This is a genomic window from Leifsonia sp. Leaf336 (assembly GCF_001423695.1).
GTDB lineage: Bacteria > Actinomycetota > Actinomycetes > Actinomycetales > Microbacteriaceae > Leifsonia.
In genome coordinates this window covers 1,067,899-1,122,010 of the sequence record NZ_LMOZ01000001.1, presented here as the reverse complement: position 1 = coordinate 1,122,010, position 54,112 = coordinate 1,067,899, and the positions used below count along the sequence as shown (strand labels likewise).

Annotated in this window: 64 protein-coding genes and 1 pseudogene (2 of these 65 running past the window's edge); 38 read left to right on the top strand and 27 right to left on the bottom strand. The window is 69.7% G+C overall.

Going from position 1 to position 54,112, the window contains the following annotated elements:
• The 5 genes from ASF88_RS05500 to ASF88_RS05480 form a co-directional block, all read left to right on the top strand.
• On the top strand, positions 1–733 hold the 3' portion of the coding sequence (locus ASF88_RS05500) for a CoA-acylating methylmalonate-semialdehyde dehydrogenase (protein WP_055915268.1). It extends 752 nt beyond the left edge of the window; the window shows 733 of its 1,485 coding nt (coding positions 753–1,485); its start codon lies beyond the left edge, outside the window; its stop codon occupies positions 731–733.
• 37 nt (positions 734–770) lie between these two features.
• On the top strand, positions 771–2,195 hold the full coding sequence (locus ASF88_RS05495) for an aspartate aminotransferase family protein (protein WP_055915265.1): 1,425 nt from the start codon (positions 771–773) through the stop codon (positions 2,193–2,195).
• Between the two features lie 161 nt (positions 2,196–2,356).
• Positions 2,357–3,493 carry an NYN domain-containing protein gene (locus ASF88_RS05490; protein WP_082518765.1) on the top strand — a complete coding sequence of 379 codons (1,137 nt, stop codon included), beginning with the start codon at positions 2,357–2,359 and terminating at the stop codon, positions 3,491–3,493.
• A complete protein-coding gene (locus ASF88_RS05485; protein ID WP_157498244.1) occupies positions 3,490–3,936 on the top strand; it encodes a hypothetical protein in 447 nt (148 codons plus the stop codon). The genes ASF88_RS05490 and ASF88_RS05485 overlap by 4 nt, the downstream gene beginning before the upstream one ends.
• Before the next feature lie 108 nt (positions 3,937–4,044).
• Positions 4,045–4,980 carry a quinone oxidoreductase family protein gene (locus ASF88_RS05480; RefSeq protein WP_055915258.1) on the top strand — a complete coding sequence of 312 codons (936 nt, stop codon included), beginning with the start codon at positions 4,045–4,047 and terminating at the stop codon, positions 4,978–4,980.
• A gap of 21 nt (positions 4,981–5,001) precedes the next feature.
• On the opposite strand, the gene ASF88_RS05475 is transcribed toward ASF88_RS05480, so the two are convergent.
• Both ASF88_RS05475 and ASF88_RS05470 read right to left on the bottom strand, forming a co-directional pair.
• On the bottom strand, positions 5,002–6,387 hold the full coding sequence (locus tag ASF88_RS05475) for a glutamate decarboxylase (protein ID WP_055915255.1): 1,386 nt from the start codon (positions 6,385–6,387) through the stop codon (positions 5,002–5,004).
• Positions 6,388–6,507: 120 nt separating this feature from the next.
• Entirely contained in the window at positions 6,508–6,753 is a 246-nt protein-coding gene (locus tag ASF88_RS05470) for a hypothetical protein (RefSeq protein ID WP_055915252.1), read from the bottom strand.
• A gap of 86 nt (positions 6,754–6,839) precedes the next feature.
• Here ASF88_RS05470 and ASF88_RS05465 point away from each other — a divergent pair, with 86 nt between their 5' ends.
• Positions 6,840–7,628, top strand: coding sequence for a nucleotidyltransferase domain-containing protein (locus ASF88_RS05465; RefSeq protein ID WP_055915249.1), 789 nt, complete (start codon positions 6,840–6,842; stop codon positions 7,626–7,628).
• A gap of 10 nt (positions 7,629–7,638) precedes the next feature.
• On the opposite strand, the gene ASF88_RS05460 is transcribed toward ASF88_RS05465, so the two are convergent.
• The gene (locus ASF88_RS05460; protein WP_055915246.1) at positions 7,639–7,962 is read right to left on the bottom strand and encodes a DUF7882 family protein; all 324 of its coding nucleotides are present in this window, start codon (positions 7,960–7,962) and stop codon (positions 7,639–7,641) included.
• Position 7,963: 1 nt separating this feature from the next.
• Positions 7,964–8,329 carry a DUF7882 family protein gene (locus tag ASF88_RS05455; protein WP_055915245.1) on the bottom strand — a complete coding sequence of 122 codons (366 nt, stop codon included), beginning with the start codon at positions 8,327–8,329 and terminating at the stop codon, positions 7,964–7,966.
• 80 nt (positions 8,330–8,409) lie between these two features.
• Between ASF88_RS05455 and ASF88_RS05450 the strand changes: the two genes are divergently transcribed.
• The 3 genes from ASF88_RS05450 (at position 8,410) to ASF88_RS05440 (ending at position 10,814) form a co-directional block, all read left to right on the top strand.
• Positions 8,410–8,655 (top strand): hypothetical protein, encoded by a 246-nt coding sequence (locus tag ASF88_RS05450; RefSeq protein WP_055915240.1) that lies wholly within the window; start codon positions 8,410–8,412, stop codon positions 8,653–8,655.
• A 64-nt stretch (positions 8,656–8,719) separates the two neighbouring features.
• Positions 8,720–10,120 carry an MFS transporter gene (locus ASF88_RS05445; protein ID WP_055915235.1) on the top strand — a complete coding sequence of 467 codons (1,401 nt, stop codon included), beginning with the start codon at positions 8,720–8,722 and terminating at the stop codon, positions 10,118–10,120.
• A gap of 10 nt (positions 10,121–10,130) precedes the next feature.
• The gene (locus ASF88_RS05440) at positions 10,131–10,814 is read left to right on the top strand and encodes an MgtC/SapB family protein (protein WP_055915232.1); all 684 of its coding nucleotides are present in this window, start codon (positions 10,131–10,133) and stop codon (positions 10,812–10,814) included.
• On the opposite strand, the gene ASF88_RS05435 is transcribed toward ASF88_RS05440, so the two are convergent.
• Positions 10,794–11,480: a helix-turn-helix transcriptional regulator gene (locus ASF88_RS05435; protein ID WP_055915229.1), complete on the bottom strand. Its 687-nt coding sequence runs from the start codon at positions 11,478–11,480 to the stop codon at positions 10,794–10,796. The two genes, ASF88_RS05440 and ASF88_RS05435, sit on opposite strands and share 21 nt — an antisense overlap.
• Positions 11,481–11,572: 92 nt before the next feature.
• On the opposite strand from ASF88_RS05435, the gene folE reads away from it, so the two are divergent.
• The 3 genes from folE to tal are packed head-to-tail and all read left to right on the top strand — an operon-like array spanning position 11,573 to position 14,576.
• The gene (folE, locus tag ASF88_RS05430) at positions 11,573–12,220 is read left to right on the top strand and encodes a GTP cyclohydrolase I (RefSeq protein WP_055915226.1); all 648 of its coding nucleotides are present in this window, start codon (positions 11,573–11,575) and stop codon (positions 12,218–12,220) included.
• Complete coding sequence (locus ASF88_RS05425) at positions 12,217–13,491, top strand: NAD(P)/FAD-dependent oxidoreductase (RefSeq protein WP_055915224.1); 1,275 nt, start codon at positions 12,217–12,219, stop codon at positions 13,489–13,491. The genes folE and ASF88_RS05425 overlap by 4 nt, the downstream gene beginning before the upstream one ends.
• Positions 13,488–14,576, top strand: a complete 1,089-nt coding sequence (gene tal / locus ASF88_RS05420; protein ID WP_055915221.1) for a transaldolase — start codon at positions 13,488–13,490, stop codon at positions 14,574–14,576. The genes ASF88_RS05425 and tal overlap by 4 nt, the downstream gene beginning before the upstream one ends.
• A gap of 25 nt (positions 14,577–14,601) precedes the next feature.
• Here tal and ASF88_RS05415 read toward each other — a convergent pair whose 3' ends face one another.
• A complete protein-coding gene (locus ASF88_RS05415; RefSeq protein WP_055915218.1) occupies positions 14,602–14,886 on the bottom strand; it encodes a hypothetical protein in 285 nt (94 codons plus the stop codon).
• 146 nt (positions 14,887–15,032) lie between these two features.
• Here ASF88_RS05415 and ASF88_RS05410 point away from each other — a divergent pair, with 146 nt between their 5' ends.
• Positions 15,033–15,524, top strand: a complete 492-nt coding sequence (locus ASF88_RS05410) for a MarR family winged helix-turn-helix transcriptional regulator (RefSeq protein ID WP_235493292.1) — start codon at positions 15,033–15,035, stop codon at positions 15,522–15,524.
• A gap of 168 nt (positions 15,525–15,692) precedes the next feature.
• Here the strand turns inward: ASF88_RS05410 and ASF88_RS05400 are convergent, their stop codons facing one another.
• Positions 15,693–16,757, bottom strand: coding sequence for an NAD(P)H-dependent flavin oxidoreductase (locus ASF88_RS05400; RefSeq protein WP_055915212.1), 1,065 nt, complete (start codon positions 16,755–16,757; stop codon positions 15,693–15,695).
• Positions 16,758–16,891: 134 nt separating this feature from the next.
• On the opposite strand from ASF88_RS05400, the gene ASF88_RS05395 reads away from it, so the two are divergent.
• From ASF88_RS05395 to ASF88_RS05375, 5 genes are all read left to right on the top strand, one after another.
• Positions 16,892–17,578, top strand: coding sequence for an alpha/beta hydrolase family protein (locus ASF88_RS05395; protein ID WP_235493291.1), 687 nt, complete (start codon positions 16,892–16,894; stop codon positions 17,576–17,578).
• 125 nt (positions 17,579–17,703) lie between these two features.
• A complete protein-coding gene (locus ASF88_RS05390; RefSeq protein WP_055915209.1) occupies positions 17,704–18,033 on the top strand; it encodes a PadR family transcriptional regulator in 330 nt (109 codons plus the stop codon).
• A gap of 1 nt (position 18,034) precedes the next feature.
• Positions 18,035–18,409 (top strand): DUF1048 domain-containing protein, encoded by a 375-nt coding sequence (locus ASF88_RS05385; protein WP_055915206.1) that lies wholly within the window; start codon positions 18,035–18,037, stop codon positions 18,407–18,409.
• A complete protein-coding gene (locus ASF88_RS05380) occupies positions 18,406–19,215 on the top strand; it encodes an ABC transporter ATP-binding protein (RefSeq protein WP_055915202.1) in 810 nt (269 codons plus the stop codon). The genes ASF88_RS05385 and ASF88_RS05380 overlap by 4 nt, the downstream gene beginning before the upstream one ends.
• Positions 19,215–19,991, top strand: a complete 777-nt coding sequence (locus ASF88_RS05375; RefSeq protein WP_055915199.1) for an ABC transporter permease — start codon at positions 19,215–19,217, stop codon at positions 19,989–19,991. Before ASF88_RS05380 ends, ASF88_RS05375 begins: the two co-directional genes overlap by 1 nt.
• 66 nt (positions 19,992–20,057) lie before the next feature.
• Here the strand turns inward: ASF88_RS05375 and ASF88_RS05370 are convergent, their stop codons facing one another.
• The gene (locus ASF88_RS05370) at positions 20,058–20,621 is read right to left on the bottom strand and encodes a GNAT family N-acetyltransferase (RefSeq protein WP_055915197.1); all 564 of its coding nucleotides are present in this window, start codon (positions 20,619–20,621) and stop codon (positions 20,058–20,060) included.
• Positions 20,622–20,707: 86 nt separating this feature from the next.
• Here ASF88_RS05370 and ASF88_RS05365 point away from each other — a divergent pair, with 86 nt between their 5' ends.
• From ASF88_RS05365 to ASF88_RS05350, 4 genes are all read left to right on the top strand, one after another.
• The gene (locus ASF88_RS05365; protein ID WP_200935230.1) at positions 20,708–21,250 is read left to right on the top strand and encodes a DapH/DapD/GlmU-related protein; all 543 of its coding nucleotides are present in this window, start codon (positions 20,708–20,710) and stop codon (positions 21,248–21,250) included.
• A gap of 67 nt (positions 21,251–21,317) precedes the next feature.
• The gene (locus tag ASF88_RS05360; RefSeq protein WP_055915193.1) at positions 21,318–21,920 is read left to right on the top strand and encodes a hypothetical protein; all 603 of its coding nucleotides are present in this window, start codon (positions 21,318–21,320) and stop codon (positions 21,918–21,920) included.
• A 102-nt stretch (positions 21,921–22,022) separates the two neighbouring features.
• A complete protein-coding gene (locus ASF88_RS05355; RefSeq protein WP_162242561.1) occupies positions 22,023–22,637 on the top strand; it encodes a TetR/AcrR family transcriptional regulator in 615 nt (204 codons plus the stop codon).
• Positions 22,609–23,733, top strand: coding sequence for a glycosyltransferase (locus ASF88_RS05350; RefSeq protein ID WP_055915187.1), 1,125 nt, complete (start codon positions 22,609–22,611; stop codon positions 23,731–23,733). Before ASF88_RS05355 ends, ASF88_RS05350 begins: the two co-directional genes overlap by 29 nt.
• An 84-nt stretch (positions 23,734–23,817) precedes the next feature.
• Here ASF88_RS05350 and ASF88_RS05345 read toward each other — a convergent pair whose 3' ends face one another.
• The 4 genes from ASF88_RS05345 to ASF88_RS05330 all read right to left on the bottom strand — a co-directional run bounded on the left by ASF88_RS05345 (position 23,818) and on the right by ASF88_RS05330 (position 27,101).
• Entirely contained in the window at positions 23,818–24,276 is a 459-nt protein-coding gene (locus ASF88_RS05345) for a hypothetical protein (protein ID WP_157498242.1), read from the bottom strand.
• A gap of 70 nt (positions 24,277–24,346) precedes the next feature.
• A complete protein-coding gene (locus tag ASF88_RS05340) occupies positions 24,347–25,186 on the bottom strand; it encodes a hypothetical protein (RefSeq protein WP_082518763.1) in 840 nt (279 codons plus the stop codon).
• A gap of 61 nt (positions 25,187–25,247) precedes the next feature.
• Positions 25,248–26,156 (bottom strand): Abi family protein, encoded by a 909-nt coding sequence (locus ASF88_RS05335; protein WP_055915181.1) that lies wholly within the window; start codon positions 26,154–26,156, stop codon positions 25,248–25,250.
• A 348-nt stretch (positions 26,157–26,504) separates the two neighbouring features.
• Positions 26,505–27,101 (bottom strand): LON peptidase substrate-binding domain-containing protein, encoded by a 597-nt coding sequence (locus tag ASF88_RS05330; protein WP_200935251.1) that lies wholly within the window; start codon positions 27,099–27,101, stop codon positions 26,505–26,507.
• 50 nt (positions 27,102–27,151) lie between these two features.
• Between ASF88_RS05330 and ASF88_RS05325 the strand changes: the two genes are divergently transcribed.
• Positions 27,152–27,649, top strand: a complete 498-nt coding sequence (locus ASF88_RS05325; RefSeq protein ID WP_055915175.1) for a DUF427 domain-containing protein — start codon at positions 27,152–27,154, stop codon at positions 27,647–27,649.
• Positions 27,650–27,859: 210 nt separating this feature from the next.
• Positions 27,860–28,483 (top strand): hypothetical protein, encoded by a 624-nt coding sequence (locus ASF88_RS05320; protein WP_055915172.1) that lies wholly within the window; start codon positions 27,860–27,862, stop codon positions 28,481–28,483.
• A gap of 54 nt (positions 28,484–28,537) precedes the next feature.
• Here the strand turns inward: ASF88_RS05320 and ychF are convergent, their stop codons facing one another.
• Positions 28,538–29,611, bottom strand: coding sequence for a redox-regulated ATPase YchF (gene ychF / locus ASF88_RS05315; RefSeq protein ID WP_055915169.1), 1,074 nt, complete (start codon positions 29,609–29,611; stop codon positions 28,538–28,540).
• Between the two features lie 131 nt (positions 29,612–29,742).
• On the bottom strand, positions 29,743–30,489 hold the full coding sequence (locus tag ASF88_RS05310; RefSeq protein ID WP_055915164.1) for a class I SAM-dependent methyltransferase: 747 nt from the start codon (positions 30,487–30,489) through the stop codon (positions 29,743–29,745).
• A gap of 100 nt (positions 30,490–30,589) precedes the next feature.
• Here ASF88_RS05310 and ASF88_RS05305 point away from each other — a divergent pair, with 100 nt between their 5' ends.
• Both ASF88_RS05305 and rmuC read left to right on the top strand, forming a co-directional pair.
• Positions 30,590–31,171 carry an exonuclease domain-containing protein gene (locus tag ASF88_RS05305; RefSeq protein WP_055915161.1) on the top strand — a complete coding sequence of 194 codons (582 nt, stop codon included), beginning with the start codon at positions 30,590–30,592 and terminating at the stop codon, positions 31,169–31,171.
• An 82-nt stretch (positions 31,172–31,253) separates the two neighbouring features.
• Entirely contained in the window at positions 31,254–32,687 is a 1,434-nt protein-coding gene (rmuC, locus tag ASF88_RS05300) for a DNA recombination protein RmuC (RefSeq protein WP_055915158.1), read from the top strand.
• A gap of 3 nt (positions 32,688–32,690) precedes the next feature.
• Here rmuC and glpX read toward each other — a convergent pair whose 3' ends face one another.
• Positions 32,691–33,692 (bottom strand): class II fructose-bisphosphatase, encoded by a 1,002-nt coding sequence (gene glpX / locus ASF88_RS05295; protein WP_055915155.1) that lies wholly within the window; start codon positions 33,690–33,692, stop codon positions 32,691–32,693.
• Between the two features lie 199 nt (positions 33,693–33,891).
• Here glpX and fbaA point away from each other — a divergent pair, with 199 nt between their 5' ends.
• Both fbaA and ASF88_RS05285 read left to right on the top strand, forming a co-directional pair.
• A complete protein-coding gene (fbaA, locus tag ASF88_RS05290) occupies positions 33,892–34,920 on the top strand; it encodes a class II fructose-bisphosphate aldolase (RefSeq protein WP_055915154.1) in 1,029 nt (342 codons plus the stop codon).
• Positions 34,921–34,938: 18 nt separating this feature from the next.
• Complete coding sequence (locus ASF88_RS05285; RefSeq protein ID WP_200935229.1) at positions 34,939–35,652, top strand: DUF6264 family protein; 714 nt, start codon at positions 34,939–34,941, stop codon at positions 35,650–35,652.
• Between the two features lie 4 nt (positions 35,653–35,656).
• Here ASF88_RS05285 and ASF88_RS05280 read toward each other — a convergent pair whose 3' ends face one another.
• A complete protein-coding gene (locus ASF88_RS05280) occupies positions 35,657–36,529 on the bottom strand; it encodes an SDR family oxidoreductase (RefSeq protein WP_055915151.1) in 873 nt (290 codons plus the stop codon).
• Between the two features lie 95 nt (positions 36,530–36,624).
• Here ASF88_RS05280 and ASF88_RS20915 point away from each other — a divergent pair.
• A pseudogene (locus tag ASF88_RS20915) lies at positions 36,625–36,987 on the top strand (winged helix-turn-helix transcriptional regulator); the annotation flags it as partial.
• The gene (locus ASF88_RS20910) at positions 36,979–37,818 is read left to right on the top strand and encodes a PP2C family protein-serine/threonine phosphatase (RefSeq protein WP_268765641.1); all 840 of its coding nucleotides are present in this window, start codon (positions 36,979–36,981) and stop codon (positions 37,816–37,818) included. The pseudogene ASF88_RS20915 and the gene ASF88_RS20910, both read left to right, overlap by 9 nt.
• Here ASF88_RS20910 and ASF88_RS05270 read toward each other — a convergent pair.
• The gene (locus tag ASF88_RS05270) at positions 37,752–38,444 is read right to left on the bottom strand and encodes a CDP-alcohol phosphatidyltransferase family protein (protein ID WP_082518761.1); all 693 of its coding nucleotides are present in this window, start codon (positions 38,442–38,444) and stop codon (positions 37,752–37,754) included. The two genes, ASF88_RS20910 and ASF88_RS05270, sit on opposite strands and share 67 nt — an antisense overlap.
• A gap of 95 nt (positions 38,445–38,539) precedes the next feature.
• Positions 38,540–39,586: a 4-hydroxy-3-methylbut-2-enyl diphosphate reductase gene (locus tag ASF88_RS05265; RefSeq protein WP_055916710.1), complete on the bottom strand. Its 1,047-nt coding sequence runs from the start codon at positions 39,584–39,586 to the stop codon at positions 38,540–38,542.
• 103 nt (positions 39,587–39,689) lie between these two features.
• Here ASF88_RS05265 and xseA point away from each other — a divergent pair, with 103 nt between their 5' ends.
• The 5 genes from xseA to ASF88_RS05240 are packed head-to-tail and all read left to right on the top strand — an operon-like array spanning position 39,690 to position 44,010.
• A complete protein-coding gene (gene xseA / locus ASF88_RS05260; protein ID WP_200935250.1) occupies positions 39,690–40,979 on the top strand; it encodes an exodeoxyribonuclease VII large subunit in 1,290 nt (429 codons plus the stop codon).
• Between the two features lie 10 nt (positions 40,980–40,989).
• On the top strand, positions 40,990–41,235 hold the full coding sequence (locus ASF88_RS05255; protein WP_235493290.1) for an exodeoxyribonuclease VII small subunit: 246 nt from the start codon (positions 40,990–40,992) through the stop codon (positions 41,233–41,235).
• Positions 41,232–41,903 (top strand): DUF4245 domain-containing protein, encoded by a 672-nt coding sequence (locus ASF88_RS05250; RefSeq protein ID WP_055915142.1) that lies wholly within the window; start codon positions 41,232–41,234, stop codon positions 41,901–41,903. Before ASF88_RS05255 ends, ASF88_RS05250 begins: the two co-directional genes overlap by 4 nt.
• Complete coding sequence (locus ASF88_RS05245; RefSeq protein WP_055915139.1) at positions 41,904–42,572, top strand: carbonic anhydrase; 669 nt, start codon at positions 41,904–41,906, stop codon at positions 42,570–42,572.
• Positions 42,573–42,603: 31 nt separating this feature from the next.
• A complete protein-coding gene (locus ASF88_RS05240) occupies positions 42,604–44,010 on the top strand; it encodes a class II fumarate hydratase (RefSeq protein ID WP_082518759.1) in 1,407 nt (468 codons plus the stop codon).
• An 89-nt stretch (positions 44,011–44,099) separates the two neighbouring features.
• On the opposite strand, the gene ASF88_RS05235 is transcribed toward ASF88_RS05240, so the two are convergent.
• From ASF88_RS05235 to ASF88_RS05220, 4 genes are all read right to left on the bottom strand, one after another.
• The gene (locus ASF88_RS05235; RefSeq protein WP_082518758.1) at positions 44,100–44,708 is read right to left on the bottom strand and encodes a prepilin peptidase; all 609 of its coding nucleotides are present in this window, start codon (positions 44,706–44,708) and stop codon (positions 44,100–44,102) included.
• Between the two features lie 125 nt (positions 44,709–44,833).
• Positions 44,834–46,183, bottom strand: a complete 1,350-nt coding sequence (locus tag ASF88_RS05230; protein ID WP_442915017.1) for a PhoH family protein — start codon at positions 46,181–46,183, stop codon at positions 44,834–44,836.
• A gap of 210 nt (positions 46,184–46,393) precedes the next feature.
• Positions 46,394–47,512: an aminotransferase class V-fold PLP-dependent enzyme gene (locus ASF88_RS05225; protein ID WP_055916699.1), complete on the bottom strand. Its 1,119-nt coding sequence runs from the start codon at positions 47,510–47,512 to the stop codon at positions 46,394–46,396.
• A gap of 126 nt (positions 47,513–47,638) precedes the next feature.
• Positions 47,639–48,433 carry an isoprenyl transferase gene (locus ASF88_RS05220; RefSeq protein ID WP_055915133.1) on the bottom strand — a complete coding sequence of 265 codons (795 nt, stop codon included), beginning with the start codon at positions 48,431–48,433 and terminating at the stop codon, positions 47,639–47,641.
• A gap of 72 nt (positions 48,434–48,505) precedes the next feature.
• On the opposite strand from ASF88_RS05220, the gene trhA reads away from it, so the two are divergent.
• A complete protein-coding gene (gene trhA / locus ASF88_RS05215; protein ID WP_082518757.1) occupies positions 48,506–49,309 on the top strand; it encodes a PAQR family membrane homeostasis protein TrhA in 804 nt (267 codons plus the stop codon).
• Positions 49,310–49,321: 12 nt separating this feature from the next.
• On the opposite strand, the gene ASF88_RS05210 is transcribed toward trhA, so the two are convergent.
• Positions 49,322–49,591: a hypothetical protein gene (locus ASF88_RS05210; RefSeq protein WP_055915129.1), complete on the bottom strand. Its 270-nt coding sequence runs from the start codon at positions 49,589–49,591 to the stop codon at positions 49,322–49,324.
• Between the two features lie 137 nt (positions 49,592–49,728).
• Here ASF88_RS05210 and ASF88_RS05205 point away from each other — a divergent pair, with 137 nt between their 5' ends.
• A complete protein-coding gene (locus ASF88_RS05205; protein WP_082518756.1) occupies positions 49,729–50,190 on the top strand; it encodes a DUF4307 domain-containing protein in 462 nt (153 codons plus the stop codon).
• A 123-nt stretch (positions 50,191–50,313) separates the two neighbouring features.
• A complete protein-coding gene (greA, locus tag ASF88_RS05200) occupies positions 50,314–50,805 on the top strand; it encodes a transcription elongation factor GreA (RefSeq protein ID WP_055915126.1) in 492 nt (163 codons plus the stop codon).
• Between the two features lie 62 nt (positions 50,806–50,867).
• On the opposite strand, the gene ilvA is transcribed toward greA, so the two are convergent.
• The 4 genes in view from ilvA to ASF88_RS05180 are tightly spaced (at most 55 nt apart) and all read right to left on the bottom strand, a layout consistent with a single transcriptional unit that may run on beyond the window.
• On the bottom strand, positions 50,868–52,133 hold the full coding sequence (gene ilvA, locus ASF88_RS05195) for a threonine ammonia-lyase (RefSeq protein ID WP_055915123.1): 1,266 nt from the start codon (positions 52,131–52,133) through the stop codon (positions 50,868–50,870).
• Positions 52,134–52,188: 55 nt separating this feature from the next.
• A complete protein-coding gene (locus ASF88_RS05190) occupies positions 52,189–53,409 on the bottom strand; it encodes an AI-2E family transporter (protein ID WP_055915120.1) in 1,221 nt (406 codons plus the stop codon).
• Between the two features lie 45 nt (positions 53,410–53,454).
• Positions 53,455–54,042 carry a hypothetical protein gene (locus tag ASF88_RS05185; protein WP_055915117.1) on the bottom strand — a complete coding sequence of 196 codons (588 nt, stop codon included), beginning with the start codon at positions 54,040–54,042 and terminating at the stop codon, positions 53,455–53,457.
• Positions 54,043–54,055: 13 nt separating this feature from the next.
• Positions 54,056–54,112, bottom strand: partial view of an ABC transporter ATP-binding protein gene (locus tag ASF88_RS05180; RefSeq protein ID WP_055915114.1) — the 3' end only. 1,014 nt of this gene lie beyond the right edge of the window; only the last 57 of its 1,071 coding nucleotides appear in the window; the start codon falls outside the window, past its right edge; its stop codon occupies positions 54,056–54,058.

Sequence of the window (54,112 nt, the reverse complement as noted above, 5' to 3'; positions counted from 1 at the left end):
CCACATGGTGGTGCTCGAGGACGCCGACATCGAAGCCGCTGCCGACGCCGCCGTCTCCGCCGCTTACGGCTCGGCGGGCGAGCGCTGCATGGCGGTCAGTGTGCTCGTCGCGGTCGGCGAGGCGGGAGACAAGCTCGTCCCCGCGATCCAGCGACGCCTCGGCGGGCTCGCGATCGGCCCCGGCACCGACCCGGCCAGCGAGATGGGCCCGCTCATCACCCGCGAGCACCGCGACAAGGTCGCCTCCTACGTCGCGAAGGCCGCAGCAGAGGGCGCGACCGTCGTCGTCGACGGCACGGCGCAGCAGTTCGACGGCGACGGGTTCTTCGTCGGCGTCAGCCTGATCGACGACGTCGAGCCCGGCATGGCCGTCTACGACGACGAGATCTTCGGCCCGGTGCTCTCGGTCGTGCGCGTCGACACCTTCGACGAGGCCGTCGCCCTGATCAACGCGAACCCGTACGGCAACGGCGTCGCCCTCTTCACCCGCGACGGCGGCGCCGCCCGCCAGTTCGAGTTCGAGATCGAGGTGGGCATGGTCGGCATCAACGTGCCGATCCCCGTGCCGGTGGGCGCCTACTCGTTCGGCGGATGGAAGAACTCGCTGTTCGGCGACTCGCACATCTACGGTCCCGAGTCGTTCCACTTCTACACGCGCAGCAAGGTCGTGACCACGCGCTGGCCCGACCCGGTGCACTCGAAGATCGAGCTCGCCTTCCCGGGCAACTCCTGATCCGTAGACGGCTCGATCAGCAGGAAGGGACTTTCACATGACCGACACCATCACTACCTCCGCCGGCACGGCCGCCCGCACGGGATTCACCGACCGCCGCGGCGTCGAGCACGCCTTCGGCGACGCGGACGCCGAGACCCAGGTGCGCAGCGACGACCGCAGCCACGTCTTCCACTCGTGGAGCGCGCAGGCGCAGATCGATCCGCTGCCGATCGCCGCGGGCGAAGGCTCGACGTTCTGGGACTACCAGGGCAACGCGTACCTCGACTTCAGCTCGCAGCTGGTCAACCTCAACCTGGGTCATCAGCACCCCGACCTGGTCGCCGCCATCCAGCAGCAGGCCGGCCGACTCGCGACCATCCAGCCCTCGATGGCGAACGACGTGCGCGGCGAGCTCGCCCGCCGCATCGCCCGAGTCGCGCCGGGAACACTGAACAAGGTGTTCTTCACCAATGGCGGGGCCGACGCCAATGAGTACGCCGTGCGCATGGCGCGACGGGTCACGGGTCGCCGCAAGGTTCTGTCGATGTACCGCTCCTACCACGGCGGCACCGCGACGGCCATCTCGCTCACGGGCGATCCGCGTCGCTGGGCCAACGAGCCGAGCGACTCGTCGGTCGCCCACTTCTTCGGGCCGTACCTCTACCGCTCGGCGTTCCACTCCTCCACCCCGGAGGAGGAGACGCAGCGCGCCCTCGAGCACCTCGAGAACGTCATCGTGCTGGAGGGCGCGGCCACGGTCGCCGCGATCATCATCGAGACGATCGTGGGAACCAACGGCGTGCTCGTGCCGCCGCCCGGCTACCTGGCCGGCGTGCGCGCGCTCTGCGACAAGTACGGGATCGTCTACATCGCCGACGAGGTGATGGTCGGTTTCGGCCGCGTGGGCGAGTGGTTCGCCGTCGACGCGTTCGACGTCGTCCCCGATCTCATCACCTTCGCCAAGGGCGTCAACTCGGGGTACGTCCCGCTCGGCGGCGTGGTCATCTCCGACGCGATCGCCTCGTTCTTCGACGACGTGTCCTTCCCGGGCGGCCTCACCTACTCGGGCCATCCGCTGGCGTGCGCCGCGGGCGTGGCGACGTTCGACGTGTTCGAGCGCGACGGCATCCTGGAGCGCGTGCGCGACCTCGGCGAGCGCGTCGTCGAACCCGAGATCACCGCCTGGCTCGACCGGCACCCTTCGCTCGGCGAGGTCCGCGGCCGCGGGCTGTTCTGGGCGCTCGAGCTGGTGCGCGACCGCCAGACGCGGGAGCCGCTGGTTCCGTTCAACGCCGCCGGCGCCGACGCCGCACCGATGGGCGCCGTCGCTGCGGCGTGCAAGGCGGCGGGTGTCTGGCCGTTCACGCACTTCAACCGCATCCACATCGCTCCACCGCTGATCATCGACGAGAGCGAGCTGCGCCACGGTCTCGCCGCAATCGACGCCGCCCTCACCGTCGCCGACGGCTACGTGAACTGATCAGGCGTGGCGAACGGAGGAGCCCTGCCCCGCCACACCGCGCTCCGGCGACCTGCGGAGGAGATCGGGGCGCACCTCGCCCCGATCTCCTCCGTTGTCGACATGGCGTCTGTCGACATGGCGTGTGGGGCCGCGCCCTCACCCCGGGCTATCGTGGCTGTATGAGCGAACCCGGGGACGGCCGCGTCGCGGTCTATATCGACTTCGACAACATCGTCATCTCGCGGTACGACCAGGTGCACGGCCGCGGTCAATTCATGCGCGACCGGCAGAAGTCGGGAACGCAGCCCAAGCCCGCGTTCGTGGCGAAGCTGGCCGAGGCGCGCGTCGACCTCGGCGCCGTCATCGACTTCGCGTCGTCCTTCGGCACCCTCGTGCTCACCAGGGCGTACGCGGACTGGTCCGCCGCCGTCAACGCGGAGTACCGCGGACAGCTCGTCGGCCGGGCCGTGGACCTGGTTCAGCTCTTCCCCGCAGCGGCGTACGCGAAGAACGGCGCCGACATCCGGCTCGCGGTCGACGCGGTAGAGGATCTCTTCCGGCTGCCTGAGCTCACGCACGTCGTCATCGTCGCGGGCGACTCGGACTACGTCCCGCTGGCCCAGCGGATCAAGCGCCTGGGGCGCTATGTCATCGGCATCGGAGTCGCGGGCTCGACGGCCCGCTCGCTCGCCGCGGCCTGCGACGAGTTCGTCAGCTACGACGACCTCCCGGGCGTCGCACGCGACGAGGCGGCGACCGACGCCGCCGAGGCGATCCTGCCGGCAGAACAGCCGTCTGCAGACAGCGACACCGACGCCGCGGATCAGCCCGCGGCGAGCGCCTCGGCCACCACTCGACGCCGCCGCGGTGCCGCAGCCGAGCCTGCTGAGAATGCCGAGCCCGATGAGACCGCCGAGCCCGATGAGAACGGTGCGGCGGCCGGCCCGGAGAAACGTCCCGCCCGCAAGCGAAAGACGGCCGCGCCGGAGCCGGAGCCCGAGGACGAGGACGAGCCCGCCGAGGATCCCCAGATCGTCGCCACACGACTGCTCGCCCGCGCGATGCAGCTCGGCCACGAGAAGGACGATGCCGAGTGGTTGCACAGCTCGTCGGTCAAGGGGCAGATGAAGCGCATGGACCCGTCGTTCAGCGAGAAGGCGCTCGGGTTCCGCTCGTTCAGCGACTTCATCAAGTCCCGCAGCACACTCGTCGAACTGGACGACAGCTCGACCGCCCAGATGCTGCGGCTGGCGCCGACGCGGTCGCGGCGTGTTCGCCACAGCGGCAAGGCGACGGACACCGTGTCGGCCTCATGAGCGGGCAGGCCGCTGCCGCGGAGCCGCCCGTACGGCGCGACCGCGGGCGCCGGCCCGGAGTGGTGACGGCCGTCGCCGTGCTCTGCTGGGTCGTCGGCGGAGTGGAACTCGTGCTCAGCATCCTGGTTCTGGTGCTGGCGGCGATCCCCGGCGCCCTCCCCTCGGCGCAGGCCGGAAGCCTGCTCGCGTCGTCCATCGGCTACCTCGTCGTCGCACTCGCCTACCTCGCGGTCGGTTTCGGCGTCTTCCGCGGCGTCGACGTCGCGCGAGTCATCGTGCTGCTCGCGAGCCTGATCCATCTGGCCGTCGGCCTCTACACCGCGCTCACCAGCGAGCCGATCGCGGGCATCCTCTCCATGGGGCTCGCGATCGCGATCGCGCTCCCCCTGTGGATCGGCCGCGGCGCCGCGTGGTTCGACGCGCGGCGCACGCCACGACCCTGACCACACGATCCTGACCTCCACGACCCTGCCCTCCACGATCCTGACCTCCACGATCCGGGCCCGCACGATCCGAAGGCGGCGCACAGGATCCACGCGTTGACTATCGCCATGGCACGCGTGTGGATGGCAGAGCAGTGGGGTTCCCCCGACACCTGGAGCTTCGTGGAGCGGGAGGTTCCCCGCCCGGAGCGGGGAGAGGTCACCATCCGCGTTCACGCGGCGGGGGTCAACCCGGCCGACTACAAGCATGTCGCGAGCCCGCGTCCCGGCCTCGACCTCCCCGTGCCGATCGGTTACGAGGTCGCCGGCGAGCTCGTGGACCTCGGCCCGGACACCGAGATCGCCTCCGGCGGCGGCGCGATCGGAGACGCCGTGGTCGCCTTCCGCATCCAGGGCGGCTACGCCAGCGAGGTCACGGTTCCGGCCTCCGCCGTGTTCGCGAAACCCGCGAGCCTCTCTGACGAGGAGGCCGCGAACCTGCTCCTCGCCGGGTCGACCGCCGCGCAGATGCTCGACGTGACGCACGTGGGTGCCGGAGACACCATCCTCGTGCACGGCGCCTCGGGCGCGGTCGGCGTGAGCATCCTGCAGCAGGCCGCCGAGCTCGACGCTCGCGTCATCGGCACCGCGAGCGAAGGCAGCTTCGCACGGGTGCGCCGTTTCGGCGGCCACCCCGTCGCCTACGGCCCCGGACTCGCCGACCGGGTGCGCACGGAGGCGGACGGACCGATCGCCGCCGCGCTCGACACGGTCGGCACCGAGGAGGCGGTGGACGTCTCGCTCGAGCTCGTGCCGGAGCGCGACCGCATCGTCACCATCGTCGCCTCCGACCGTGCGAAGGCCGAGGGCTTCCACGCAGTCGCCGGCGCGCAGCCCGAGAGCGCCGCGTTCCGCGATGCGGTGCGTCCACGCCTTCTTCAGCTCGCGGCCGAGGGCCGCCTCCAGGTGCCGATCGCCCGCACCTACCCATTGGCCGACGCGCCCGAGGCTCTCCGCTTCCTGGCGGAGGGCCACCCCGGAGGGAAGATCGCGTTGCTGCCGTAGCTGCGGCTTCGCCGACCGCGCCTAGTGGTGGAACGGCACCCGCGCCGGCCCCGGCATCGGCGCCTGCAGCTCGTCCAGCTCGTGGACGGCGGCGGTGATCGCCTCCACCAGTCCGCCCGCCAGGTCGCGGCTGAGCCCGTTGCGGATCACCGCGCGCTGCACCGTCACCTCCGTCAGGGCCTCCGGCATCGGGTAGGCCGGCACCAGCCAGCCGCGCGAGCGCAGCCGCGCCGACAGGTCGTACAGCGTCCACGGTGCGCCATGGTCGGCCTTCAGCTGCCAGGCGGTGACCGGGATGTCGGAGCCGTCCGTCCAGATGTCGAGGTGGGGCAGGGCGGCCACCTGATCGGCCAGGTAGCGCGCCACATCGCGGGAGGCCGTTTGCACACGGCGGTAGCCGTCGAAGCCGAGCCGCAGGAACTGGTAGTACTGCAGCAGCACCTGCGCTCCGGGCCGTGAGAAGTTGAGCGCGAACGTCGGCATCTCGCCGCCGAGGTAGCTGACCCGGAAGACGAGGTCGTCGGGCAGCAGGTCGGCCTCCCGCCAGACCACCCAACCGATCCCCGGGTACACGAGACCGTACTTGTGGCCCGAGGTGTTGATGGAGGCCACCCGCTCCAGACGGAAGTCCCACTCGAGCTCCGGCTGCAGGAACGGCGCCACCATCGCACCCGAGGCCCCGTCGACGTGGATGGGCACGTCGTTCCCCGTGCGTGCCTGGATGACGTCGAGGGCGTCGCTGATCGCCTTCACCGGCTCGTACCGGCCGGTGTAGGTCACCCCCATGATCGCAACCACCCCGATCGTGTTCTCGTCGACGTAGCCGTCGAGCTGCGAGCCCTCCAGGGTCGGATGCTCCACCGAGATCGGCACGAACCGCGGTTCGACCTCGAAGTAGTTGCAGAACTTCTCCCAGCAGACCTGTACGGCCGCGCTCATCACCAGGTTGGGCTTCTCGGTCGAGAGTCCGGCCGCGCGCCGCCGATGCTGCCACCGCCGCTTGAGGGCGAGGCCGCCGAGCATGCAGGCCTCCGACGACCCGATGGTGGAGGTCCCGATGGAGCGATCGGGCTGGGGCGCGTTCCACAGTCCGGCGAGCATCCGCCAGCACCGCGTCTCGATCGCGGCGGTCTGCGGGTACTCGTCTTTGTCGACGATGTTCTTGTCGACCGCCTCGGCGTAAAGGCGCCCGGCCTGGTCCTCCATCCAGGTGCCGACGAAGGTGGCGAGGTTCAACCGCGCGTTGCCGTCGAGCATGGCTTCGTCGTGGACGACCTGGAACGCCGTCTCGGGGAGCGACTCGCCCGCCGGAAGCTCGAACCGCGGGAACTCGGTCGCCTCCCCGGCCCGGGAGAACAGCGGATTGAGGCCGACGGCCTCGTCGGGAGACTCATAGCCCTGTCGCATGAGGCGAGCTAATCATGGACGGCGGCGGAACACGAGCATCGTCTGAGAACGCTCATCCACCCGGGCGCACGTCTCTCCCCAACGCTCACGGCCGCGCCGCAAGTGCTCCTCGCCGGTCGCTCATTCGACCTGCAGCTGCGTCCGCGCGGGCGACGGGCAGATGAGGAAGGCGTGACCGTGGTCGCGCTCCATCGTGTGCTCGTCGATCCGGCGGCTGCAGAGCGGGCACGTCGCGGCTTCCGTCCTCGGTGCCTCCTGGCCGTACGGGCCGAGAGGAGGCGGGCCGAGGACCGGGAGCAGCTTCGCGTCCAGCCATTCGGCCGCACGCTCGGCGCGATTGCCGCGCCGGCGCTCCACTTTGTCCATGCTTCGATGGTAGGCCGGTCGTCGCCTTCCGACGGTGCACACAGTGGGCGCTCAGACCGCTCGAATGCTCCCGCTAGCATCGGGGGATGCGCGCTGTTCCCGAGACCCTCGACGCCGACGTGGTGGCCGCCATCGACCGGCGCCTCGCCCACGTGTGCGAGGAGCACGGCGTGACCATTCCGCTGGCGGTGGAGAGCGGGAGCCGCGCGTGGGGCTTCCCGTCGCCGGACAGCGACTACGACGCCCGGTTCCTGTTCCTCCGGCCGGTCGATGATTATCTCCGGCTGACCCCGCTGCGCGACGTGGTGGAGACTCCGCTGGACGCCGTCTTCGACGTCAACGGCTGGGATGTGCGCAAAGCGCTCGGCCTGCTGGTGCGCGGAAACGCCACAGTGACCGAATGGCTGCGCTCGCCCATCGTGTACGGAGGCGATCCGGCGTTCGTGGGCGGCATGCTGGAACTCGCCGACCGCATCCTGGACCGCGAGCGGGTGCTCGACCACTACCTTCACATCGGCCGACGGCACCTGGCCGACTCGGGCGGCAAGCTCAAAAGATTCTTCTACGCCCTCCGGCCTGCCGCCACGCTGCGGTGGCTCCGCGTGCACCCCGGCAACGCCGTGGCGCCGATGGACCTGCCGACGCTCATGGCGCAGAACGATGCTCCCGCCGACGTGGCGGAGGCGATCTCGGAGCTCATCGAACTGAAAGCGGTCACGCGCGAGCTCGGCACCGGGGAGCCTCCGCTGCTCCTTCGGACGTTCGTCGAGAGCGAGCTCATCATCGCGGAGGAACGACAGGCAGCGCCGCGATCGGATCTCACAGCCGCCTCACGGGAGGCCGACGACTATTTCCGCGGGCTCGTCCTGCGCTGACCGCGCCGCCTCAGTGGTCCGTGAACTCGCCGCTCTCCGCGGCGTCCTCCGGCATGATGACCATCCCGCCGGTGCGCTGGCTGGTCTGCAGCAGCGCCTCCATCCAGCGATCGTTGAGGGCGGGAGGCCGGCTGCCGCTGAACACGAACGCCAGAGGCACCTCCCGGCTGATCCAGAGGCTCATGCGGCCTCCGCCCTGCTCGGCCGGGATCTCCCAGTTCAGCAGGAAGCTCTCGTGGCGGCGCAGTTTCGTCACCAGGGCGATCTTGACGTGGGAGAGCGTGCGGTCGTCGAACTCGTACTCGCGGTTGGTGCCGTAGATCAGCGTGCCCATGTCACTCGGCCTGACGCTTGGGGCGGGACTCCCGGTACGTCCCCTCGGGGACTTCCTCGCGGATCTCCGCGCGCAGCTCGTCGTCGAGCATGAGGCCGCCGTTGCCGTTCGCCTTCTCGGTGAGGATCGAGAGCCACTCCCGGTTGAGTTCGGGCAGCTTCGGGTGCGCGAACACGAACTGGACGCTGATGGAGGGGTCGAGCCAGATCGACCGCAAGGTGGGCTCCGCGCCGGCCGTGCGGTCGGCCCAGAGAAGCAGGAACCCTTCTCGCCGGCGCAGCTTGGTGGCGATCACCGCCTGCAGATGTGCGAGCACCCGGTCGTCGAACGTGAAGCCGTCGGCTCCGTCGTAGATCAGCGTTCCCATCGCATCCTCTCCAGTTCACACTTTCGCCGTCCTCCCGCGCGCCGTCAAGTCATCGCGGCCGCCCGGCGTAAAGTCCGGCCATGGACGCTCTCACGCGAACCATCAAAGCGGCACTTCTGTACGAGGACGGCCGCACCCTGGACAGTGTCGTGGTCGTGCCTCTGATCGGAGGCTGTCCACCCGGCGAGATCCGGGTCACCACCACGTTCGCGGGCGCGCTCGCCTACGACGTGTACGAACTTGACGACGACGAGGAGTTCTCGTCGATGCCCGCGTACCCGTACCGGTCGACCATCCCGCTCACCACGGCCGATCTGGCCGAGTGACGCTGCCGACCGAGCCGCGATAGCACCCGCCGACGGCGCCTCCGCGCCCGCGTAAGGTGGTCAGGTGACCGACGCCCCCTCCCCCGCCCGCGCCGGCTGGGCGGTGGCGGCACTCAGCCTCGGCACCCTGCTGAACCCGCTCAATTCGTCGATGATCGCCGTCGCGCTGGTGCCGTTGCAGCGCGACTTCCAGGTGAGCGTCACGACGGTGACCTGGGTCGTCACGTCGTTCTACCTCGCCTCCGCCGCGGGGCAGCCGCTCATGGGCCGGTTCGCCGATCGGTTCGGGCCGCGCCGGCTGTTCCTGTTCGGGATGCTGGTCGTCGCGCTCGCCTGCGCCGCGACCCCGTTCGCGACGTCGTTCGCCGCCGTGTGCGCGGGACGCGTCGCGCTCGCCATCGGCACGGCCACGGCCTTCCCGTCGGCCATCGCGATGCTGCGCACGGTCGCGGCACGGAGCACGGTCGGGACGCCGCGGCTGCTGGGCCGCATCCAGATCGCCAACACGTCCGGTGCCGCGATCGGCCCGGTGCTCGGCGGAGCGCTGGTGACGTTCCTCGGCTGGCAGGCCATCTTCTGGGTCAACGTGCCGCTCGCCGCACTCGCCTTCGTGGGCGTGACCGTGTTCGCGCCGCACGACGCCGCGCGTGAGCGTGTGCCGCTGAAGCGAACGGTCGCCGAGTCCGACGTGCCCGGCATCCTGCTCTTCGTCGCGACCCTCACGGCGCTCCTGGTCTTCCTGCTCGACCTGCGTCCGCAGCCGCTGTGGTGGCTGCTGCCGGTGGTGCCGATCGCCGCGGCGCTCTTCGTGTGGCGCGAGCTGCGCACCCGGCATCCGTTCCTCGACCTCCGACTGCTCGCGGCGAACCGGAGGCTGCTGATGGTCTACCTCTGCTTCGCGGTGTTCAACGTGGTCTACTACTCCGCGTTCTTCGGCCTCCCCCAGTACCTGCAGGAGCACGGCGGTTACTCGGCCGGCGTGACCGGGCTGCTGATGTTCCCGCTCGCCGCGGTGACCGTGGCGGTCACCCCGCTGGCGGCGCGGGCGATCGAGGGGGTCGGGCTGCGACCGACTCTGCTGGCCGGCGCCTCGGCGCTGATAATCGGCGCCGTGCTGCTCGGGTTCGCCGCCGCGACGACGACACCGTGGGTCGTGCTGCTGCTGACCGCAGCGCTGGGCATCCCGTACTGCGTGGTGAGCATCGCGATGAACCAGGCGCTCTACTCGGCCGCCCGCCCGCAGGACGCGGGGGTCGCCGCGGGGATATTCCAGACCTCCCGTTACGTCGGTGCGATCGTGGCCACGACGGTCCTCGGCCTGCTCTTCAGCACGGGGACGACGGCCGGCAGCTGGCTCGCCGTCGTCGCCGTGGCCAGCACCCTCGCGGTCGTGCACCTGTGCCTGCTGGTGTTCGTGCGACCTCGTGGCCGGGCCGGGGGTGCCACGGAGGTCGCACCCTCCTAGACTCCCGCCCATGAGCGTGTGGCTGGGCACGGGAACGCTGGTGGACCAGCTGCTGCTGCTCCTGCTCGCGTTCGTGCTCTCCGCGATCATCGGCGTCGAACGCGAACGCCAGTTCAAGAGCGCGGGATTGCGCACCCACATCCTGGTCGGGCTGGGCTCCGCGCTGTTCACCCTGGTGTCGGCCTACGGCTTCGTGTCTCTCGGCCTGGGCGCGGTCGACCCCTCCCGGATCGCCGCGCAGGTGGTCACCGGCATCGGCTTCGTGGGGGCCGGCGTCATCTTCGTCAACCGGGGCAACGTCGTCGGGCTGACCACGGCGGCCTCGATCTGGGTGACGGCCGCGGTCGGAATGGCGTGCGCCGCCGGTCTGCCCCTGCTCGCCGTCGCCGGCACCATGCTGCACCTGCTCGCGGTGGGCACCCTGCCGACGGCCGAGCGGCTCATGCGGAGACGGTCGGAGAACCGGCTGTTGGTGCGGGTCGGCCCCGCCGGCGACCAGCTCGGCGCCGTGCTCGATCGTCTCGCCACGGCGCACGTGCACACGCGCGTGGACGACGTGCGTCGACGCTCCGATCGCGACCTCGAGCTCACCGTGCACGTGCGCGGCAAGCAGAAGGACTCCGATCGGCTGCTCGCGGAACTGGGCGCGATCGACGGCGTGGTGAGCGTGACCTCAGGACAGATCCGAGGCTGACGCAGGCAGTTCCGGGGCTGACGCAGGCCCGACCCGCACGCAGCAGCCGCCCGCCAGCGGCTCCAGCCACGTCTCGCGGGGATCGCTCGCGCCCGCGCTGAGCGCCGCCACATACGCCACGTTGGCCGAGCAGATCACGTCGGTGTGACGGCTCGACAGCCGGTGGAACGGGCAGTTGGCGAGCACGAAGCCGCCCCGGTCGTCGTCGACCGGCTCGTAGCCGAGGTCGCCGAGGGTGCCGTCCAGGGGCCGGGTCGCATCGCTACGCCGCGCTCCGCTCTCGGCCGCGACACTCAGCAGGCACTCCCGCACCGGTCGCCCCGAGCTGTCCGAGAGCTCGACGGCGCTCGCGAGCAGCTCGCCGGCCAGGTCATAGCGGCGGGGCGGGACGGCGGCCGCGAACTCGTCGCAGGCGAGGGAGTAGAACTTCGCGGGGCGTCCCGAGCCCGGGCCGCGCTTGTCGCCGCGGTGCCTGAACTCCGCGACCAGCACACCGGAGTCCACCAGCTTCTCGAGGTGGAACGCCACCGTGGCACGCGGAAGTCCCACGCGCTCGGCGAGCTCGTCGCGTCCCTGCGGTTCGCCGGCAGTCTCCAGGAGGCGCACCAGTGCCCGACGCGCGGGGTCGGCAAGCGCCGCGACAGCGGTCAGATCGTCGTCGGTCATGCCTCCATCCTAACTCTAAAAAACTAATTCTTGACAATAGAAGAAGTGCGTACGTACTCTCGCGCTATAGCCGGAACTGCGAGGAGGACACGATGTCGCTGACGACAGAGTCCCACGAGGACCACCCACCGCTCCACCCGATCCATGACCCGTTGCCCGGACCCTGGACGGGTGCCATCGACCGGCCACGCGCCGAGGCCGCGATCGCCGAGCTCCTGAGCGCACTCGGGCGCGACACCGCCGACCCACAACTGGCCGACACCCCACGGCGCGTGGCCGCGGCCTTCGCGGAAATGCTCGACGGTCCCCCGCTGCGGCCCACCACCTTTCCGAACGACGAGGAGTACGACGACCTGGTCCTGGTGCGCAACATCCCATTCACCTCGCTGTGCGCCCACCATCTGCTGCCGTTCCGCGGCGTCGCCCATGTCGGCTATCTCCCGGGCGATCGGCTGCTCGGCCTGTCGAAACTCGCCCGTGCCGTCGAGTACTTCTCGCGCGACCTGCAACTGCAGGAGCGCCTGACCGTTCAGGTCGCCGACTGGCTCGATAGCGAGCTGGAGCCGCGCGGCGTCGGCGTCGTGCTGGAGGCCGAGCACCTCTGCATGGCCGTGCGCGGCGTGCGCGCTCCCGGAGCACTGACCCGGACGTCGAGGTTTACGGGCGAACTGGCGGGCTCGGGCGCCCGCCGGTTCGACGACGGCCGCCGCGCGTTCTCGGACGGGAGGGCCGAACGATGAGCGCGCCGTCCGAGATCGCGATCGTCGGCGCCTCCCTCGCCGGAGCGACCGCGGCGACCACCCTGCGAGAGCGCGGATTCGACGGAGTCATCCGGCTGTTCGGCGCCGAGAGCCACCTGCCCTACATCCGGCCGCCGCTCTCCAAAGGCTTCCTCGCCGGCACCGCCGACCGCTCCTCGATCGACGTGCACGAGGAAGCCTGGTATCGCGACAACGACATCGACCTCCACCTCGGCACACGCATCGCCCGGCTCGATCCGACGGCCGAGACGGTGACCGACACCGACGGGGTATCCCATCGCTTCGACCGCGCCCTGCTGGCGACCGGCTCCGTGCCGCGGCAGCTGCCGATCCGGGGCGCCGACCTCGACGGCGTGCTGTCGCTGCGCACCCTCGACGACAGCGAGCGCCTGCGCGAGTTCATCGCCGCAGGCGGGCGCCAGGTCGTGCTGATCGGCTCCGGCTGGATCGGAATGGAGGTCGCGGCGACCGCTCGCACGCTCGGCAACGAGGTCACCATCCTCGAGCGCGATCCGATCCCGTTGGCGGTCGCCCTCGGCGACGAGCTGGGCGGCTGGTTCGCCGAGGTGCACAAGTCGCACGGCGTCCGCATCCGTACGCGCATTGAGGTCGACTCCATCGCCGGCGAGGGCGGACACGCCACCGGCGTGCGGCTGGGCGACGGCGAGGTGGTACCGGCCGACATCGTCATCGTCGGCGTCGGCGCGGTGCCCGTCATCGAGCTGGCCGAGCACGCCGGTCTCTCGGTCGGGAACGGTGTGCTCACCGATTCGTCGCTGCGCACGAGCGCACCGAACGTCTGGGCCGCGGGCGACATCGCGTTCGCCGTCCACCCCCTGATCGACACGCGCCTGCGCAGCGAGCACTGGGCCAACGCGATCGACGGCGGCACCACCGCCGCGCGGGCGCTCCTCGGCGAGCGCGTCGAATACTGCGCCGTGCCGTACTTCTTCACCGACCAGTTCGACGTGGGGATGGAGTACGCCGGGTTCGCACCGCTCACGAAAGGCGCCGAGGTGATTTACCGCGGCGTTCCGTCCACCGGCGAGTTCATCGCGTTCTGGGTACGGGACGAACGAGTGGTAGCCGGTATGAACGTGAACGTATGGGACGTCAACGACGACATCAAGGCGCTTGTCGCCTCGCGTGCGCCGATCCTCCGAGAGAGCCTGCGCGATCCCGACCTCCCGCTGCCGGAGCTGCTGCCCGGCGCCGAGTCGCGAACCGTGGAGGGACGGGCGGCCTCATGACCGCGATCTCCGACCTCCGCGATGCCGGGGTCAGCATCTGGCTGGATGATCTGTCACGCACAGACATCCTCTCCGGCCGGCTCGCCGAGCTGATCGCCGAGCGCGGGGTGACGGGCATCACAACCAACCCGACCATCTTCGCGACCGCGGTCGAGAAGGACCCGGCCGCGTACACGGCGCAGCTCGACGGCCTCCGTCGAGCGGGCAGCGATCCCCGCGACGCCGCACTGGAGATCGTCACGGCAGACGTCCGCGCCGCCTGCGATATCCTCCTGCCCGTGCACGAACGCTCGGGCGGCGCCGACGGCTTCGTGTCCATCGAGGTGACACCTGAAGCCGCCCACGACACCGCCGCGACCCTGGCCGAGGTCAGGAAGCTGCGCGCCCTGGTCGACCGGCCCAACCTGTTCGTGAAGATCCCGTCGACCGATGCGGGCGTCCGCGCCCTGGAGGACGCAACCGCGGAGGGCGCCTCAATCAACATGACGCTGCTGTTCGGGCTAGACCGCTACCGGCAGGTGCGGGAGGCATACCGGACCGGGCTCGCCCGCGCGGTCGAGGCGGGGATCGATCCCCGCGGCATCCGATCCGTGGCGTCGTTCTTCGTGTCCCGGGTCGACGTGGCTGTCGATCGGCGGCTGGACCCAATCGGCGGTCCGGCCGCGGCCGGACTTCGCGGGCTCGCCGCCGTCGCCAACGCGCGGCTGGCGTACGCCGCCTACGAGGAGGCGCTGGTGCTGCCGGGTTGGCAGGCGCTGGCCGCGCGCGGCGCGCACCCGCAGCGACCGCTGTGGGCCTCTACGGGCGTGAAGGACCCGGCGATGCGCGACACCCGCTACATCGAGGATCTCGTCGCGCCCGAGGTCGTCGACACGGTGCCGTCCGCGACGCTGGAGGCCCTGCACGACCACGGGCGAATCCGACCGGACACCATCCGCGGCAGCTACGCGGAGTCGCGCGCGACGCTCGACGAGCTGGCGCGCGTCGGCGTGCCGCTGGACGAGGTCACGGCAGAACTCGAACGCGCAGGGATCGGCGCGTTCGGCGAGTCCTGGGGGCGACTGCTCGCGGCGGTCCAGGGTTGACCCGGGCCGCCGCGCGCTCAGCGCGCTAGTCGACTCCCCTCTCGGCGCTCTCCTCCTCTTCGGGAGGCTCGTCGTGGTGGGGCTCGTGATCGGCCTTGGGATAGTTGCCGCTGCGCTGGTGGGTGCTCCTCACGATCGGAGGCCTCCCCTCGCGCTGCGAGCCGACGTACGCGCCCGCGGTCTCGGTGTCGGGTCCCGGGTGCCCTTCGCCCTCGGTGTACTGACCGTGGACGGCGCGGCCTTCTGCCAGCTCGGGCTCGGCCTGGGTGTACCGGCCCTCGACCGCGTCGCGTTCCTGTGCTTCGACCATGTCGATCGCCTCCTTAGTTGCGACATCGCAATTATCCCCCGATCGCCACCCGCACGGAAGGGCGCGCACGACACTCGGAGGCGGCTCGCACCTGCGCCACAGCCACGTTCCGTGCACGGGCCCGCGATGCACGGTAGAACTAGAGGGTGAGTCATGACGACCAGCACACCGGAGACGTCGATGCGGCCCTCCAGGCGGCCGATGTGATGATGCGCGTCGCCGCGCGGTCCGTCTCGGAGGTCGAGGACATCGTCACGTCCCCGCAGCTGCGTGTGCTGGTGATGATCGCCACGCGCGGGCCGCAGACCCTCGGCAACGTCGCGACCGAATTGGGCGTGCACGCCTCCAACGCCACCCGGACGTGCGAGAAGATGGTCCGAGCCGGCCTCATCCATCGCGCGGAGGACCCCGCCGACCGTCGCTTCGTCCGCGTCGCACTGACCCCCGCGGGTGCGGAGCTCGTCGAACGCGTCATCGGCCATCGTCGCACCGCTCTCGCCGAGGTGCTCGCCGGGATGGAGCCCGACGAGCGCGGCGTCGCCGTCGCGTCGTTCCGGGCCTTCGCCCGCGCGGCCGGAGACCTGCCCGACGCGGACGGCCGGTTCACGCTGTTGCTGCCGGGAACAGCCGGCGTCTAGCGCCTCACCTCAGACGGCGGCTCCGCGCCACAGCGCGCGCACGGTCCGGGCGCCTCGCGGAACGCGCCGCACTCGGGGCACACGGAGGCGAGCCAGCAAGCGGCGTCGCCGCCCTCCTCCCACTCCGCCTCGACCCGTTCCGGAGGCGTCGTGGCCGCCGGGTCGATGTCACCCGACATCGGGTACACCCGCCGCGAGCTCGGCGAAGACGTCCGCCGCGTCGTCGAACCGCGAGATCCCCGCGCTCTGGCCCATCCAGAGCGACAGCAGCTCCGGCCGGTCGCCCTGCGCCTGCGCGGCGCGACGGAAGATCCCGGTCAGGATGTTCTGCAACGGGAAGCTCGCACCGGCGCCGCTCGCCTCGATCGCGCGCACCGCGCGGTTCGGGAGGCCACGTGCGACCCGGCCGCTCATGGCGCGGGTGAGCACGGTGTCGTTCGCCAGCGCGGTGCGGATGCGCTCGCGATGGACGGCCGGGGCAGCGGACTGCGCCGTGGCGAGGAAGACGGTGCCCGCCTGAACGGCCGACGCGCCGAGCGCGAAGGCGGCGGCCACCCCGCGTCGGTCGGCGATCCCACCTGCCGCGATCACCGGGATACCGACAGCGTCGACGACCTGCGGAATGAGCGAGAACGCGCCGACCAGGCTCCGCTCCGGCTCGAGGAGGAACGACGGCCGGTGGCCGGCGGCCTCCATCCCGGAGGCGACCACGGCGTCCACGCCTCCGGCCTCCAGAGCCCGCGCTTCGGCGACCGTCGTCGCGGCGCCGATGACGACGATCCCGCGGCGGTGCGCCTCCTCGACCGTCTCGGCCGACGGCACGCCGAACACGAAGCTGAGCACCGCCGGGCGTGCGTCGAGGGCAGCCTCCAGCTGCTCGTCGAACGACGGCAGCGGGGCGACGGGCCACTCGGGAGGCCGCACCCCGGCCTCCGCATAGAGCTCGGCCATCCCCTCGACAGCGCGGTCGAACTCGCCGCGATCGAACGCCTCGGGGTCGTGCTCGCCCCGCTCCTTGTGCGGCAGCCACAGGTTCAGGGCGAAGGGACGCTGCGTGCGCGACCGGAGCTCGTCGGCCACCGTGCGGATGCGGTCGCGGTCGAAGCCGTACAGGCCGTACGAGCCCAGGCCTCCCGCTTCGCTCACGGCTGCGGTCAGCTCGACGGACGACAGCCCGCCGAACGGGCCCAGCACCACCGGCACCTCGACTCCCAGCTGACTGGTCAGGCTCATCCGCACGTCTCCCGTTCCGGGCGATCACGCAAAGCATTCATTGCGCAATCGCAAGTGTTGGCGTACCGCCGATTATATCGGCGCGTTGCCGCCGACCAGGTGCGGTCGAGCGTTGCTCCCGGTAGCGTCGAGCTGTGGATGCAGCGGCCGACGTGGTGATCGACGTCCCGACCGCAGCCGGGCCCGGGCGATTTACCGTGGCGGCGGCGACGCAGCCGCGCGCTCTGCTCTGGCTCGGTCACGGCGCCGGCGGCGGCATCGGTGCCGTCGATCTCGCGGCGCTCGCGGCAGCCCTCCCCGCTGTCGGGATCACTGTGGCCCGGTACGAGCAGCCCTGGCGGGTCGCCGGCAAGCGCGTCGCGTCCCGGCCTCCCGCGCTCGATGCCGCCTGGATGGAGGCCGCGCCCGTCGTCGCAGAGCTCGCCGAGGGCCTGCCGGTCGTCGTCGGCGGTCGCAGCGCCGGAGCCCGGGTCGCGTGCCGCACGGCCACCGCGACGGGAGCAGCCGCGGTCATCTGCCTGGCCTTCCCGCTCCACCCGCCGGGGCGCCCCGAGGTCACCCGCCTCGACGAGCTGCTGACGCCCTCCGTCCCGGTGCTGGTGCTCCAGGGCGACCGCGACACCTTCGGCGGCGCCGACCTCCTGCGCGCCGACGTGGAGGCCGCACCCGGCGACCACGCGAACGTGCGGATCGTGACCGTCTCCGGCGCCGACCACGGGATGAAGACACTCAAGGCCTCCCCGCTCACCGCGCGCGACGTGCGCGAGCTGGTCGTGTCGACGACCGCTGCGTTCGTGGACGACGTGCTCGCGAGACCGTAGCCGTCCCCCTCTTCGACGCCCTCTCCCACCCCTCGAAAAAAATCACTATTCAGTGTTGCTATCTACTGGTACTCGGCGTTACTATCTAGTGGTAGTCAACAGCACTGAGTAGTTAGGAGGAGGTCGTGGGCAAGCAGACCACGGAGATGCTCAAGGGCACTCTCGAGGGCATCGTCCTCGCCATCCTGTCGAGCCGGGCCGCGTACGGATACGAGATCACCTCGTGGCTGCGCGACCAGGGCTTCGACGACATCGCCGAGGGCACCGTGTACGCCCTGCTCGTCCGAGTGGAGCAGCGCGGCCTCGTCGACGTGGAGAAGGTCCCCTCCGAGAAGGGACCGCCCCGCAAGGTGTACTCGCTCAACGCAGCGGGACGCGAATACCTCGAAGAATTCTGGAGGACCTGGAGCTTCCTCGCAGAACGGATCGAACAGCTCCGAGATGGAGGCAACTGAAATGGCATCGAAGTGGATCGAGCTGGTCACCGGATCGCTCGAGCAGAAGAAGCAGTACCGGCAGCTCAAGGCCCGCCTGGAGGCTCTCCCCGAGCCTTACAACGGCGTCGCCAAGGCGGTCAACCGCTACCTCATGTACAACGGCGGCATCGTCGACGGCGACACGATCATGACGATGATGGGCGACTTCGTCGACCTCTTCGAGCGTGCCGCCACCGACGGCACTCCGATCCGCGAGATCGTCGGCGACGACCCGGTCGAGTTCGCGGACGAGTTCGCCGCCGCCTACGTCGGCACGCGCTGGATCGACAAGGAGCGCGCCCGTCTCACCGAGGCCGTCGAGGCGGCCGAACGAAACCAGGAGAAGGATTCATGACCCCGACCGCTGTCGCCGCGCCCGCCATCCAGGTCCGCGGCCTCGAGAAGTCCTACAAAGACCTCCACGTGCTGCGCGGCGTCGACTTCGATGTCGAGAAGGGCGCCATTTTCGCCCTCCTCGGCTCGAACGGCGCCGGCAAGACCACGGCGGTGAAGATCCTGTCGACCCTGCTGCGGGGCGACACCGGAACCGCGACGGTCAACGGCTTCGACGTCGCCCGCCAGGCCGACGACGTGCGGAGGTCGATCAGCCTGACCGGGCAGTTCGCCGCCGTCGACGAGGTCCTCAGCGGTCGCGAGAACCTCATCCTCGTCGCCCGCCTCCGCCACCTGAAGAACCCCGCCGGCATCGCCGACGACCTGCTGGCCCGCTTCTCGCTGACCGATGCGGGAGGCCGCAAGGTCGGCACGTACTCGGGCGGCATGCGCCGCCGGCTCGACATCGCGATGAGTCTCATCGGCGAGCCGCCGGTGGTGTTCCTCGACGAGCCCACCACCGGGCTCGACCCGCAGGCGCGCATCGAGGTGTGGGAGACGGTCAAGCGTCTCGCCGACCGGGGCACCACGGTGCTGCTCACCACGCAGTACCTCGACGAGGCGGAGCAGCTCGCCGACCGCATCGCGATCCTCCACGAGGGCCGCATCATCGCGAACGGCACGCTCGCCGAGCTCAAGCAGCTCCTCCCCCCGACGCAGGTCGAGTACGTGGAGAAGCAGCCCAGCCTCGAGGACGTGTTCCTCGCCATCGTCGGACCGTCGGCCTCCACCGAGACCGCGGCCCCCGAGACCACCAAGGAGTCCTGATGTCCACCGCAACATTCGTCGCCGACACCACGGTCCTGACCGGCCGGTCCATGAAGCACATCACACGCAGCCTGGACACCATCATCACCGTCACCATCACGCCGATCGCCCTCATGCTGCTGTTCGTGTTCGTCCTCGGCGGCGCGATCAGCACCGGGCCCGACTCCGGTTCATACGTGAACTACCTGCTGCCAGGGATCCTTCTGATCACGATCGCCTCCGGCATCTCGTACACGTCGTACCGGCTGTTCATGGACCTGAAAGGCGGCATCTTCGAGCGGTTCCAGTCCATGCCGATCGCCCGGTCGAGCGTCCTCTGGGCGCACGTGCTCACCTCGCTCGTGTCCAACATGATCTCGGTCGTGCTGGTCGTGCTGGTCGCCCTGCTGATCGGCTTCCGCACCGGAGCGAGTGTGCTCGCCTGGCTCGGGGTCGCCGGCATCCTCGTCCTGTTCACCCTGGCGCTGACCTGGGTGGCCGTCATCGCCGGCCTGTCGGCGAAGAGCGTGGACGGGGCGGGAGCGTTCGCCTACCCGCTGATCTTCCTCCCGTTCATCAGCTCGGCGTTCGTCCCCACGGACACCATGCCGGCGCCGGTGGCCTGGTTCGCCGAGCACCAGCCGGTGACACCGATCGTCGACACCATCCGGGCGCTCTTCGCCCAGCAGCCGGTCAACGGCGACATCTGGATCGCCCTCGCCTGGTGCCTCGGAATCCTCGTCGTCGCCTACGGCTTCGCTATGTCGATCTACCGGCGGCGGATCAGCCGCGGGTGAGCCGGGGTCTCCATCCCTCGGCTGCGGCACGGCCGCCGACCTCCGGGTCGGCGGCCGTTCTGCTGTTCAGCCGAGTTCGCGCCGCATGATCCAGCGGACGCCGCCGCCGGAGTGCGCGTTGGTCTCGCGCAGCCGGCCGAACCCGTGCTTCTCGAACAGCTCGACGGTGCCGACGTAGCCGCTGATCACATCGACCCGCTCGCCGCGGGTATCGACCGGGTAGCCCTCCACGAGCGTTGCACCGTTCGCGCGTGCGTGCTCGACCGCGCCGTCGAGGAGGTCGTGCATCAGCCCGCGCTTGCGGAAACCTCCGCGCACGACGAAGCAGACGATCGACCACGGGTCGAGCTCCTCGTCGAGGTGCGGGATGGTGCGGGAGTTCATCAGGCGCCGGTAGGTCGACTTGGGTGCGACCGAGCACCAGCCGGCGACCTCCGCGTCGGCGTACACCAGCACGCCGGGCCCCGGCTCGGTCTGGCACTCCCGGTGCATGTAGTCGATGCGCTCGGGCATCGCGAGGCGCGCGTCGCGATAGGACATGCAGACGCAGCCGCCGCCCGGCTTGCGCGGAACCATGAAGCTGGCGAAGTCGTCCCAGCGACCGGTCGCCGGCAGCACCTCGATGGACATGCCCCGAGCGTAGCGCGGAGGGCCGACAGCGCCGTCGGTGGCGTGTCCGCGGTGATTGTGCCGGTGGGCCGCGGGAGGATCGTGGGGTGTCCAGCGACCTCCTCATGCGCATCCACTCCCCCGAGTTCCAGGCGATGTCGGAGCGCGTGCTCCGGGCGACCGAGCTGACGTCGCGCCTGAACGTCCTGCCGTTCGACGACGAGGCGGGCAAGGCGGCGTTGTTCGAGCAGATCCTGGGTCGGCCGCTCCCGGAGCGGGTGACGATCTACCCGCCGTTCTTCACCGACCACGGGCTCAACCTCGACGTGAGCGAGCGCGTCTTCATCAACCAGAACTGCACGTTCCTCGACTACGCCGGCATCCGGCTGGCGCCGCGCGTGATGATCGCGCCCCGGGTCACGTTCATCACCGTCGGTCATCCCGTCGACGTGGAGGACCGCCGCATCTGGTTGACCGGCGGCCCCATCGACGTCGCCGAGAACGTGTGGATCGGCGCGGGCGCCACCATCCTCCCTGGCGTGACCATCGGGCGCGACGCCGTCATCGCGGCCGGCGCCGTCGTCGCCGACGACGTGCCCGCCGGCAGCCTCGTGGCGGGCCCGACGGGTCGCGTGCTCCGGGAGTTCTGAGTGCTCCCCGCACATCAGCGCAGCTCAGTAGAGCCACGGAGCGTCCCGCGGCGTAGGGTGCGGCACCATGGACGACATCACCAACCCGCCGAGCGCCGCCCGGCGTCCGGAACGTTCGGAGCTCGCCGACTTCGCCGACCGGCTCCGCGGCCAGCTCGCCGGCCTCCCGCCGGTGGGCGAGTTCCCCGGCACCATCGCCACGATCGACGCCGGTCACCTCGCCCGCAACCTCGCCACCGGGGTGAACCTCACCCTCCCCTCGGCCGTCGCCACCGGCGACATCCTCTTCGCGCCCGACCTGAACCCGGCGTTCTTCTACTCGTGGGACGTCCACGCGAACCAGCCACCGGACTGGTTCCGGATCTCGCTGCGCTTCACCCCGGCGGACTTCGGCATCACCGAACCCCGCGCCTACGACATCGCCTGGACCGTCGTCCCGTTCTTCCTCGACCTCGGCGCGACGGTGTCACTGGAGGCGTCGCCCAACACGGGCGCGGCGCCGGCGAGCTGGACGCTGGACCAGCCCCAGGTGCGCACCCTCCACGTCGGCACCGCCGCGATCGCCCCGGATGAGACGGTCCACGTCGACCTGGTGCGGGGCAGCGCGCGCGGCAGCTGGATCTGGCTGCAGACGACGATCGCGTACGCGCCGCTGACGACCGAGCCGTAGCGATCGGTCGTCGAACGCCGCGGAGGAGAATCGCCCCGAACGCGGCTTTCATGTGAATGCCTATTGACACCAATGTGTATTTTGGCGTTAATGGACATTAACATGAAAACATCGAGAGCCTACGAGATGCGCACCCGCGCGGAGCAGACCGAGCAGACCCGGCTGCGCATCCTCGACGCCACGGTCACCCTGGCAGCCGAGAAGCCGATCGTCGCCGTGGCTCTGCCCGACATCGCCAAGCGAGCGGGTGTCTCGGTTCAGACGGTTCTTCGGCAGTTCGGAAGCCGAGATGGTGTCTTCGATGCGGCAGAAGTACACGTTCGCGCCGAGGTCATCGCCGAACTCGTGGCACCGCCCGGTGATCTCGACGCGATCATCGAGGCGCTGATGGCGCATTACGAACTGCGGGGCGACGACGTCCTCATGTTCCTCGGGCAGGAGCGGTGGGAGCCGCGCGCTGCCGCGATCACGGATGAAGGGCGGCGGATGCACCTCGCGTGGGTGCAGCGAGTCTTCGCACCCTTCCTGCCCGACGACACCGACGAGCGGGAGGCGGTCATCGACTTCCTCATGGTCGCCACAGACGTCTACACCTGGAAGATCCTCCGCCGGGACCGCGGCCTCAGCTTCGAGGAGACGGCGCGGCGCGTACGCCGCATGATCGAGCACACTGTGCAAAGGACCGAAAATGTCGACCATCCTCTTCGTCACCGTTGACGCCGGCGGCAATGTTCCGCCTGCTCTCGCCATAGCTCGCGAGTTGGAGGCGCGCGGCCACCGCATCGTCTTCCTCGCCCACCCCGCGCAGAAGGGAATGGTCGAGGGAGCCGGATTCGGGTTCACCCCGTTCTCCGACGCACGTGCGTGGGACCATTCGAAACCCTCATCCACCGTGCGCACCGTTTCCGACTACGTGTACGCGGCGTCCAGTCGTCGCATGATCCAAGACTTCCTCGCCGCCGCCCGCGCGCAGAGTCCCGACCTGGCCGTGGTCGACTGCATGCTTCCCGGCATGGTCGGCGCAGCTCGCACGATCGGCCTGCCCTGCGCTGCCTTGTTCCACAGCTTCTACGCATTCTGGAACGGCCCGTGGGCCAACGGACCCGTCGGCCGCCTCGCTCAGCTGCGCGGCGCCAACGCACGCAAGGCATGGGGCGGGGCCGATCTCGAAATCGTGGCCAGCGATCCGGTCCTCGACCCGGCGAGCGGCACCGCCGACCAGCGCCGAGTCTGGACAGGGGTGGCCGAGACAGGCGCGCCGCACCAGATCCGCGCCGACGACCGGCAGCGGGTCCTCGTCAGCCTCAGCACCCTCTGGCTGCCCGGGCAAGTGGAGGTGTACCGCAGCATCCTCGCCGCGCTGGGCGAACTGCCGGTGGATGCCATCGTGACCACGGCCGGGCAGGCCACACCCGATGACCTGCACGCCCCGCCGAACGTCAGCGTCGTCGGCTACGTCGACCACGCGGAGATCCTCCCCACCGTCGATCTGGTGATCTGCCACGGCGGCCACTCCACCACCATGAGAGCGGTGACCAATGGCATCCCCGTTCTCGTCATCCCGATGCACCCGCTGATCGACCAGCCGATGATCGGCGCAGCAATTCAGAGAGCCGGCCTCGGGGTGACCCTCAGCAGAAAGTCCTCATCCGCCGAGATCGGCCAAGCCGTCGCCACACTGCTCGGAACGCGCAGCTACCGATTGGCCGCTGCGAAAGCCGCAGAGCGGAACCAGGCGGCCCGGGGAGCGTCGGCGGCAGCGGACGCGCTCGTGACCCTCCTGGCATCGCGGCCCGCGACGTGGTCGGTCTGAGGAACGGCCTCCTCGCCGAGACGCAGCCGCCGGACGAGAGCGGTAACTAGTCAGCCAGAATCGTCGTCGACCGGGAACTGGAACTCAGCGGTGTTGCTTGAGGGCGCGTGACGTTCGCGCCCATGTCAACCAGCGGGCCACCTCCTCCTCATCGAGATCGCCGCTGGCCACAAGCGACTTGGCAGCTTTTCTTGCACGCTCAATCCCGAATTGTTCGACGAACGCGGTGATAAGCCCTCGAAAGTAGTTCGCCTTCCACCCGGCAGGATCGTCTTCGTACCACCTGACGACTTCCATCCAGTCCCAATAGGAGCGGAAGAGTTGTTCGTGCGCATCGGGGTCGTCGTCGGCGTAGATCCAAGTCACGGCAACAAGGTCTGCCAGACGCAACAAGCCTTGGAATGTGACCTCATCGCGCCACGTCTCATGATCGAGTTGTCCTTGGGACCACCGGACTGCGTCAGGTGCCGACTCTCCACCCGATAGCAACGACTCGAATCGCCACCGAACTTCGGCAAGCAACGGGTCGGAAGTTTCGCTCATCGCGCAAATGATATGCAAGAAGCGCCGCGGTCAGCGAGACGAGTGTGACGAAACACGGCCACCTGGGGGGTTATCGCCCCAGGCCGCGAGTTGGTCGCGGCCTCGAAGGCCGAGAAAGCAGCTCCGGAACTCGGGCAACCTCTTCCGGGCGCGCGAGACTGTCATCGAGGCTGACGAAGGCGAGCAGCCGGAGCGGCACACCCAACTCCGCAGCGGCTTGCACCTTGTGGTGTCCGTCGAGCAAGAAGTGCGTGAGCCCCCAGTGCGCGTAATAATCGATCGACTCGACGTCTGTCGCGGGCTGACAGATATCCAACGTTGACAGCGCGACCGCAGTCGGGACGGTTCCGCCGCGCATGAGATCGAGATAGTAGGACACCCGATGCTGGTCATTCCAGCCCGGGGGCACCATCGGAACGATGAACTCGTAGAGATGCTCGTTCGGATCGACCTCTGTCTCAAACGTCCGGTAGTAGAAGCTGCGCGGGTTTTCGGGAAGTCCCCAGAAGCTGTCGACTCCCCACGTATCGACCTGCTCATGAGTGAAATAGTCACGTTCGTCGGTAGGAGCGACCAGTTGCGGTCGCACCTCAAGAAGCAACGGCAGGTAGTCCCCGATGGGCAGGAGAGAGCCGAACGATTGAATGATGTCCGCGCTCACCGAATCCAGTGGCCCCTCCAGCTCGCTCAGCCGCTCGCGCTCACGGGACAATGTGCCGTTAGCACCATCTTTTCGCTCGAACAGGAAAGGGCATGTGCCGCACCAGAGTGAGAGCTCGAAGGCCGGAGTGCCCTCCAAGAACAGGTACCTTTTCGAGAAGGGAACCCTCGAATCGGCCTTGGCGAATCTCAGGGTTCCTTCGTTCTCTGGCACGCCGAGTCGACGTCGAGGCATCTGGGTCAGCAACACGACACGATCCTAGAACCGCACGCATTGACGGACGCGCGCAGCCCTTCGAACCGCTTCGACCTCAGGCCCAAAGCGTGCTGCTCTCCTGCCAGCCATCAGGTACGCCCATGTGCGTCTTCGGAACGATCTGGATCGACGGGAAGCTCCTCAGCACCGCGGGGAGCAATTTGCTGCGCCCGATCCCCAGCCGGTCTGCGAGGAACTGGATAAGCGTCAGCTGTCCGAAAGTGCGGCTCCAGTCCGTGGATACGGCGTCGAGGTCAGGGTGGTGCCCAACTTTCGGCAGCTTCGGTGAAATGGTGTGAACGCGATTGAACAATCGCCCGTGATGCGCACACGTGTTCCGCACGAGGTTGAGTGCCTTGAGCCAGCTGCTCAGCTGAGGCGCCGTCAGTCCGGATGCATCGGCTATTGCGTCCTGAGCTTGCCGCGGGGCGAAGCCGAAAAGAAAGGTCAGACTCCCCCAGTCCAAGATCTCCGTCGCTGCCCAGACGGGCAACCGGCCGCCGTACCTCTGCGCGTGGTGATCGACGAACTCCTCGCGAGACTTGTCCAGCTCGACGTTATAGCGATCAACCCATTTCGCATAACGATCGCCCTGACGCGCGGTCGGCCCGAGCTTCGACACTTCCAGGTGCGCACACGGATCGATGCGTCCCAACTCGTGTCCCACGTGGGCGCGGATAGCGAGTTCGACGGGCATAAGAGCGGCAAACACCGATGAACGTAGCCGAGCGTCGAAGTCGTACAGCGCGACCACGTCGCTAAAGCGGGTGCCCTCGTAGAAGTCATCGCCGCGAGCTGAGTTGACGAGCCTTCGAAACGGGTACCAGTATCCGCTCAACCGGTAGTAGTTCACCCTCTGGAGTGTTGCGACAGCGACTTCCTCGTCGCCTATCTGCATGCCACGGCCCGAAAGGATCTGCACTTGCTCTGCATAGGTCTTGTAAGCCTTGACGTGCCCGCCCACTACACCGCCCAAACAATGAGGACCGGCCCTGGACCTACCGAAGTAGGCGGAACCGGTCTTAGTGACATCGACTTTACGCGATCGCTGCAAGCGAATGCAACAGAGGCCACATGCCTCGCGTTCGCTTGGCGACGAGACTCAAGCGAGCCAGCGAAAGGCCATTCCGATGCGATCTCGAAACGGAATAACCAACGCGTCACCTACTCATTGAAGCGTCACTCCACCGGGTCCCGTCGGGATCACAACGTACGATTCGAATTCAGTCCCGGCCCCAGAAGCGGCTGGGCGCCAGGAGGATTCCGGCGCGGTCTCCTTGCGGTCGGAAGGACCAGAGGTGGTGACCGCTGGTCAGATGCCTCCTTCGGCGGACCAGAGCTCCTCCGCCTCGAGGGTCAGATCGATCATCTGACGCAGGAGACCTCCCATCGATGTCGACCTCAACAGGGTGTACCTGTCGTACTCGCCCAGCGGAGCGAGCGCCGCCAGTTGCCACACGGCTGCGACGGGATCGTCCGACAGCTCGATGCCGGCATCCGACTGCGGCTCCGCGACGCGGGCTATCACGCGGCGGACAACCGCTTCGGCCTCGGCCCGCAGGGGTGCGAGCGCCTCGGACCACTCCAGCTCCGGCAGCATCGAGAGCGCGGCCCGGGGATACGGGTCGTCGTCGAGCCAGCGCTCGACCGTGAACCGCCGGGTCCCCACGCCGACGATGAGCAGGTCGTCGGCGCCCGCGGCCGCGCTCACCAGGCGCGCCATCGTCCCCACCGAGGCGCGCTGGTCGCCACCCCCGGCTTCGGGTCCCCGCTCGATGAGGACGACGCCGAACTCGAACCCCGGTTCGTCCTCGTCGAGCAATCGGCCGACCATTGTGAGATACCGCGGCTCGAACACCCGCAGCGGGATGGCCACGCTTGGGAACAGAACTGATCCGAGCGGGAACATCGGTGAGGCGGCCATGCTCCAGTGAAGCACCGCTGACATAGAGTGAACAGGTGTCCCGACCGCGCCCCGAGATCCCAGGAACGGGACAGGAGTCTGTGTGGGACTACCCGAGGCCCCCGCGCATCGAGCGCGTCACCGCGCCTGTCACGATCCGTCTGGGCGGGCAGCTCATCGTTGAAACCCGAGACGTCGTCCGGGTGCTCGAGACCAGCCATCCGCCGGTCTACTACATCCCGATAGCAGACTTCGTACCCGGCGCGCTGGTCGACGCCGACGGTTCGACGTTCTGCGAGTTCAAGGGCACCGCACGATATCTCGACGTGCGCGGCGGAGGCGAGGTGCGGCCCGCTTGCGCGTGGAACTACCCGCATCCGTCGCCCGGGTTCGAGCCGCTCCGAGATCGCGTTGCCGTCTACGCGCAGCAGATGGATGAGTGCACGGTCGACGGCGAGGTCGTGACGCCGCAGCCCGGAGGCTTCTACGGCGGCTGGATCACGAGTTCCGTCGTCGGGCCCTTCAAAGGGACGCCCGGGTCACAGGGCTGGTGAGCACCGGGGATACCCCGCACGAGAGAACAATCCGTGCTCCGAACGCGTGGAGGAGAATCGCCCGGGGATTTCCTCCCCTGGCCTCTCTGGGAGGACTTCGTCGGCGCGCCGCCCCGCGATCTCCTCCGACATGAATGCGCCAGGTGTGGGTGGGCGCCGTGACCCGATCGGGGACGCGCTTCCCGTCCCGGATGCTGGCAGGATCGACGAGTGCCTGCCGACCCGAACACGCGCGACGTCCGCCTCCGTCGTTCCAGTCGCGGCACGCGCGTCACCGCGATAACGGTGCAGGTGGTGTTCCTCCTCGCGATGTTGGGCGGGCAGCTTCAGCCGATGCCTGACCTCCCCCAGGTCGACCGCGACCTCGGTCCGCTGGCCTGGGTCGGAATGGCCGCCCTGGCCCTCGCGGCGGTGCGCAGCCTCTTCGTCGGCGTCTATCTCTCGAACGAGCACATCCGCGTAAAGAGCTGGTTCCGCACGTACACGATTCCGCTCGATGCCGGAACACGCTGCCGTGCCGTCCACTACGAGAGCTGGTACGTCACGCGCGGCAGCGCCTACCGGTCGGTTCAGATGCTGTTTCTGTCGTGGGAGGCCGATGGCGGGCGCCGCTCGCGATCCTTCCCGGCGACGGCGGTGCGCCGGTCGAGGGCGATCGGCCAGGCAGATGTTGTCAACGCGTACATCACCGCGGCGACGAGCGGGATGCTGCCGGGCGTTCGCGACTACGCCCGCGGTGCAATCTGGCGGTCGATCACGGCGGATTCGCGCGAACGACTTGTACTGCGCGATGCACAACCCGCCCGGCACCGACGGTCGCGGGTGCTCGGGTAAGCGGGTGGTGGGTTCCCGATCAGACTCTCTCGAGAAGGGGGAACCCAGAGCCGTCTACACGTTGAACCTGAACTCGACCACATCCCCGTCCTGCATCACGTAGTCCTTCCCCTCCATGCGCGCCTTGCCGCGCGAGCGGGCCTCGGCGACGCTGCCCGCGTCGATGAGGTCGTCGAAGGAGATGACTTCGGCCTTGATGAAGCCCTTCTCGAAGTCGGTGTGGATGACGCCGGCCGCCTGGGGGGCCTTCCAGCCCTTGTGGATGGTCCAGGCGCGGGACTCCTTGGGGCCGGCCGTCAGGTAGGTCTGCAGGCCGAGGGTGTCGAAGCCGATGCGGGCGAGCTGGTCGAGCCCGCTCTCCGTCTGGCCGGTGGAGGCCAACAGTTCGGCGGCGTCGGCGGCGTCGAGGTCGATGAGCTCCGACTCCAGCTTGGCGTCCAGGAAGACGGCCTGCGCCGGCGCGACCAGTTCGGCGAGCGCCGCTCGGCGGGCGTCGTCGGTCAGCACGTCCTCGTCCACGTTGAAGACGTAGATGAACGGCTTCGCGGTGAGCAGCCCCAGCTCGCGGATCGGCTCCAGGTCGATGCTGGAGGTCGAGAGCGGCTTGCCGTCGTTCAGGAACGCGATCGCCTCGCGGGCCGTCTCGAGCACGATCGGCTCCAGCTTGCGGCCCTTGACCTCCTTCTCGTAGCGCTGCTCCGCCTTCTCGAGGGTCTGCAGGTCGGCGAGGATGAGCTCGGTGTTGATGGTCTCCATGTCGCTGGCGGCGTCGACCTTGCCGGCGACGTGCACGACATCGGGGTCGGAGAACCCACGGACGACCTGGGCGATCGCGTCGGCCTCCCGGATGTTCGCGAGGAACTTGTTGCCGAGGCCCTCGCCTTCGCTCGCGCCCTTGACGATGCCTGCGATGTCGAGGAACGACACGGGGGCCGGGAGGATGCGCTCGCTGCTGAACAGCTCGGCCAGCTTGTCCAGGCGGGGGTCGGGCAGGTTGACGACGCCGACGTTCGGCTCGATGGTCGCGAACGGGTAGTTCGCCGCGAGGGCGTCGTTCTTGGTCAGCGCGTTGAAAAGGGTCGACTTGCCGACGTTCGGGAGTCCGACGATACCGATAGTGAGAGCCACGGTCGTCCATTCTACGGGCGGGGGCGGCGCCCGACCCGCTCCCGGCCCCGGAGGGCGACCGAGGGGCACGTAAACGCCCCGAAAATGCGTGGGAAGGGGCGTTTGCGTGCCCCTCGGCGGGGGAAAGAGCTTCAGCCGTCCAGCGTCGCCCGGTAGCAGCGGGTCACGTACGGGAGCTCGATGGTCTCGGCGCCGGCGAGGTCGGGGTGCTCGGCGTGGAGGCGGCGCAGCGAGCCGATGACCGCCGCCTGCGCGTCCGGGTCCTTGGTGATGAAGTAGCTGCGCGATCGCGCCAGATCCAGCAGCCCGTCGAGCGTGAGCGCCTGCACCCAGTGCACGTCGAAGCGCTCCAGCGCCCCGAAGGGAGGCCCGACCACCGGGTCCTCCTCGTCGCCGGTCACGGCGTCCCCCGAGCCCATCAGCTCGCCCAGCTCGCGCACCCACTCGACGCTCTCGTCGCGGTCGTTCCAGACCAGGCCGATCCTGCCGCCCGGCCGCAGCACCCGCGCGACCTCCGGCACGGCGACCAGCGGGTCGACCCAGTGCCAGGCCTGAGCGGCGACGACCAGCCCTGCGCTCGCGTCGGGCAGCGGGAGGCTCTCGCCGCTCCCGAGCCGCGCCTCGGCCTCCGGCACACGTTCGCCGAGTACCGCCAGCATCTGCGGCGACGGGTCGACGGCGACGACCTCCCGGCCCGCCTCCACTAGCGCGCGTGTCAGCTTGCCGGTGCCGGCTCCCAGGTCGACGACGAGGCCCTCCGTGCCGTCGGTGAGCCAGGCGACGGCGTCCGCCGGGTAGCCCGGGCGCGACGCCTCGTAGACCTCCGCCGCCCGGTCGAACGACCGCGCATGCTCCACCCGCTCTCGCCTCTCGCGCATACCGCGACCCTACCCGCGGGTTCCGGGTCCGCTCCGCCGATTTCGCACGTGCTCGGCGGTGCGCGCGGGCGGCGTCGGTGGACCATGCAAGCATTCAGGCGTGCCATTGGACTTCACCGCCATCGACTTCGAAACCGCGAACTCCTCTGCGGCGTCCGCCTGTTCGGTCGGGCTGGTGAAGGTGCGGGACGGCCGGGTCGTCGACCGCGCGAGCTGGTTCATCCGGCCGCCGCTCGGACACGATGTGTTCCAGGAGTGGAACGTCCGCATCCACGGCATCCGTCCGGAGGACGTGGCCGGAGCGGCGACCTGGGTCGACCAGCTGGCCGACCTGGTCGAGTTCGCGGAGGACGACCATCTCGTCGCGCACAACGCCGGCTTCGACATGGGAGTGATCCGCGCGGCGTGCGCCGCCACCTTCGTCTCCTGCCCCGAATACCGCTACCTGTGCAGCCTCCAGGTCGCCCGCCGCACGTACCACCTCGAGTCGTACCGCCTCCCGGTGGCGGCGATGGCAGCGGGCTTCGACGACTTCCACCACCACGACGCCCTCGCCGACGCCGAGGCCTGCGCCGCGATCGTGGTGCACTCCGCCCGCCGCCACGAGGCCGCGACGATCGACGACCTCGCAGCGCTCACCGGCGCCCGCATCGGCCGGATCGGCTACCCCGCCGCCGCATAGCCCGACGGGCTCGCGCGGCGATTTCCCGGCCCGCCCACGGGCGCTCCCGGCCGCTGTCGGCGGCCCCTGGCACACTGAGGCCATGGACACACTCGCCCTCCTTCTCGGCCTTCTCATCGGCCTCATCGTCGGCGCCGCAGCGGCGGGGTTCGCCGTCGCAAGGCTGCTGCGCGGCCGGGAGGCTGCGGCCGAGCCTGCGGAGAGCCCCGCGATCGTCGCCGCACGGCACGAGAAGGAGCTCGTCGAGGTGCGTGCGGCGGAGGCCGCGGTCCAGTCGGAGCTGCGCGCCGACCTCGCCGCCGCCGACACTCGCGTCGACGCGCTGCAGGAGCAGCTGCGCGGGCTGCAGGGGCAGCTCCGCGAGACCGAGGAGCGGCATCGCGCAGAGGCGCTGGCCCAGAGCGAGCGCGAGCGCGCCGAGAGCAAGGTGCTGCAAGCCCTCGCGCCCGTCAAGGAGAGCCTCACCGACATGCAGCGCAAGGTCGTCGAGCTCGAGACCCAGCGCCACCAGCAGCACGGCCAGCTCACCCAGCAGCTGCGCTCCGCGGCCGAGTCCGAGGAGCGGCTGCGCAGCACCGCCGAGTCGCTGGCGTCCGCTTTGCGCTCCAACAGCACCCGTGGTGTGTGGGGCGAAACGCAGCTGCGCAGTGTCGTGGAGGCCGCCGGCCTGATCGAGCGGGTCGACTTCGACGTCCAGTCGAGCATCCACTCGGAGTCCGGCGCCGGCCGGCCCGACATGATCATCCGGCTCCCCGGCGGCAAGAGCATCGCGCTCGACGCCAAGGTGCCGTTCAACGCCTATCTCGAGGCCAGCCAGATCCCGGCGACGGCGACCGGCACCGAGGGGGCGCAGCGCGAGGCGCTCCTCAAGCAGCACGTCAAGGCGGTCCGCGATCACATCACCACGCTGGGCAGCAAGGCGTACTGGACGGGCCTGGAGTCCTCCCCCGAGCTGGTGATCGCGTTCATCCCGAGCGAGTCGCTGGTCTCGTCGGCGATGGAGGCCGACCCGTCGATCATGGAGTTCGCGTTCGGCAAGCGCGTCGCCCTCGCGTCGCCGGTGACTCTGTGGTCGGTGCTCAAGACGGTCGCGTTCAGCTGGCAGCAGGATGTGCTGACGAAGGAGGCCAAAGAGCTCTTCGACCTCAGCCGCACGCTCTACACGCGACTGGCCACGACAGCCGGCCACATCGAGAAGCTCGGCCGCTCGATCGAACGCACGGTCAAGGACTACAACGGCTTCGTCGGCTCGTTCGAGCGACAGGTCTTCCCGGCCGCGCGCAAGCTGGGAGCGTACGACGAATCGAAGATCATCGGCGTGCTGGAGGGCATCGAAGAAGCCCCGCGCGAGCTCACCGCGTTCGAACTCGTCAACGAGCTGGAGGCGCAGGCCGAGGTCCGCGTGCACTCAGAGGCCTCCCCCGACGACGCGCGCGACATGCACGGCATCGACAAGCTCGCTCTCGAAGAGAAGCAGCGCGCCGAAGCAGGCGACGCCGAGTCCGGCGCCGCCTGACGCTCACAGCTCGTCCGGCGACAGCCACTTCTCCGCGAGGTGGTCGGCGGAGACGCGGCGGATGGTGCCCGACTTGGAGCGCAGCACGATCGACTCGGTGCGGATGATCGGGCCCTTGCGGCGCACGCCCTCCACGAGGCCGCCGTCGGTGACGCCGGTCGCGACGAAGAAGGTGTTGTCGCCCTTCACCAGGTCGTCCGCACCGTAGATGCGGTCCATGTCGAGACCGGCCGCGATGCCGCCGGCGCGCTCGGCGTCATCCTTGGGCGCCAGCCGACCCTGCATGAAGCCGCCGATCGCCTTGATCGCGCACGCGGTCGTGATGCCCTCCGGGCTGCCGCCGATGCCGACGCACATGTCGATGCGCGACTCGTAGCGGGCTGCGTTGATGCCGCCGGCCACGTCGCCGTCGAGCATCAGCCGCGTGCCGGCGCCGGCCGCGCGGATCTCCTCGATCAGTCCCTCGTGGCGCGGCCGGTCGAGCACCGCGACGCGGATCTCGCCGACCGGCTTGCCCTTGGCCTTCGCCAGCTCCCGGATGTTGTCGCCGATCGGCTGCGACAGGTCCACGACCCCGCGGCCCTCAGGGCCGGTGACGATCTTGTCCATGTAGAACACGCTGGAGGCGTCCAGCATGGTCCCGCGATCCGAGACCGCGATCACCGACAGCGCGTTCTGGCGCCCGGCCGCCGTCAGCGACGTGCCGTCGATCGGGTCGACGGCGATGTCGCACGCCGGGCCCCTGCCATTGCCGACGTGCTCGCCGTTGAACAGCATCGGCGCGTTGTCCTTCTCGCCCTCGCCGATCACGATCAGACCGTCGAAGTTGACCGTGCCGAGGAACTTGCGCATCGCATCCACCGCCGCACCGTCGGCCGCGTTCTTGTCACCGCGCCCGATCCACGGCGTCGCACGGATGGCGGCGGCCTCGGTCGCCCTCACCAGCTCCATCGCCAGGTTCCGATCGGGATGCAGGAAGAGGGTCGCGGTGTCGGTGCTGGTCATGATGGGTCCTCCCGGACGAATCGAGTACGACACCGCGAATCGAACGACGGTGTCAGCCGCCGGACGACGGCGATGCCAGTGTATCCGCGCGCGGTCGCCGCGCACCCCTACCCGGGTGAACGTTCATCGACGGCAGGCCGCACCGGCCGCCTCGGTATGATGAGACCCGTTCGACACCCCGATCCCTCAAGGAGCCGCAATGCCCATCGCCACGCCGGACCAGTACGCAGAGATGCTCGACAAGGCGAAGGCGGGCGGGTTCGCGTATCCCGCGTTCAACGTCTCGTCGTCGCAGACCATCAACGCCGTGCTCCAGGGCCTGACCGAGGCGGGCAGCGACGGCATCATCCAGGTCACCACCGGCGGCGCCGACTACTTCGCCGGCCAGACGGTCAAGGCCCGCGCCACCGGCGCACTGGCGTTCGCCAAGTTCGCCACCGAGGTCGCCAAGAACTACCCGATCACGGTCGCGCTGCACACAGACCACTGCCCCAAGAACGCCCTCGACGACTTCGTGCTGCCGCTCATCGCCGCCTCCGAGGAGGAGGTGCGCGCCGGCCGCAACCCGATCTTCCAGTCGCACATGTGGGACGGCTCGGCCGTGCCGCTGGCCGAGAACCTCGAGATCGCGCAGGAGATGATCAAGCGCACCAAGGCCATCAACGCCATCCTCGAGGTCGAGATCGGCGTCGTCGGCGGCGAGGAGGACGGCGTGCGTCACGAGGGATCCAACGAGGCGCTCTACACGACCCTCGGCGATGTCGAGCAGGCCGTGGAGGCCCTCGGTCTCGGCGAGAACGGCCGTTACATGGCCGCCCTGACCTTCGGCAACGTGCACGGCGTCTACAAGCCGGGCAACGTCAAGCTGCGCCCCGAGCTCCTCAAGGAGATCCAGGACGGCCTCGCCACCAAGTACGGCACCGGCCCGAAGCCGCTCGACCTCGTCTTCCACGGCGGCTCCGGCTCGACCGACGAGGAGATCGCCGAGGCGGTCCGCAACGGCGTCGTCAAGATGAACATCGACACCGACACCCAGTACGCGTTCACCCGCTCCGTTGCCGGCTACATGTTCGAGAACTACGACGGCGTGCTCAAGGTGGACGGCGAGGTCGGCAACAAGAAGGCGTACGACCCGCGCGCCTGGGGCAAGGTCGCCGAGACCGCCATGGCAGCACGCGTCATCGAGGCCACGCAGCAGCTGGGCAGCGCCGGGCACTCCGGCAAGTAGTCCAGAAGGCAGGGGGGAATGAGCGAGCACGACCCGGAGAAACGGCCGGACGAACGTCCGCGCCCGAAGTACGGCGAGCTCGCGCCCCCCGGCTGGGTGTGGCGTCCGCCTCAGGACGCCGACCGCCTGGACACCACGCACCACAGTCCGGCGGCATCGGAGGTCGAGCAGCAACCTCCCGCGCCGCCGCAGCCGCCGGCGGGGCCGGGTCAGCACGCCCAGGGGCCGCACGCCCAGGGGCCATACGCCGCCGGCCCCCAGCTGCGCGCCGACGCACCGCGCTGGAACCTGACGTTCACGATCGTGATGCTCGTCATCGGGTTCTTCGGCATGACGTACTCGATCGGCACACTGCAGGCGTTGCCGGCGGCGATGGAACTCCTGCACTCGTCGCAGAACCTCGGCCCCTACGTGCAAGACCCCTCGGTCGCGCCGCTGATCACCGTGGGCACCGTCGTTATGGCCGGCATCTGGGCGATCTCTGCCGGGCTGTCGGTGTGGCTCCTGGTGCAGAAGCGGCTCGCGTTCTACATCCCCCTGGTCGCCGGTGTGGTCGCGCTGGTCACGCTCTTCGTGATCCTCGGGATCATCTTCTCGACCGATCCGGTGCTCCTCGACTTCTACAGCGGGATCTCCCCGACGCCGGGGCCGAGCTCGTCCGTTCCGACGAGCCCGACTCCGACGACGACGCCCACGACGACACCGACACCCGGGGTGTCGGCCTCGTCCTGAACGGTCAGGCCGCGGCGCCGGTCTCCCGCGCCTCCTCGAGCCCTGCAGCCAGCGGGGTGGTCGGCCGCCCGATGAGCTCGCTCAGGGTGCCGGTCACCTCGGCGAGCGCGCCGTCGCGGATGTTGCCGTCGAGCGCGACGACGAAGCCCGCCGTCCCCTCGTCGAGCCCCGCCTCGCGCAGGGCGGCTGTGTGCTCCTCCGGCGTCACCGACCGGTAGGAGACCGGGCGGCCCGCCAACTCGCCGACCGTCGCCGCGAGGTCGTCGAACGTCCACGCGACGTCGCCGCCGAGCTCGTAGACCGCTCCTTCGTGCCCGTCCGTGGTGAGCACGACGGCCGCGGCCTCCGCGTAATCCTTGCGGGAGGCGGAGGCCACCCGACCGTCGCCCGCGCTGCCGACGAGCTCGCCTGTCGCCGCCGCGATGTCGACCTGGCCCGCGTAGTTCTCGGTGTACCAGTTGTTGCGCAGCACCGTCACCGGCAGGCCGGAGGCCGCGAGGAGCCGCTCGGTCTCGGCGTGCTCGGGCGCGAGGATCAGGTCGGTGTCCGTCGCGCGCGGAGCGCTCGTGTAGACGATCCGGCCGACACCGGCCCGCGCGGCCGCGTCGATGGCGTTGCGGTGCTGCGGGATGCGCTGGCCGACCTCCGAGCCGGACACCAGGAGGAGGGCGTCGGCACCGGCGAAGGCCGGGTCGAGGGTCTCCGGCGCCTCGAAGTCGATGACGGCGGTCTGCACGCCGAGGGCGGCGAGCGGGGCGAGTCGCTCCGCGCTGCGTCCGACGGCCCGGATCTCGGCCGCGGGTACCCCGCGCTCGAGCAGGGAGTCGACGGTGAGGCGGCCCAGGTGTCCGGTTGCTCCGGTGACGACGATGGTCATGGGGGTGGTTCCTTTCGTTCGGTCTCCCTTCGCAACCGGTGGGAGAGCGCGATACTTCCCTGTCGGAGGTACCCACTTTTCGGTAAGTTACTGACGTGGACACCAGATTCCCGTCGTTCGAGGCCCTCGGCTTCACTGATGGCGTGCTCCCGTCGGAGTGCCCGTCGCGCATCGTGCTCAATCACGTCACGAGCACCTGGGGCGTGCTCGTGCTCGTCGCCCTCGCTCGCAGCGACCTGCGCTGGGGCGAGCTGCGGCGCACCGTTCAGGGCATCAGCGAGAAGATGCTCGCGCAGACCCTGCGCACCCTCGAGCGGGACGGCTTCGTGCTGCGCACCGCCCAGCCCACCGTTCCGCCGCGCGTCGACTACAGCCTGACCGGCCGGGGCAGGGAGGTCACCGCGCACCTGCTCCCGCTCATGCAGTGGATCGCGGGCAACGCCGACGACATCGTCGCGGGCATCCCGCCCGCGCCGCCCGCTCCCCTGGGCTTCGAGACCGGGCAGGCCTCGATCAGCGGGGACTTCCGGGACGGCAACGAGGACTCGCTCTACGCGTCCTCCTGGTCGGCGTTCGTCGCCGACGGAGTGGGCGGGCACGCGGGCGGCGAGGTCGCGTCGGCGACCGTCGCGATCCGGCTCGCGTCGATGCTGGACGCGACCGAGGGCCGCCTCCCCGGCGAGGAGCGGCTCCGTGAACTGATCGCCATCGCCAACGCCGACCTCGCGCTGCGGGTGCGGATGGACGCCGCGCTGGCCGGGATGGCGACCACGCTCGTCGGGCTCTTCTCCGACGGCGAGCAGACGCTCGTCGCCCACACCGGCGACTCCCGCGCCTACCGGCTCCGCGACGGCGCGCTCGCGCAGATCACCGAAGACGACTCGTTGGTGCGCGAGCTGTTGGCCTCCGGCGCGATCCGGGAGGCCGAAGTCGCCGACCATCCCCTGCGCTCGGTCGTGACCCACGTGCTCGGTGGGGACCCGGAGGACGCGGCCGCTCTGCACGTCGCGGCGCAGCCGCTGCGGCGCGGCGATCGCTGGCTGCTGGCGAGCGACGGGCTCACCGACTACGTGCCCGTCCTGGAGGTCGCCGACACCCTGGTCGCCGCCGTGACCCCGCAGGACGCCGCGGATGCGCTCGTCGCTCTCGCGCTCCGCCACCGTGCCCGCGACAACGTGACGGTTGTCGTTGCGGACGTGGTCGAGCTCGTCGATCCTCCGGTCTATCGCGCGGCCTTCGGAGGCTCGGCTGCTGCCGACCCCGCATCGGCCCGCACCCTGGAGGCGTGAGGGGCGTCGCTCTGGTCCGCCTCCAGGAGCGCGCGACCATACTGCACTCCCGCCATGAGGTGGCCGGCCGAGCCGAATGCGAGCAGCACGCCGGCCACCACCGTCAGCGCGATGGAGTCGAGCGCCTGCGGGGCCGCGAGGATCAGCAGGGGGAAGCCGGTGAACAGCAACGCCGTGCGACACTTGCCGATCATCGTCGGCTGCAGGATGCGCCGCCCCGATGGATGCACCAGGACGATGCAGCCGAGTGCGAGCGCCGGTGTCACGAGCACGGCCACGAGCCACCAGGGTGTGAGCCCGACCGCAGTGCAGCTGATGACGATCACGATCATGGCCACGCGATCGAGCAGCGGGTCGAGGCACTGTCCCAGCCGCGAGACGAGATCGAGCTTCCGGGCGAGATACCCGTCGAGCCAATCGCTCAGTCCGATGATCGCCAGCGCCGCCAGCGCCCAGCCGTAGGCGTCGTGCGCGAGCAGCACGGCGAAGACCGGCAGGAGGAGGCCACGCGCATAGGTGACGAGGTTCGGCACCAGCATCCACTGCTCGCCGAACCCCGCCCACAGCGGTCCGGTCGCGGGAGCCGTCCCGCTCTGGTCAGCTGCGCCGTGCCTTCGAGACCTCATGTACTAGAGGCTAGCCCGCTAGGCTTCAGATATTTTTGACTGTCACTGGATTGTCAGCCAGCCCGGATTGTCAGCCAGAGGGACCAGCGGCGGCCTCAGCGGCCGCGTCCGCCCAGCGCTCGCGCGTCTTGGCGACCGGTGATGTCTTTGCGGAGCTCCTTGGGCAGCGAGAACATGAGGTCCTCCTCCGCCGTCTTGACCTCCTGCACCTCGGCGTAGCCCGCGCCGGAGAGGTCCGCGAGGACCTCCTGCACCAGCACCTCCGGCACCGAGGCGCCGCTGGTCACGCCGACGGTCGCGACGCCGTCGAGCCACTCCTGGCGGATCTCGCTCGCGTAGTCGACGCGGTAGGCGGCCTTCGCGCCGTACTCGAGCGCGACCTCCACGAGGCGCACCGAGTTGGACGAGTTCGCGGAGCCGACCACGATCACGAGGTCGGCGTCCTCCGCCACCTTCTTGATCGCGACCTGGCGGTTCTGCGTCGCGTAACAGATGTCGTCGCTCGGCGGGTCCTGGAGGTTGGGGAAGCGCTCGCGGAGCCGGCGCACCGTCTCCATCGTCTCGTCGACCGACAGCGTCGTCTGCGACAGCCAGACCACCTTGTCGGGGTCCTTCACCTCGATGCGATCGACGTCGTCCGGGCCGTTCACGAGCGTGACGTGATCGGGAGCCTCGCCTGCGGTGCCTTCGACCTCCTCGTGGCCCTCGTGGCCGATGAGGAGGATCTCGAAGTCGTCGCGGGCGAAGCGCACGGCCTCCCGGTGCACCTTCGTGACCAAGGGGCAGGTGGCGTCAATCGCGAGGAGACCGCGGTCGGCCGCGGCGTTCACGACCGCGGGCGACACCCCGTGGGCGGAGAACACGACGTGGGCGCCGGTCGGCACTTCGTCGACCTCGTCCACGAAGATCGCGCCCTGCTGCTCCAGCTCGGACACGACGTGCACGTTGTGCACGATCTGCTTGCGCACGTAAACCGGGGCGCCGTAGTGCTCCAGCGCCTTCTCCACGGCGACGACGGCGCGGTCCACACCCGCGCAGTACCCGCGGGGGGCGGCCAGCAGCACGCGCTTGTGTCCCTGGACCGGGATATCCTGAAGCCGCCCGCGCGCGCCGGGGTCCCGCTTGACGGGGATCCGGGGCATGGGGAGGCTGATGGTCGCGTCGCTCACTCCTCGATCGTACGCGGAGCGCGCTGAAGAACGAATGGGAGGCCGGGTGGCACAGGTCGCAGGCAGCACGCCGACGATGACCCCGGGGCCGCCGACCCTCGACGCCCCCTGGCCGGTCGCGCTCCTCGCCGACCGAATCCGCGGCTGGATCGACCGCCTCGGCACCGCGTGGGTGGAGGGCGAGATCACCCAGTGGGGAATCTCGGGCGGCAACGTCTACGGCAAGCTCAAAGACCTGCGCGAAGACGCGACGATCTCATTTACGATCTGGTCGTCCGTGCGCGCCCGCATCCCCGCCGATCTCAAGCAGGGCGACCGGGTCATCGCGGCGGTCAAGCCCAACTACTGGGTCAAGGGCGGCAGCCTGACCATGCAGGTCTCCGACATGCGCCACGTGGGCCTCGGCGACCTCCTCGAGCGCCTGGAACGGCTGCGTGCGCAGCTCACGGCCGAGGGGCTGTTCGCTGCCGAGCGCAAGAAGCGCCTCCCGTTCCTGCCGCACACCATCGGACTGGTGACCGGCAAAGACTCCGACGCCGAGAAAGACGTTCTCCGCAACGCGCAGTTGCGCTGGCCGCAGGTGCGGTTCCGCGTCGTGCACGCGGCCGTCCAGGGCGACCGGACGCCGGCCGAAGTGGTGGCCGCCATCCGCGCCCTCGACGCCGATCCCGACGTGGAGGTCATCATCGTCGCGCGCGGAGGCGGCGACTTCCAGAACCTCCTCGGCTTCAGCGACGAACGGGTGGTCCGCGCCGCGGCGGAGGCGACGACGCCGATCGTGAGCGCCATCGGCCACGAGGCCGACCGCCCACTGCTCGACGACGTCGCCGACCTGCGGGCCTCCACTCCCACCGATGCCGCGAAGCGCGTCGTGCCCGACGTCGCGGAGGAACTCGCCCGCGTCCAGCAGGCGCGCTCGCGGATCGGGATGCGGCTCACGCACCTCCTGAACCACGAGATCGACCGCATCGGCCATCTGCGCACGCGCCCGGCGCTCGCGTCGTCGGGCTGGATCATCGACTCCCGCGCGCAGGAACTCACCCGCCAGGTCGCCCGCGGCGCCGAGCTCGTGGAACGCCTGGCCGATCGCGAGAGCACCCGGATCGCCGACCTGCGTGGCCGGCTGCGGGCGCTCTCGCCGCAGGGCACTCTCGACCGCGGCTACGCGATCGTGCAGAACGCGGCGGGCCATGTGGTCGCCTCTCCGGCCGAGGCTCCGGAGGGTGCGACAGTGCGCGTGACCGTCGCGGGAGGCGCGTTCGCCGCGACCGCCGGCCAACGACTGGAGTCGCCCGCGACCGAGGGAGGCGCTGCCCGCGCCGAGCGCGCATCGACCGATCCAGCGGCCGCCCAGCGAGACAAATAGAATGGTGAGCATGCCCACCCCTGAGATCAGCGCGCTCACGTATGAGGAGGCGCGCGACGAGCTCATCCGCGTCGTCGGGGAGCTGGAGCAGGGGTCCATCACCCTGGAGGAGTCGATCGCCCTCTGGGAGCGCGGCGAGGCGTTGGCCCGCCACTGCGAGGAGTGGTTGATCGGAGCGAAGGCGCGACTTGACGCCGCGCGCGCCGGCGCTGTCGCCTCGAACGTCTCCGGCGCCGCGGGGGTGCCGGGCGAATGAGCCCTCGCACCAAACCACCGGCGGTCGTCGCCGAGCTCGGGCGTCCCGAGACGGCCGAGGAGACCGCCGCGCGCAAGGCGCAGAACACGGCGAACCACCGCAACCGGCAGACGGTCAACAACCTCGTCTACTCGCTCATCGCGACCGTGGCTCTGGTCGCCGTCATCGTCCTGGTCGTGCCCAGGGGCAACCCGACGGCCTCCACGCCGCCGGTCGACTACGCCGCCGTCGCCCAGCAGGCGCAGGGCAGCGAGCCTGACCGGCTGGTCGTTCCGCAGCTCCCCTCCGGCTGGAAGTCGAACAGCGCGGAGCTGCGCACCAAGACCTCCGACGGGGTCGACGCCTGGTACATCGGCCTCCTGACGCCCAAGGGCCAGTACATCGGCATCGTCCAGGGCTTCGACGCGAACGACAGCTGGGTCGCCGACCAGGTGAACCGCACGCGCATCGCGGGCACCCGCGAGATCGACGGCGTGAAATGGGACGTCTACGACAACCGCTCGGCGGGCTCCGGCGCGGGCAACGTCGCGTACGCGCTGGCGACGACCGCCGGCAAAAGCACCGTCGTCGTCTTCGGCACTGCGAGCGGCGACGAGTTCGCGACGGCCGCATCGGCGCTGACCGACCAGCTGCACACCCTCGGATCCCCGACCCCAGGAGGTAAGTAGATGCCCACGACCCGCCCAGGCCGCGTCTGGAACGAGCTGCTGGCCGGCAACGAGCGCTTCGTATCCGGCACCCCGCAGCACCCGCGTCAAGACGTCGAACGCCGGGAGACGCTCGCCCAGGGGCAGAACCCGGTTGCCGCGATCTTCGGCTGCGCCGACTCGCGCCTGGCGGCAGAGATCATCTTCGACCTCGGCCTGGGCGATGCATTCGTGGTGCGCAACGCCGGCCAGGTGGCCTCCGACTCGGCGATCGCCTCCCTCGAGTACGCCGTCGCCGTGCTGAACGTGCCGCTCATCGTCGTGCTCGGCCACGACGCGTGCGGCGCCGTCGCGTCCGCCATCGCGTCCCAAGCCGCCGACGCCGAGCCGCTGCCTCCGCGCATCGCCCAGCTCATCTCGCCGATCCTGCCCGCGGTGCACCGCGTCGCCGGCGTCCCGGCCGACCAGTCCGTCGTCCCGTCGGAGGTCGACGCGTCCGACGTCGGCAAGGAGCACCTGCGCGACACCGTGGGCGAGCTGCTCGCCCGGTCCGAGATCCTCAGCGACGCCGTCGCCGCCAATCTTCTCGCCATCGTCGGGGCGAACTACCGGCTCCAGGAGGGCCGGGTCGTTCCCGACGCCGTCGTCGGTATGACCGAACCGGTCGCCGACTCATCGCACGTGCGCTGACGCGCCCGCGCTCAGAAAGGATAAACACACCGTGGTGGACACCCAGGCGGGTACCGATTACCGCATCGAGCACGACACGATGGGCGAAGTGCGGGTTCCCGCAGCAGCCCTGTACGGCGCTCAGACGCAGCGCGCCGTCGAGAACTTCCCGATCTCGGGCTCGGTTCTCGAGCCGGCTCAGATCGCCGCTCTCGCCCGCATCAAGAAGTCGGCCGCGCTCGCCAACGCACGTCTCGGCGTCCTCGACGCGGACGTCGCCGAGGCTATCGCCGCCGCCGCAGACGAGGTCGTCAGCGGCGCCCACAACGGGGACTTCCCGATCGACGTGTACCAGACCGGCTCCGGCACGTCGTCGAACATGAACATGAACGAGGTCCTGGCGACGCTGGCCTCCCGCCGCCTCGGCCGTCCGGTGCACCCGAACGACCAGGTGAACGCGTCCCAGTCGTCGAACGACGTCTTCCCGACCTCGGTGCACATCGCGGTCACCGGCGCGCTGATCGACGACCTCATCCCCGCGCTCGACCACCTCGCGGTGGCGCTCGAGGAGAAGGCGCAGCTGTGGGCCACGGCCGTCAAGTCGGGCCGCACTCACCTCATGGATGCCACGCCGGTCACGCTCGGCCAGGAGTTCGGCGGGTACGCGGCGCAGATCCGGTACGGCATCGAGCGCGTGCAGGCCGCACTGACGCGCGTGGCGGAGGTTCCGCTCGGCGGCACCGCCGTCGGCACCGGCATCAACACCCCGCTCGGCTTCCCGCAGCTCGTGATCGAGCTGCTGACCGCCGAGACCGAGCTGCCCATCACCGAGGCGCGCAACCACTTCGAGGCGCAGGCCAACCGCGACGCCCTGGTGGAGGCCTCCGGTGCTCTGCGCACGATCGCCGTCAGCCTGACCAAGATCTGCAACGACCTCCGCTGGATGGGGTCGGGCCCGAACACCGGTCTCGGCGAGCTGCACATCCCCGACCTGCAGCCGGGATCGTCGATCATGCCGGGCAAGGTCAACCCCGTCATCCCGGAGGCCGTGCTGATGGTCGCCGCCCGTGTCGTCGGCAACGACGCCACCATCGCTTGGAGCGGCGCCTCCGGTCTCTTCGAGCTCAACGTGGCGATCCCGGTCATGGGCACCGCCCTGCTGGAGTCGATCCGTCTGCTCACGCAGGCGAGCCGCGTGCTCGCCGACAAGACCGTCACCGGCCTGGAGGCCAACCTCGACCGCGCTCGCGCGTTCGCCGAGTCGAGCCCGTCGATCGTGACGCCGCTCAACCGGGTGATCGGCTACGAGGCGGCCGCCAAGGTGGCCAAGCACGCGGTCGCGCAGGGCATGACCGTGCGGGAGGCCGTGATCGACCTCGGCTTCGTCGAGCGCGGCGAGGTCACCGAAGAGCAGCTGGACACGGCTCTCGACGTGCTCAGCATGACCCACCCGGGCTGAGCGGCACCGAGCAGACGACTACCGAGCACACGACTCCCCTTCGAGGCGCCCCTTCCCGTGCGGAAGGGGCGCCTCGCTGCAGCTGCAGTTCACCACCCGAGCGCAACCGCCCAGAACGTAACCAGCAGGACCGGCCCGAACGGCAGCTCGGGCGACGTGCCACCCAGGATGCCGGCGCGCGACCGCAGCACCAGCCCCGCCGCGATCCCCCCGAGCACGAGCGACGCCAGCACCCACGCGACAACCGCGCCGACGGCGGCCACGTCGACGACCGCGCCGACGGCGGCCACGTCGACGGCGCCCTCCCCCGTCGGCGGCCCACGCCCGGCCACCAGAGCACCCAGCGCCGCTGCGAGCAGCGCCGCGAGCTTCACGTCTCCCATGCCGAGGCCGCCGCCGGAGGCGAGCACCAGGAACGCCAGCAGCACTCCCAGCCCGCACAGGGCGGCCGTGACCACCACCGCGATACCGCTCGAGGCGCTCAGCGCACTCCACAGCGCTCCCAGAGCCGCGAACGCCAGCCCCGGCAGCACGAGTGCGTCCGGCAGTCGCCGTTGCCGCAGGTCGTACTGCACGAGCGCTGCCGTCACGGCGGCGACATAGAGCGCTCCCACCGCGGCCGGTCCGGCGTCGCGTGCCCCCAGCAGTGCGACGCCCAGACCGGCCGCGAGGGCGATCCGGATCATTTGTTCCCCCATGCCCTCACGCTAGGCGTGAGGTCCTGGCGGGATCACGATTCCACAGGAAATACGAGAATCCTGGAACTCACCACAGGGAGGCGGGTTCTTTCACCCCGGCCTTCATCAGAAGACCGGGGTCGCGCTCAGGCGAGCTCGTTGCCCTCCAGCATCTCGGTCACGAGCGCCGCGATGGCCGAACGCTCCGACCTGGTCAGGGTGATGTGCGCGAACAGGGGGTGACCCTTCAGCGTCTCGATCACCGACGCGACACCGTCGTGCCGACCGACGCGCAGGTTGTCCCGCTGCGCCACATCGTGCGTCAGGACGACGCGCGAGTTCTGACCGACCCGGCTCAGCACCGTGAGCAGCACATTGCGCTCCAGCGACTGCGCCTCGTCGACGATCACGAACGCGTCGTGCAGCGAACGGCCGCGGATGTGCGTCAGCGGCAGCACCTCCAGAATGCCCCTGTCGAGGACCTCGTCCAGCACGTTCTGCGAGACGAGCGCGCCCAAGGTGTCGAAGACCGCCTGGCCCCAGGGGTTCATCTTCTCCCCCTGGTCGCCCGGCAGGTACCCGAGCTCCTGTCCACCCACCGCGTACAGCGGCCGGAAGACCATGATCTTCTTGTGTTGCTGCCGCTCGAGCACGGCCTCCAGACCGGCGCAGAGCGCCAGCGCCGATTTGCCGGTGCCGGCCCGGCCGCCGAGCGACAGGATGCCCACCTCGGGGTCGAGCAGGAGGTCGATCGCCAGCCGCTGCTCCGCGCTGCGGCCGTGGAGTCCGAAGACATCGCGGTCGCCGCGGACGAGCTTCACTTCGCCGGCCGCCACGACCCGTCCGAGGGCGGACCCGCGGTCGGAGTGCACGATGAGGCCGGTGTTCACCGGGAGGCCGTCGACGAGCGGGGTGCGCATCCACTCCTCTTCGTAGAGGGAGCTCATCTGGTCGCTCCCGAGAGAGATCTCGGCGAGTCCGGTCCATCCGCTGTCGACGACCTGCTCGTGCCGGTACTCCTCGGCCGCCAGACCGATCGACGACGCCTTCACGCGCATCGGGAGGTCTTTGGAGACGACCGTCACGGCCAACCCGTCGTTCGCGAGGTTCATCGCGACCGCGAGGATGCGGGAGTCGTTGTCGCCGAGCTGCATGCCGCTCGGCAGCACCGACATGTTCGAGTGGTTGAGCTCCACGCGCAGCGAGCCGCCGTCACCGACCGGGATCGGGAAGTCGAGCCGTTCGTGCTGGACGCGCAGGTCGTCCAGATTGCGCAGCGCCTGCCGCGCGAAGTACCCGATCTCCGGATCGTTCCGCTTGCCCTCCAGCTCGCTCACGACGACGACAGGGATGACGACAGCGTGCTCGGCGAACCGGAAGATCGCCTTGGGGTCGGACAGCAGCACCGATGTGTCGAGCACGTATGTGCGCTCGCTCTGACGGATGCCGCTCGATGCCGACTCGAACTGCCGGGTTCCTGATTCAGCCACGACCACTCCCACCCCGCCGCTCCGCTTCCGCAGGAGCCGGCGGATTCTTTGGCGAGCCGGCCAGTGGGTTCCGAAACGAACTTATGTGGCCGTCTCGATCGGGCGCCGTGCCCGATGAGTCGAAAGTACGCCGCACGGCCGACACCGGAGGCGCCCACGACCGCGTGTCGTGTTTCGTTCAGATGAACTTCACCCCCAGTTGTGGGAGGCGCGGGATCAGGTCGCCGAGGCGTACGAGGTCAGCGCCGCGCGCAGCATGTCGAGCGTCTCCTCCGTCGTTCCCGCGTGCACGCTGATCCGCGCGCTGGTGCTGCGCACTTTGGCCGAGACGCCGTGGTTGAAGAGGGAGGCCGCGAGCACTGTGAGCTCGTCCGGCCGCGGCTCCAGCACGACGATCCCCGCGCGCTCGGCGGCGTTGCGCGACGAGGCGACCGGCACGGCGAACTCGTCGGCGAGGTCGATCACCTGCTCGGCGAGGTCGGAGATCGCGGCGGCGATCGCGGAGACGCCGACCGCTGCCGTCTCCTCCAGTGCGGCGGCGAAGCGCGCCTCGGCCACCGGGTCGGCATTGGAAACCGTGAAGGCGGACGCGTCGCGGGCCGGGTCGACGACCTCGTCCCACAGTTCGCCGGCGCCGGTGCCCACCCAGCCGCTGAAGACGGGGGTCAGATGCTCGATCGCCCGCTCACTGAGTGCGATGAAACCGGTTCCCCACCCCGCCCGCGTCCACTTCTGGCCGCCGGAGACGACCACGTCGGCGACCTCGTACGGTGCGTCGACCACACCGAAGCCCTGGATCGCGTCGACCACGAGGAGGCGGTCGCCGATCACCTGGCGGATCCCGTCGATGTCGGCGAGGTAGCCCGTGCGCGAGTCCACAAGGCTCACCATGACCGCGGTGGTGGCGTCGGTGATCTGCTCGCGGATCTGCGCCGGCGTGACCCGCCCGTGGTCGGTCTCGAGCCAGACCGGCGTCACGACGTGCATGGCCTGCGCCGCGCGGACCGCCGCGTACGTCACGCTCGGGAACTCGGCGGCCGACAGCAGCACCTCCCCGCCCGTCAGGCCGAAGGCGGCGTGCATCAGTCCGGTGGAGGCGTTGGGCTGGAACGCGATCTGCCCGGCGGGGAAGCCGGTCAGGGCGGACACGGCCTCGCGGACGCGCCCGTTCTCGGCGTGCATCCGCTCGATCGTGCCGAAGCGGGCCTTCGAGAGCACCTCGTACTGTCCCAGCAGCTCGGCGCGCACCGCCGTCGACAGCGGTCCTACCCGCCCGTAGTCCAGATATCCCGGCTCCTCGCCGAATCCGGCGGCGAACTCCTCGATCGTCGTCATCCTGACCTCCGCGACCATCCTGCCGGGTCCGCGACGGTCGTGACGAATCGATGACGACCTGGTCAGCCGTTCACGCCCAGGATCACCCGGGCGCGGGCCGCCGCCTCCGACGGCTCGCCCACCTTTTTAGGAGCCGTAGCGACGCTGACGGCGCGAGTAGTCGCGCATCGCCCGCAGGAAATCGACCTGACGCAGGTCGGGACCCAGGGCCTCCACGAAATAGAACTCGCTATGCGCGCTCTGCCACAGCATGAAGTCGCTCAGCCGTTGCTCCCCGGAGGTGCGGATGACCAGATCGGGATCGGGCTGGCCGCCGGTGTAGAGGTGCGCGCCGATGAGATCCGGGGTGAGAAGGTCGGCCAGCGTCTCCAGGCTGCCGCCCTCGGCGTGATGGGCCGCCACGATGCTGCGCATCGCGTCGGTGATCTCTTTGCGGCCTCCGTAGCCGACCGCCAGGTTGACGTGCATGCCCGTCCTGCCGGCGGCGCGCTTCTCGGCGTCGGCGAGCGCCTGCACCAGCCGTTCGGGGAGGCCGGCCGTCGAGCCGACGTGCTTGATGCGCCAGTCGCGGTAACGGGACAGGTCGTCCGCCAGCTCGGCGATGATCTCGATCAGGTCGGTGATCTCGGAGCTGTCGCGATTGGTCAAGTTGTCCGACGACAGCAGGTAGAGCGTGACGACCTCGATCCCGAGGTCGTCGCACCACTCCAGGAACTCGCGCATCTTGGCCGCGCCTGCCCGGTGGCCGTGAGCGACCGTGGTGAGCCCCGCCTGGCGGGCCCAGCGCCGGTTGCCGTCGATGATCATCGCGACGTGGCGCGGCAGCGACTCCCGACCGAGTCCGGCGAGATACCGTCGCAGCCGCTTCTGGTACAGCCCGTAGAGCAGCCCGTTGGCCGTCTCGGAACTCCGTCTGCTCACGCAGCTACGTTAGCGCGGCGCGCCAGGCACGTCTCTCAGCATCCGACCACCGGGCTCCCCTACTCTTGCTCCATGACGCCGCGAAACGCCCCCGAGCCCGAGGATGTCGCCGAGCTCCTCGCCGAGCCCGTCGCAGACCTTCCGCCCGCCGACGCCGCCGTCAAAGAGGACGACGCGCGCGGTCCGCTGCTGCCGAACATCCCGCTTCTCGACGCGTCTCCCGCGAACCCCACCGACATCAAGCCGACCTGGCGTGGCTGGATCCACGCGGGCACTTTCCCGGTCACCATCGCAGCCGGGATCGTGCTCATCTCCCTGGCGGAGGGCACCGCGGCCAAGTGGGCGTCGGCGGTCTTCATGCTCACGTCGATGCTGCTGTTCGGCAACTCGGCCCTCTATCACCGCTTCAACTGGAAGCCGCGCACGAAGGTCGTGCTCAAACGCATCGACCACGCCAACATCTTCCTGCTCATCGCCGGCACCTATACGCCGCTCGCCGTGCTTGCCCTTCCCCCGCAGAAGGGCATCCTGCTGCTCAGCATCGTGTGGGGAGGCGCATTGCTCGGCATCGGCTTCCGGGTGTTCTGGATCAACGCTCCGCGCTGGCTCTACGTGCCGATCTATCTGCTGCTCGGCTGGGCGGCGATGATGTACATCGTCGACCTGGTGAACGCCAACGTCGCGATGATGGTGCTGGTGTGCGTCGGCGGCGTCTTCTACACGATCGGCGCCGTGATCTACGGCATCAAGCGCCCGAACCCCTTCCCCGGGGTGTTCGGGTTCCATGAGATCTTCCACACCCTCACCGTCCTGGCGTTCCTCTGCCACTGGACGGCGACACTGCTGATCGCGATGCATCCCGCCTACAACGGCTGAGCCCGGCGGGCGTCAGGAGGAGGCGGTCGGCCCCTGCTCGTCGTCATCGGAGCGGCCGGACTGCTCCGCGTCCAGCTTCTCGGCGATCTCGGCCCGGTAACGCACGCGGCGGATGCGTCGCGTCATGTCGATCACGAGCAGCACGGCGGCCACGGCGATCAGGAAGGTGACCGTGAAGCCCACGACGCCGGGCGTCACCTGGTCTTCGTTCGGGCCGGACGTCGGCGTCGGGGTCGGCGTCGCGGCCAGCCAGACGCCGGCCTTCAGCAGCAGCTCAGGCATGGGGAGTGTTCGCTTTCAGGTCGGGAGGCGCGCACGGGGCGAAGCGTGATTCTCAGCTTCGTCTCCTAGTCTTGTCTCAGCCTACCGTCGCCCCGACGGCGGGCCTGGACACGCACCGAGAGGCGGACCGCGAAGCGATGGCACGCGAGACCCGAACGCCATCAGAGCAGACGCCGTCACCCACTGCAGAGTCGCCCGCCCCCGAGTCGCCCACCCTCCAGTCCCGCTACGGCCGCACTCCCGGCCGACGCCGCCGCGACCGCTGGCTGCTGGCCGGCGGCGCGCTCGCCGTGGTCGCCGTCGTGACCGCCTGGGTGTTCTGGGCCGGCTGGGACAACAACCAGGCCGACCTCGAGGCCACGGACACCGCGTACACCATTCCCGACGCGCACCATGTCGAGATCACGTTCACCATCAACACCCAGCCGGGAACCGCTGTCACCTGCGCGCTGCAGGCACTCAACGACGACTACGCGATCGTGGGCTGGCGCATCGTGAGCTACCCGGCCTCCGACGCCCGCGTGTCGACGCACACGGAGACGATCCGGACCATCGCGCAGAGCAACACGGGTTTGATTAACACCTGCTGGCTGACCTAACATTCTCTGGATACGCCCCGGCCGAGGCCGGGGCGTCTACTTTACCCACCGGCATTGCACCATGACCGGCTCCGGCCGGGAATCAGCCGAAGCGGTCATACCGCAGGCGCGAAGGAGTTCATCATGTCCCAGGAGTCTCAGGTCACCTTTCTGACCCAGGACGCGTACGACCGTCTCTCGGCCGAACTCGAGGAGCTCAGCGTCAACGGCCGTAACGAGATCGCGAAGCGCATCGAGGCGGCCCGCGAGGAGGGCGACCTCAAAGAGAACGGCGGCTATCACGCCGCGAAGGACGAGCAGGGCAAGATCGAGGCCCGCATCGTGCAGCTCACGAACCTGCTGCGCAGCGCGACCGTCGGCGCCGCTCCCGAGAGCCACGGCGTCGTGGAGCCCGGAACCGTCATCACCGCGACCATCGCCGGCGACGAGAGCGTCTTCCTGATCGGCAACCGCGAGATCGCGGCCGGCACCGACCTCCCCGTCTACAGCGAGCAGAGCCCGCTCGGCTCCGCGATCCTCGGGCTGAAGGTCGGCGACAAGACCGAGTACACCGCCCCCAACGGCCGCCAGATCGCCGTCCAGGTCACCAAGGTCGAGACCTACACGGGCCAGTAACCCGCAGCGGCCGCTCAAAACCGCAGCGGCCGCTCAAAAGCGGGCGAGAAGTCGACCGAGAACTAGTCGTCCTCGAGGACGGGGTCGTAGCCGGCCTGACGCAGCACGTGGATGACCTGCTGGCTATGCTCGGTCCCGCGGGTCTCCACCGAGACGTCGAGCTCGACCTGGCTGAGCTGCAGGCCGTTGCCGTGCCGTGTGTGGAGGACCTCCACGACATTGGCGTTGACGCCGGCGAGGATCTCGGCGATGCGCGCGAGCTGTCCCGGACGGTCGGGCAGCATGATCGTGAGCCGCAGGTAGCGGTCGGAGGCCGCGAGTCCGTGGGCGATGACGCGTTGCATGAGGAGCGGGTCGATGTTGCCGCCCGAGAGGATGGCGACGACCGAGCCCGGTGCGTCCGCCGGCACGAGACCGGCGAGGATCGCCGCCACGCCCGCGGCGCCGGCCGGCTCGACCACGAGCTTGGCCCGCTCCAGCAGCACCAGGAGGGCGCGCGCGATGTCGTCCTCGGTGACCGTGACGACCGCATCGACCGCGTCGCGCACGATCTCGAAGTTGAGGATGCCGGGCTTGCTCACCGCGATGCCGTCGGCGATCGTCGCGACGAGCCCGATCTCGGTGGGCTGCCCGGCCTCCAGTGAGGCGGGGTAGGCGGCGGCGTTGGCCGCCTGCACGCCGATCACCCGGATCGTGCGGCCCTCGAGAGCCCCGCGCTGCTTGACGGCGCTCGCGACACCCGAGATCAGACCGCCGCCGCCGATGGGGACGACGATGGTCGAGACGTCCGGCACCTCGTCGAGGATCTCGAGCCCGAGTGTGCCCTGGCCGGCGATCACGTCCGGGTGGTCGAACGGCGGGATGAGCACCGCACCGGTCTCCGCCGCGAAGTCGGCGGCCGCGCGCAGCGTCTCGTCGACGATGCTGCCGCTGAGCACCACGTCGGCGCCGTAGGCGCGGGTGGCCTGGAACTTGGGGATCGCGACGCCGACCGGCATGAAGATCGTGGCGTGGATGCCGAGCTCGCGCGCGGCGAAGGCGACGCCCTGCGCGTGATTGCCGGCGGACGCCGCGACGACGCCGCGCTCGCGCTCTTCGGCGGTCAGCTTCGAGAGCCGGTGATAAGCCCCGCGGATCTTGTAGGAGCCGGTGCGCTGGAGGTTCTCGCACTTGAGGATGACGGGAGCGCCGATCACATCGGTGAGATACCGGGAGGTCTCGATCGGAGTCGGCTGCGCGACCAGGCTCACGATCGCCCGGGCCGCCTCGATCTCGTCGAGGCTGGGGCCGGCGAACGGTGTGCGCGTCGGTTCGGTCGCGGTGTCCACTCGCACAGCCTACTCGCGGTCGTATACCGACAGATGTATGCGACCCGTGCCGGTGTCACGGCCGGCGCAGCGGCCTCGGCACGACCTCCCAGATGGCTCCCGCGGGGGCGGCCATGGCCTCCGGTGGCTTGTCCCTCCAGGCGCCGGACGAGACGTAGTGCACCATCACGTTGAGCACGGCGACGAACGGGACCGCGAACAGCGCACCGGGGATGCCGGCGAGCAACGACCCGGCCGCGACAGCGAGGACGACAGCGAGCGGATGCACTTTGACAGCGGTGCCCATGATGAGCGGCTGGAGGACGTGCCCCTCGATCTGCTGGACCAGCAGCACGACCCCGAGCATGATCAGCGCGAAGACCCAGCCCTTGAAGACGAGGGCGATGAAGACCGCGAGGGCTCCGGTGATGACCGCGCCGACGATCGGGATGAACGATCCGAGGAACACCAGCACCGCGATCGGGATGACCAACGGGAGCCCGAGGAAGAAGGCCCCGAGGCCGATGCCGAGCGCGTCGATGGAAGCGACGAGCACCTGCACCTTGGCGAAGTTGCGCAGCGTCGTCCAGCCGGCCCGGCCCGCGCCGTCCACGGCACTGCGGGCGCTCTTCGGGAAGACGCGCACGATCCAGCCCCAGATGCTGCGTCCGTCGATGAGGATGAACAGCACGCTGAACAGCGTGAGCAGAGCTCCCGTGAGCACGTGGCCCACCGTGGAGCCGATGGAGAGCGCACCGGAGATGTAGACCTGGCTGTCTTGTTGGAGCGAGGACCAGAGCGATTGGAACGCGCTGTCGATCTGGTTCGGGGTCAAGCCGAGCGGGCCGGTGCTGAGCCAGTCCCTGAACTGCTCGAAGGCCGCCACCGATTGGACCTGGAGTTCGTGGCTCTGCCGGGTGACCTGCCAGATCGCGAGGTAGCAGAGTCCTCCGACGACCACGACCAGCAGGACCAGCGTGGTGACGATCGCGAGCCAGGAGGGCCAACGGTGCCTGACCAGGAAGTCCTTGAACGGCACGAGCAGCGCAGCGAGGAGCACCGCGATGAGCACCGGGACGACGATGAGGCGCAGCTGGACGATCAGGAAGATCGCGACCGCGATGACCGCACCGATGACCAGCAGCCGCCACGACCACGCGCCGGCGAGCCGCACGCCGCGCGGCAACGACTCGTCGACCGGCTCGGCCGGCGCCCCGAGATCGCGTCGACGTCTCAGGAAGCGCGCCCTGACCGACGGGCTGGGGTCTTGCGGTGCCGGGGCGTCGCTCTCTGCCATGCCCGTCAGTCTAGGGGCGCAACCGTAGGGTTCCTGAGGGTCTGTTCAGGGTTCGAACACCAGTGGCGGGTGCTCGATGGAGGTCGAGAACCACGACCAGGACGGGCCGGACGACGTCTGCTGGATGGAGGCGTACGTCGCCTGTCCCGGCGCGACGTTCTGCAAGCCGACCGAGACCGACACGTTGCCGTTCACGGTCTTGACGCCGGTTCCCGTGACGCTGCCGGCGCCGGCGTAGGCGCCGACCGTGAGCGACACAGGTCCGCTGGTGGAGATGAGGAACGAGACGACGTAGCTCGCCACGCCCGTGGCTCCGTACGCTCCCGGGTCGAAGTGCACGGAGACGCCAGGGCCTCCGGAGGGCACCTGACGGAACGTGAACGACGCGTACGGCGTCCCCGAGGTGTCGGTCTGCATGATGTCGGACGCGATCAGCGTCAGGTTCGTGCGGCCTTTCCCGACGGTGTGGGTCGGGCTGATGGTGTCGATGGGGAAGAAGAAGGGCGGCCAGTGCAGGATGTCGCCCGGACGGATCCGAGTGACCACGTCACTCGGCGAGAGGGTCTTCACGAAGGATGAGGGGTCGATGGCGTCCGAAGCTTCGGCGTCCGCCCCCGGGACGATGCCAGACATGAGGATTACTCTACTAGCGGGTCTCCCGGGGCGCGACCGTCACCGGCGTGCCGGACAGCGCGACATGCAC

Coding starts and splice junctions, on each gene's coding strand:
- ASF88_RS05495 (WP_055915265.1), top strand. CDS start 771: ATGACCGACACCATCACTACCTCCGCCGGCACGGCCGCCCGCACGGGA.
- ASF88_RS05490 (WP_082518765.1), top strand. CDS start 2,357: ATGAGCGAACCCGGGGACGGCCGCGTCGCGGTCTATATCGACTTCGAC.
- ASF88_RS05485 (WP_157498244.1), top strand. CDS start 3,490: ATGAGCGGGCAGGCCGCTGCCGCGGAGCCGCCCGTACGGCGCGACCGC.
- ASF88_RS05480 (WP_055915258.1), top strand. CDS start 4,045: ATGGCACGCGTGTGGATGGCAGAGCAGTGGGGTTCCCCCGACACCTGG.
- ASF88_RS05475 (WP_055915255.1), bottom strand. CDS start 6,387: ATGCGACAGGGCTATGAGTCTCCCGACGAGGCCGTCGGCCTCAATCCG.
- ASF88_RS05470 (WP_055915252.1), bottom strand. CDS start 6,753: ATGGACAAAGTGGAGCGCCGGCGCGGCAATCGCGCCGAGCGTGCGGCC.
- ASF88_RS05465 (WP_055915249.1), top strand. CDS start 6,840: ATGCGCGCTGTTCCCGAGACCCTCGACGCCGACGTGGTGGCCGCCATC.
- ASF88_RS05460 (WP_055915246.1), bottom strand. CDS start 7,962: ATGGGCACGCTGATCTACGGCACCAACCGCGAGTACGAGTTCGACGAC.
- ASF88_RS05455 (WP_055915245.1), bottom strand. CDS start 8,329: ATGGGAACGCTGATCTACGACGGAGCCGACGGCTTCACGTTCGACGAC.
- ASF88_RS05450 (WP_055915240.1), top strand. CDS start 8,410: ATGGACGCTCTCACGCGAACCATCAAAGCGGCACTTCTGTACGAGGAC.
- ASF88_RS05440 (WP_055915232.1), top strand. CDS start 10,131: ATGAGCGTGTGGCTGGGCACGGGAACGCTGGTGGACCAGCTGCTGCTG.
- ASF88_RS05435 (WP_055915229.1), bottom strand. CDS start 11,480: ATGACCGACGACGATCTGACCGCTGTCGCGGCGCTTGCCGACCCCGCG.
- folE (WP_055915226.1), top strand. CDS start 11,573: ATGTCGCTGACGACAGAGTCCCACGAGGACCACCCACCGCTCCACCCG.
- ASF88_RS05425 (WP_055915224.1), top strand. CDS start 12,217: ATGAGCGCGCCGTCCGAGATCGCGATCGTCGGCGCCTCCCTCGCCGGA.
- tal (WP_055915221.1), top strand. CDS start 13,488: ATGACCGCGATCTCCGACCTCCGCGATGCCGGGGTCAGCATCTGGCTG.
- ASF88_RS05415 (WP_055915218.1), bottom strand. CDS start 14,886: ATGGTCGAAGCACAGGAACGCGACGCGGTCGAGGGCCGGTACACCCAG.
- ASF88_RS05400 (WP_055915212.1), bottom strand. CDS start 16,757: ATGAGCCTGACCAGTCAGCTGGGAGTCGAGGTGCCGGTGGTGCTGGGC.
- ASF88_RS05385 (WP_055915206.1), top strand. CDS start 18,035: ATGGCATCGAAGTGGATCGAGCTGGTCACCGGATCGCTCGAGCAGAAG.
- ASF88_RS05380 (WP_055915202.1), top strand. CDS start 18,406: ATGACCCCGACCGCTGTCGCCGCGCCCGCCATCCAGGTCCGCGGCCTC.
- ASF88_RS05375 (WP_055915199.1), top strand. CDS start 19,215: ATGTCCACCGCAACATTCGTCGCCGACACCACGGTCCTGACCGGCCGG.
- ASF88_RS05370 (WP_055915197.1), bottom strand. CDS start 20,621: ATGTCCATCGAGGTGCTGCCGGCGACCGGTCGCTGGGACGACTTCGCC.
- ASF88_RS05360 (WP_055915193.1), top strand. CDS start 21,318: ATGGACGACATCACCAACCCGCCGAGCGCCGCCCGGCGTCCGGAACGT.
- ASF88_RS05355 (WP_162242561.1), top strand. CDS start 22,023: ATGAAAACATCGAGAGCCTACGAGATGCGCACCCGCGCGGAGCAGACC.
- ASF88_RS05350 (WP_055915187.1), top strand. CDS start 22,609: ATGTCGACCATCCTCTTCGTCACCGTTGACGCCGGCGGCAATGTTCCG.
- ASF88_RS05345 (WP_157498242.1), bottom strand. CDS start 24,276: ATGAGCGAAACTTCCGACCCGTTGCTTGCCGAAGTTCGGTGGCGATTC.
- ASF88_RS05330 (WP_200935251.1), bottom strand. CDS start 27,101: ATGTTCCCGCTCGGATCAGTTCTGTTCCCAAGCGTGGCCATCCCGCTG.
- ASF88_RS05310 (WP_055915164.1), bottom strand. CDS start 30,489: ATGCGCGAGAGGCGAGAGCGGGTGGAGCATGCGCGGTCGTTCGACCGG.
- rmuC (WP_055915158.1), top strand. CDS start 31,254: ATGGACACACTCGCCCTCCTTCTCGGCCTTCTCATCGGCCTCATCGTC.
- glpX (WP_055915155.1), bottom strand. CDS start 33,692: ATGACCAGCACCGACACCGCGACCCTCTTCCTGCATCCCGATCGGAAC.
- fbaA (WP_055915154.1), top strand. CDS start 33,892: ATGCCCATCGCCACGCCGGACCAGTACGCAGAGATGCTCGACAAGGCG.
- ASF88_RS05285 (WP_200935229.1), top strand. CDS start 34,939: ATGAGCGAGCACGACCCGGAGAAACGGCCGGACGAACGTCCGCGCCCG.
- ASF88_RS05280 (WP_055915151.1), bottom strand. CDS start 36,529: ATGACCATCGTCGTCACCGGAGCAACCGGACACCTGGGCCGCCTCACC.
- ASF88_RS05270 (WP_082518761.1), bottom strand. CDS start 38,444: ATGAGGTCTCGAAGGCACGGCGCAGCTGACCAGAGCGGGACGGCTCCC.
- ASF88_RS05265 (WP_055916710.1), bottom strand. CDS start 39,586: ATGCCCCGGATCCCCGTCAAGCGGGACCCCGGCGCGCGCGGGCGGCTT.
- xseA (WP_200935250.1), top strand. CDS start 39,690: ATGACCCCGGGGCCGCCGACCCTCGACGCCCCCTGGCCGGTCGCGCTC.
- ASF88_RS05255 (WP_235493290.1), top strand. CDS start 40,990: ATGCCCACCCCTGAGATCAGCGCGCTCACGTATGAGGAGGCGCGCGAC.
- ASF88_RS05250 (WP_055915142.1), top strand. CDS start 41,232: ATGAGCCCTCGCACCAAACCACCGGCGGTCGTCGCCGAGCTCGGGCGT.
- ASF88_RS05245 (WP_055915139.1), top strand. CDS start 41,904: ATGCCCACGACCCGCCCAGGCCGCGTCTGGAACGAGCTGCTGGCCGGC.
- ASF88_RS05235 (WP_082518758.1), bottom strand. CDS start 44,708: ATGGGGGAACAAATGATCCGGATCGCCCTCGCGGCCGGTCTGGGCGTC.
- ASF88_RS05225 (WP_055916699.1), bottom strand. CDS start 47,512: ATGACGACGATCGAGGAGTTCGCCGCCGGATTCGGCGAGGAGCCGGGA.
- trhA (WP_082518757.1), top strand. CDS start 48,506: ATGACGCCGCGAAACGCCCCCGAGCCCGAGGATGTCGCCGAGCTCCTC.
- ASF88_RS05210 (WP_055915129.1), bottom strand. CDS start 49,591: ATGCCTGAGCTGCTGCTGAAGGCCGGCGTCTGGCTGGCCGCGACGCCG.
- ASF88_RS05205 (WP_082518756.1), top strand. CDS start 49,729: ATGGCACGCGAGACCCGAACGCCATCAGAGCAGACGCCGTCACCCACT.
- greA (WP_055915126.1), top strand. CDS start 50,314: ATGTCCCAGGAGTCTCAGGTCACCTTTCTGACCCAGGACGCGTACGAC.
- ASF88_RS05190 (WP_055915120.1), bottom strand. CDS start 53,409: ATGGCAGAGAGCGACGCCCCGGCACCGCAAGACCCCAGCCCGTCGGTC.
- ASF88_RS05185 (WP_055915117.1), bottom strand. CDS start 54,042: ATGTCTGGCATCGTCCCGGGGGCGGACGCCGAAGCTTCGGACGCCATC.